Genomic DNA, 57,671 nt, shown 5'->3' on the forward strand with positions numbered 1-57,671 from the left:
TGGCGAAGTGGTTGTAGAGGGAGGGGCCGCTGACGGACAGTTCGGTGGCCAGCCGGCGGGTGGAGAGTGCCTCCAGGCCCTCCGCGTCGGCGAGCCCGAGCGCGGCGGTGACGATCCGGTCGCGGCTGAGCAGTGGCGTGCGCGGACGGGCCATCGTCGCTTCCTCCGGTCGGGTGGTCTCCGGCGCCCATTCTCGCAGGCCCCCCTTCCCAGACCGGCCCGAGCGGGTTAGAGTCCAAAAACTTGCACCGCTAGTTTAACGGATGGACACCGCGTGAACCTGGAGCTCACCGAGGAGCAGGCCGCCGTCCGCGAGCTTGCCGCCGACTTCACCGACCGCGAGATCGCCCCGTACGCCACCGCCTGGGACCGCGCCGAGTCGGTCGACCGCGCGATCGTGCGCAAGCTCGCCGGGGTCGGCTTCCTGGGCCTGACCATCCCCGAGGAGTACGGCGGCAGCGGTGGCGACCACCTCGCGTACTGCCTGGTCCTGGAGGAGCTGGGCCGGGGGGATTCGGCCGTGCGCGGCATCGTCTCGGTCACGCTGGGGCTGGTCGCCAAGTCCGTCGACGGCTACGGCACCGAGGAGCAGAAGCGGCACTGGCTGCCCCGGCTCACCTCCGGCGAGGCGCTCGGGTGCTTCGCCCTCACCGAACCCGGCACCGGGTCGGACGCCGCCAACCTGGCCACCAGCGCGGTGCGGGACGGCGACGACTGGCTGATCACCGGCTCGAAGATGTTCATCACCAACGGCACCTGGGCCGACGTCGCGCTGGTCTTCGCCCGCACCGGCGGCGAGGGCCCCGAGCACGCCGGCCACCGGGGGATCACGGCCTTCCTCGTCCCGACCGACCTGCCCGGATTCGGCCGCACCGAGATCCGCGGCAAGCTCGGCCTGCGCGGCCAGGCGACCGCGGAGCTCACCCTCGACGCCGTCCGGGTACCGGACGGCGCCCGTCTCGGCGCCGAGGGCAAGGGCTTCGGCGTGGCGATGGCCGCACTGGCCAAGGGTCGGATGTCGGTCGCGGCCGGCTGCGTCGGCATCGCCCGGGCCTGCCTGGACGCGGCCGTCCGGTACGCCGGCGAGCGCGAGCAGTTCGGCCGCCCGATCGCCTCGCACCAGCTGGTGCAGGAGCTGATCTCGGACATCGCGGTGGATCTCGACGCCGCCCGGCTGCTCACCTGGCGGGTGGCCGACCACATCGAGCGCGGACTGCCGTTCGCCACCGAGTCCTCGGTCGCCAAGCTCTTCGCGAGCGAGGCGGCGGTGCGGGCCGCCAACAACGCGCTCCAGGTCTTCGGCGGCTACGGCTACATCGACGAGTACCCGGTCGGCAAGTACCTGCGCGACGCCCGGGTGATGACCCTGTACGAGGGCACCAGTCAGATCCACAAGCTGCTGATCGGCCGCTCGCTCACCGGCGTCAACGCGTTCTGAGCGCGCCGGCCGCGGCCGCCCGCTCCTGATTTTCCCCACTGCACCGCGTTCTGACGGCCCGTCTGGCAGGCTGACGGTCGGAACGATCACGATGACCGAGGAGCCCGCCGACGTGCGTCCCGTCTACTTCGCCGCTGCCCGCCGCACCCCCATCGGGCGGTTGCGCGGCGCGTTGTCCACCGTCCGCCCCGACGACCTCTCGGCAGCCGTGCTGCGCGGACTGCTCGACGACGTCCCCGGGCTGGATCCGGCCAGGATCGACGACGTCTACTGGGGCGCCGCGAACCAGTCCGGCGAGGACAACCGCAATGCCGCCCGGATGGCCGTCCTGCTCGCCGGGCTGCCCGACAGCGTGCCCGGCGCCACCGTCAACCGGCTCTGCGCCTCCGGCCTGGAGGCCGTCACCACCGCGGCCCGGGCGATCGGCTCGGGCGAGGCGGAGATCGTGGTGGCCGGAGGCTGCGAGTCGATGAGCCGGGCGCCGTTCGTGCTGCCCCGCCCGGACGAGGCCCTGCCGCACCGGATGGAGACCCACGACACCCGGCTCGGCTGGCGGATCACCAACCCCCGGATGCACGAGCTGCACGGTGTGCTGGGTATGGGCGAGACGGCCGAGGAGGTCGCGAGCCGGTACGGCATCGGCCGGGAGCGGCAGGACGCCTTCGCGCTGCGCAGCCACCGGCTCGCCGCCGCCGCCCGCAAGGACGGCCACTTCGACGCGGAGCTGCTGCCCGTGCTGCGCCCGGACGGGGTGACGGTCGGCCAGGACGAGAGCATCCGGGAGGACACCTCGCTGGAGCGGCTCGCCAGGCTCAAGCCGGTCTTCCGGGAGGGCGGGACGGTCACCGCCGGCAACGCCTCCCCGATGAACGACGGCGCGGCGGCCCTGCTGCTGGTCGGCGAGGAGGCGCTGAAGGACCTCGGCCTGGTGCCGCTCGGGCGCTATGCCGCCGGCGCCTCCGCCGGGGTGCACCCGGACGTGATGGGCATCGGCCCGGTGCCGGCCACCCGCAAGGTCCTCGGGCGGCTCGGCTGGCGGGTCGAGGACGTCCAGGAGGCCGAGTTCAACGAGGCCTTCGCGGCGCAGGCACTGGCCTGCGTGGACCAACTGGGCTTCGACCCGGAGCTGGTCAACCCCTCCGGCGGGGCGATCGCGCTCGGCCACCCGCTGGGCGGATCGGGCGCCCGCATCCTCACCACCCTGCTGCACCGGATGCGCCGCACGGGCGCGCGGCGCGGCCTGGCGACCATGTGCGTGGGCGTCGGCCAGGGCACCGCCGTACTCGTCGAATCCGTCTGAGGGAGAGCCAGGACATGAGCAGGTTCGCAGGAAAGGTCGCCGTGGTCACCGGCGCGGCCCAGGGCATCGGGGCGGCCACCGCGGTGCGGCTGGCCGAGGAGGGCGCGGCGGTCGCCGTGATCGACCTGACCGCCGAGCGGTGCGTGGCGACCGTCGGGTCGATCACCGCCCTGGGCGGCACCGCACGGGCGTACGGCTGCGACGTGGCCGACCACGGAGCCGTGGCGGCGGTGTTCGCCCAGGTGGTGGCGGATCTGGGCGGGCTGCACATCCTGGTGAACAACGCCGGGATCACCCGCGACAACCTCTTCTTCAAGATGCCCAAGGACGACTGGGACGCCGTCCTGTCGGTCAATCTGACCAGTGCGTTCAACTGCGCGCAGGCCGCACAGTCGTACATGGTCGAACAGCTGTACGGCAAGATCGTCTCGCTCAGCTCGCGATCGGCGCTGGGCGCCCGGGGCCAGGCGAACTACGCCGCCGCGAAGGCCGGGATCCAGGGCCTGACGGCCACCCTGGCGATCGAGCTGGGCCCGTACAACATCAACGTCAACGCGGTCGCGCCGGGCTACATCGCCACCTCGATGACGGCCGCCACCGCCGAGCGGGTCGGCGCCACGCCCGAGGACCACCAGGCCGAGGTCTCGGCCCGCACGCCGCTGCGCCGGGTCGGTCGGGCCGAGGAGATCGCCTCGGTGGTGGCGTTCCTGGCCAGCGAGGAGGCCTCCTACGTCAGCGGGCAGACGCTGTACGTCAACGGCGGAGCCCGCTGACCTGGCCCTGATCATCTCGATCGGATGATCTGACCATCACTCATCCGGCTGGCCCCGGTGGTCCATTACCGAACCAGGGGCCAGCCTTTACCTTGTCCGGTGGCCTGAGACAGTCATGTCAGCAGTGCGAAATGACTATGGCGTGATCATGTGCTGATCGATGGGATGACCGGACCGACCCCAGCAGGCCGGCCCTCCGTCCCAAGGAGTTCCATGGGCACCTCCCCCGCCACCGCGGGCACCCGCCGCTCCGCCTCCGTCCGCGCCCTCGCGCTGCTCGCAGTCGGGGCCACCGCCCTGAGCACGGGCAGCCTCGGTTCGGCCGCGGTCACCGCCGCCGGGCACCGGCCACCGGTCGTCCACCTGCGCCCGGCCTCCGCCGGCCACATCAGCACCGCCTCGCGGGTCGCACCACTGCCGACCTCGCAGTGCGTCACCGAGATCGGCATCCACTGCTACTCGCCGCTCCAGTACCGCACCGCCTACAACCTCGACCCGCTCTACCGGCAGGGCATCACCGGCAAGGGCCGGACGATCGTCATCGTCGACTCCTTCGGCTCCCCGACCATCCAGCACGACCTGGAGGTCTTCGACCAGCAGTGGGGCATCCCCGACACCCAGGTCGAGGTGGTCAAGTGGGGCAATGTCCCGGTCTTCGACCCCACCAACGCCGACCACACCGGCTGGGCCGGCGAGACCACCCTCGACGTCGAGTACGCCCACGCCGTCGCGCCGGACGCGCACATCGTCCTGGTCGAGACCGGTGTCGCCGAGACCGAGGGCGTCACCGGCCTGCCCGAGATGATGGACGCCGAGCGGGCCCAGATCAGGGCGGGCCGGGCCGACGTCATCTCGCAGAGCTTCGGCGCCACCGAGAACACCTTCCCCGGGTACGACAAGGGCGACTTCCGCTCCCTCACCGACCTCCGGTACGCCTTCCAGGAGGCCGCCGCGCACAACGTCACCGTGCTGGCCGCCTCCGGCGACGCGGGCGCCACCGACTACCAGGCCGACGGCGAGAACCTGTACCCGTACAAGGTCAACTCGTGGCCCTCCTCCGACCCGCTGGTGACCTCGGTCGGCGGCACCCAGCTGACCCTGGACGACAGCGGCGGCCGTACCGCCCCCGACCAGGTCTGGCACGACGCGTACGGCGCCGGCGGCGGCGGCACCTCGGGCGTCTTCGACCGCCCGTGGTACCAGACGGGCGTGGCCAAGGTGACGGGCAACCACCGCGGCACCCCCGACATCAGCATGAGCGCGGCCGTCGACGGGGCCGCCTGGACGTACGAGTCCTACGACCCGACCCGGGTCGGCTGGCACCTCACCGGCGGCACCAGCGAGGCCACCCCGATCTTCTCCGGCGTGGTCGCCCTGGCGGCGCAGTTGGCGGGCCACCGGCTCGGCCAGCTGAACTGGCGGCTGTACGGGCTCGCACTGGCCCCCTCGCAGTTCAGCGGCATCGTCGACGTGACGGCCGGTGACAACTCCTGGGACACCGTCACCGGCTACCAGGCGGCCAAGGGCTACGACCTGGCCACCGGGCTCGGCACCATCGACGGGGCGCGCTTCGTGCACGCCGTCGCGGGGCGCTGACCGGGCACACCTGACAGGCGGCCCGGCCGGGCGGCAGCACGCCACCCGGCCGGGCCGCCCGCGCGCGCCCGGGACGGTCAGTCGGTCGGGGCCCCGGCCAGCTGGGCGAGGTACCGCTCGGCCGCGCGGAGCTTGCGGCCGTCGGGGCCCGGGAGGTAGGCGCGCAGCTCGATGATCTCCGGAGCCACCTTGAGCGCCTCCGCCCGGTCCGGGATCGCCCGCCAGCACGCCTCCGCGTTGGTCGCGGCCTGCTGGGTCTCCGGGTGCTCCGCACCCTGGGCACGCAGCAGCACCAGTGCGACCTCCCGGTAGAGGTCGGCCGCCTCACCGGGCCGCCCTGCCAGGCGTGAGACGTGTGCCCGCACCTGCCGCACCTGGAGCACCGAGGCGGCCGACGGGCCGTGCGCGGCCAGCGTCAGCTGCTCCAGTTCCAGGGCCAGCCCGGCGGCGGCCTCGTGCTCGCCCGCGTCGGCGCTGCGAACGATCCGGCCGATCGCCTCGCGGTAGTCGCCGAGCCGGGCCGGACCGGACAGCGGCTCGGACTCCCGCTGCTCGGACGGGGCGACGGGCTCGGGCTCGGGCTCGGCGACGGACTCGACGGAAGCAGCGGGCGTGGCGGGAGCGGCGGGCTCCGCAGTGAACCACGGCTCGGCGGGCGCCGGTACGTCGGCTGCCGGAACGCCGGCCGCCGATACGCCAACCGCCGGTAGGTCGGCTGCCGGTGCGTCGATCGCGGCTTCCGGCTTCGCCAGGCTGACCCCGGTGGACGGCCGATCCGCCGGGCCGGGCCGCCCGTCGACCGTCGGGGCCGACCCGGTCGGCGCGAGGGGCTCGGAGTGCTCGGCCGCGACCCCGATCCCGCTCTCCTCGGCGGCGGCCGCCTTCGAGAGCTCGACGCGCGCCGGAGCGGTCTTCGCCAGGCGCACGGGCGGCACGGACGGCACGGACGGCACGGACGGCGCGGACGGCGCGGAAGGCTCCTCGACGGAGCCGGGTTCGGCCGACGGGGTCGAGCCGGGGTCGTTGCGCAGCGACACGGTGTGGTCGGCCCCCGGCGCCGGACTCCGCGTCACCACCGCCTCCGGCGGCGCCTTGGCGAGGGTCACTCCGGTGCGCCGCGCGACCGCCGGCTCGGGGGCGGCCTTGTCCAGACTGACGAGCGGCGCGGCGGACGGCGCCTCGGCCGGGCCCGGCGCGGACTGCGGCTTCTCCAGGCGCACCGGGGTCCTGACCGCCCCGGCCCCGGACGACGGGGTGTCCTGCCGGAGCACCGGGCGCGGCCGCACCGCCACCGGTCGCGGCCCCTCGTAAGGGGCCGGCTCCCCGCCGCCGTGGTCCGTGCGGCGTGCGGTGTTGCGGAAGATCGGCTGGTCGGCGGGGTGCGAGCAGAGGATCACCACGTCCGGCCGCAGGACCGAGTAGACCTGCTGCCGCAGCTGCTCGGGCGTCAGGACCGCCTCGGCCCCGGGCCTCCCGCCGTGCAGCGCCTCGATGAGCGCGCGGGTGAAGGTGCCGATCTGGTCCGGGTCCGGGTTGACGACAGCCCAGAGCGGGATGCCGTCGGTGAGCGGGGTGATGGTGGTGCCCTGCAGCTGGGGCCAGGCGTGCTGGTCGGCGCTCACATCGGCGATCACCAGCGTCCGGGAGTCCTGCGAACGGTGCTGGAGCTCGGTGGCGACGGCCTGCCAGGGCAGCCCGTCCTGCCGGACCGTCCCGGTCTTGGAGTCACGCAGCGTCAGATAGAGCTGGCCGCCCCGCTTGTCGGCGACCAGGTGGCCGCCGATGTGGACGAGCAGCGGCCCGGAGTGCCTGGAGGCCGCCCGCAGGTGGGCCAGCACGGTCTGCGGGTCGTTGGCTCCGGGCAGGTGCACGGCGTCGACCGCGTCCGCCGCGAGCAGCATCTGCGGGGAGACGGCCGCCAGCATCGTGGAGAGCACCGGCGCCTGGTTCGCACCACCACGTCCCCAGGACCGCCGCCCCGACGTACCGTAACCGCCCTCGATCACCAGGATCCGGCCACGCGGCGCGGCGCCCAGCCCGCCCGAGGCGGCCACCATCTGCGCCGGGAGCGGCGCGGGGGTGGACGGCTGCCCGGACTGACCTGCCGGCGGCTGCCCGGGGGCGACGGCGGGCATCAGGCCCGTCCAGCCGGTCACCGGAACGGCGGGCGGCATGGACGGCGGCGTCGGCGGCGGGGCGGGCGGGGACGGTGGGGTCCGGTCCGGTGGTGTCGGCGGTGCCGGCGGCGTCATCAGCGGTGGCGTGGCGGACCCGGCCGGGGCGGCGGCCTCCGACGGGCCGTTGACCGGCCCCGGTGCCGTTGCCCCGACAGGGCCGTCGAACGGGCCCGGCCGGTCGAAGGGGCCGGGAGCGTCGAACGGGTTCGGGCCGTCGAACGGGTTCGGGCCGTCGAACGGGCCCGGCAGGTCGAACGGGTTCGGCTCGGCCGGTACGGCCGGGGCGTCGAACGGAGCCGGCGCGGCCGAGAGCTCAGGCGTCGTGTCGCCGACCACGGGCATCGGCGCCGTGCGCTCCACCAGCGGTGGCTCGTCACCGGCCGGAAGCGGTGTCCGCACGTTCGCCTCGACGGGTGACGGCCCGCCGGCCCAGGGGCCCTCGCCTCCCGGGACATCCGGCATCCCGGGGACAGCTGTTGCCTCCGCCACCTCTGGTCACCACCCCGCCCCGCCGCTCCCGCGACGTCAGCCCGTGCACCGTCGTGCCGGTTTGCCCACTGCCGATGGCGCCAGAGTACGACGAACGGCCCACGCGGAGCCAGGCCGGGTGGGCGATCGCGCAGGCAGGCGGGTCGCCGGAGCGGCTTCCCCTCGACGTCAGTCGGCGCCGCAGGCTCCGGAGCGCCCGTAGCGCAGCAGGACGACGCCGCTGCCGAAGGCCCGGGTCTCCAGCAGGCTCAGCCCGACCAACCCGTCCGCCGGTCCGAACAGCGCCCTGCCCCGGCCGAGGAGGACGGGATGGACGTAGATGCGGTACTCGTCGATCAGGTCGAGCCGCCGGAACTCGGCGGCGAGTTCGGCGCCGCCCACCGCGAGGTCCCCGCCCGGCTGTTCCTTGAGCGCGCGGATCTCCTCGGCGACCACCTCGCGCCTGATCTCGGTGTTCCAGTCGGCCCGCTCCAAGGTCCGGGAGAACACGATCTTGGGCATGTCCCGCCAGAGGGCGGCGAACTCGGCCACCGGTTCGGGCGCCGTCGGGTCGGCGTCGGCGGTCGGCCAGAACGCGGCCATGAGCTCATGGGTGACGCGCCCTTCGAGGAAGGCGCCCATCACCCCGCACTGCTCGTTGAAGTGACGGTGCAACTCGTCGTCCACCAGATGCCAGTCGATCTCCCGGTCGGGGCCCTCGAAGAACCCGTCGAGGGAGACCGACATGGACAGCACGATCTTTCGCATCGAGATCCTCGCCGAGGCCGTGAGTCCTGGCCCGGATGCACCGGAGCGCCCGAGCGCCGCAGCGCCCCGGGGCCGGGCCGCCGCCCGACCAGCCTCGCACAGGATGCCCCGCGCCGACCCGAGGCGCCCGGCGCGCCGCACCGGTCGGGCACCGGTGGCCCCGGCGGTAGCCGCACCGGTGGCCACGGCCGCTGGCCGGGGCCCCGGCGGTCGGCGGCCAGCGGCCACCCGCTTGGGGCGGGGTTCAACCAGCGAGCAGGTCGCGCAGCAGCGCCACCGTGTCGGCGTCGAGATCCCGGCCGGTCCGGCGGCTGAGCGCGTCCAGACGGTTGACCGCGCGCACCAGCTGGTCGCGGGCGCCGGCCGAGGCGTACGCGTAGAAGAGGTCCCGGTGCAGGAGTTCGACGTCCGGGGCGACGGCCAGGCCCCGGAAGACGGCGGCCTCGGCGCTGCGGTGGTCGCCGTACTGGAGGCGGCGGGCGGCGAGCTCGTGCGCCGTGTCCACGATGGCCGAGATCATGTCCTGGCGTTCCGCCTCGGCCCAGCCGAAGGCGGCCGGCGGCGCCTCGGCGAACGGTGCGCCGCGGACCAGGGCGAGGGCGTGCGCGAGGGCGGCGTCGGCGGTGGCGCTGGTGCTGCGCATGCCGCGTCGGTAGAGGCTGCGGAACTCGTCCCAGTCGCAGGTGACGGTCGGGGCGAACGCGTAGCCCTCCGCCGTGTCGGTGCGCAGGAAGGCACGGCCGTCGGCCGAACTGCCGAACCAGCCGGCCAGGTCGGCGAGTTTGGCGGACAGCGGGTTCCCCGGCCGACCGTCCGGATCGTCCTGGCCGAGCGCCGGGTGCGGTTCGAGGTGGGCCGCGCCGGGGTGCAGGTCGTGGTCCAGGGCGATCGCCTCGGCCCCCGGGCGCAGCGCGAGGTAGGCCGCGAGCTCGGTGAGGCGCAGCAGTGCGGCCGGCTCGGTGGGCCCGGTGGCGCCGATCACGTCGGCGGGCCCGAGCAGACGGATCCGGGGGGCGGTACGGCTCGCGTGCGCCTCCGGCGAACGGAGGATCGCGAGCAGGTCCTCGGCATCCGTGCGGACCGTGGTGCGCGGCGCGGGCAGTACGGGTGCACCGGCGGCGCCGGTCACCGCCGGAGACGGTACCGGCACGGGGACGCTAGCGGGCATGGGAGCCGGCACGGGGACGGGAACGGGCGCCGCCGGTGCACCCGTCGCGGAGGCGGGCCCGGCGGCCGGGGCCGGCGGCACCGGGACGACCGGCTGGGCGGGCGGGGTCTTCGGCGGCCGGGCCGCGGAGGGCGTCGCCGCACCCGGGACGACCGGTTGACCTGGCGCCGGCTGCCGCGGCACGTGCTGTCCCACTGCCTGGGCGGCCAGCGCGCCCGGACCGGGGGTCGGGGCGCTCGGGGTCACAGTGCCCGGGGTGCTCGGGGTCACGGCGCCCGGGCCGCTAGGGGTCACGGCGCCCGGGGCCGGATTCGATTCCGGGCTCGCGCCGGGCGGTGCGTCCGGGGTCGAACCCGGCTCCGCGGACACGGTGTTCGCGGCCTGTCGGCCCCGGCCGTTGAGGTCGGCCCTGCCGCCCTGGCCCGGCGGTACGGCGGCGGGCGGCTGCGGCCGGGGCGCGGACGGTGTCAGCGGTGCGGCCGGGTCGGTGCCGGCGAAGGGGCTGACGCCCGTACCGATCACCCGGGCGAGCAGCCGGGGCCCGGCCGCGTCGGCGGTGCCGGGCGCCGCTCCGGCCGGGCTGTCCGCCTCCCGCTCCGGTGCGCCGACCGCGACCAGGACCGGCATCGGGGCGGGCAGTTCGGTGGGCTCCAGGTCGGGGCCGGGGCCCTCGATCGTCCAGCCCGGCGCCGGGTGCTGGGTGGTGTCCCCGGCCGAGCGCAGCAGCTCGGAGACGTTGTCGTACTGGTGGCCGGTCAGGCGCTGCAGTTCCAGGCCGATGTGCAGACCCGGCAGGACGGCCTGGCCGGTGCTCGGCAGGGTCCAGCGGGCGACCGGGCCGGTGCCGCGCTCGGGTGCGCGGGTGATCACCGCGACGCAGGTGCGCGGGCGGGCGTCGAGCAGGCGGCCGAGTTCGGAGGGCACGTCGCCGCCCGGCTGCTGGGCGCAGAGCACGATCTCCGGGATCCAGGCCTCGTCGGCCTCGCCCCGGCTGCGGGCGTCCCGGGGGCTCGCCGCGTTGGCGGCCACCAGAGTGGCGCGTGCCTTGGCGGTACGCGGACCCAGCGCCGCCAGGGCGGCCTCCAGGCTCGGGTGGCGGTGCACGCGTTCGGCGGCCGGGCCCGCGATGGGCAGGTCCTCGGCCAGATCCACCAGGTGCAGGTGCAGCCGGTCGGCCAGCGGACTGTGGGCCAGTTCGAGGGCGAGGGTGCGCAGCACGTCGCGGGCGTCGTCGGGATGGCCCGACAGGTGGAGCAGCCGCACGGTCTCCAGATCCGCCAGCACCACCGCGCCGTCCGGTGAGGCGCCGAGGGTGACCAGCGCCGGGTAGGGCGCGGCGGTCTTGGCGGCCTGGCCCGCGGAGAGCAGGTCGGAGGCGTCCTCCGGGCACCACCAGACGTTGGGGGCGTGGGCGGCGCGGAACGGCGCGATGGGCGCGGCGGGCGCGGACAGGTGCAGCTCGACCGTCCGGCCGGGGGTCACCCGGGCGGCGACGATGGCGGGCAGGCGCTTGCCCGCGCGGGTGGTGTTGCGGGCCATCGTGCGCAGGGCGCGGTTCAGCAGGTCCAGGCCGGAGGAGTCCTGGCGGGCCTTCAGCTCCGCCTCGAAGGCCGCGGCGGTCGGGCCGGGCATGGCGATCCGGTGCCGGGGGCGGCGGGCCCGCTGCTGTCCGCCCCGGCGCCGGGCCACCGTCCCGATCATGATGGCGGCGAGCAGGACGCCGACGGTGGACGCCGCCAGGGCGACGGTGTAGTCGTCGCTGGGGTTCTCCCGGCCGTGCGCGGCGGCCGGGGCGTGCGCGGCGGCCCCGCTCGGGGTGGTGCTCGGCGTGGTCGCGGGGGCCGGGGTCGTCGCGGGGGCGGGGGCGGTCGTCGCCTGCGGGGTCGCGGTGGCCGCCGGGGCGGGCACGGACGGGGCGGGGGACGCCGGGGCGGGCACGGACGGGGCGGGGGACGCCGGGGCGGGATCGGGCCCGGGGGCCGGCGCCGGGTCGGGCGCGGGGGTCGGCGCCGGGGCCTGGGCACCCGGGATCGCCAGGACCATCCCCGGCACGACCTCGTCCGGGTCGCTCAGCCGTTCCCCGTCCGGCGCCTGGACGCCCTTGTTCGCCTCGAAGAGCTGCGGCCAGGCGTCGGCGCTGCCCAACTCCTTCTCGGCGATGCCGGAAAGCGTGTCCCCGGCCTCGACGGTGACCTGGGCGTGCTGCCCGGCCCCGGGCTGTGCGCCGGTCGTGCCCGTCTGCGGGGCGTCCGGCGCGGATCGGCCGGCGGGGGCGCTCGGCCCGGCGCCGTCCGGCGCCGCGTCGGCCGGCATCAGCAGCTGCCAACCGGGCTGGATCGGCCGGTCGGCGTCGAAGCGGATGCCGGAGTCGTCCATCACCCGGCCGTCGTTGAGCTTGGCGATCTCCACCCAGCGCGATCCGGAGCCGAGTTGGCGCTCCGCGATGGACCACAGGCTGTCGGCGGGGCGGCTGTCGCGCACGGTGTATCCGGGCTGCTGCCCGGCGGACGGCGCCGGAGCGGCCGGCGCGGCGGTCAGTGCGGCGTGCTGCGGCGCCGCGGCCACCTGGGCCGGGGCGGTCACGGCCGGGGCGCGGTCCGGCGTCGCGGCGAAGGCCGATCCGGCGACCGGCAGCAACGCGATCACCGAGCCGACCAGGCCCGCGGCGATCCGTTGGCTCCAGCCGAACGCCGGGATCCGGCGGGCGACCCGCCCGCGCAGCTGCGCCGGGATCTCCAGCAGGACGGAGAGCGCGAAGCAGAGCCAGGCGAGCCAGCCGATCGCGACCAGCGCCCAGAGGAAGAGCTGCCCGTCGTCCGGGCCGGTCAGCAGGTGCCCGACGCCGCCGGGCGCGACGTCGCCCATCGCGGCGACCGCCAGGGTGCCGTAGAACAGCACGGCCGGGAGGCCGACCAGCAGCAGGATCAGGGCGACCAGCGAGGCGAGGGCACCGGCCAGCGCGCCCGCCGTGCCGCGCCGGCGCGGTGGGCGGGGCGCCGGGCGGCGGCCGGACGGGGCCTGGTGGTCCCTACGGGCGTGGTTCTTGGCACGTGGCGCGGCCATCAGCCGTTCTCCGCTTTCTTGACTCCGTGGACGAGGATGGCGCTTCCCTCGCCCCTGATCTCCCAGCCGCCCGTCGGCACCAGGTCGAGCAGGGCGGGCCGGTAGGTGGTCCGGACCGTGACGATCACTCCGGTGCCGTCGTCGGTGAGGACGACGTCGCCGCTGAGGCCGGCGAGCCCGAGGTAGGCGTTCGCGGCCCGGGCGGCGTAGTCCTGCCGGACCTTGAACCCCTGGCCCTGCAGGACGCTCGCCTCGTCCAACTGCTGGCCGACCACCCGAGCGGCCTCCTGGGCCAGCGCGTCGGTGTTCTCCACCGCACGCAGCCGGCCGCCCGCGTCGACGACCACGCCGATGACGGCGACCAGGCCCGCCGCGACGACGGCGACGAACAGCGAGATGGTGCCGGCGTCCGCCGTACCGTCCGCCCTGCGCCCCCGCCGGCGCCCGGGGCGCCCCCTGCGGGCCGGCCCGGCCGGTTTCTCGCGTGTCTGCGCTCCACGGAGCATCGTTTCCCCTCCCCCACCCGCGCTACGCATCGTTCTATCGGCCCCGGTAGCGGTCGACCACCGAGGTGAAGCCGCCGTGCATGTTCCTGGTCCCCGGCAGCCCGGGAAGCAGGTCGCTCAGTCCGACCTCGCAGTCCACCGCGACGGTCACGGTCTCCAGCGGGCCCGCCGGGGCGTCGAGTTCGCCCCAGGTCACGTCGATGAACGTCCGCCCGCAGGAAACCCCGTCCTGCCGGAGCACCTCGCGGACGGTGTCCTCGGCCTGCCGGCCGGCGCTTTCCCGGTCGACGCGGCTGATCGACGCGGTGCGCGCCCCCGCGCGCGCCGCCGCGTCCACCGTGCCGCCGGCCGTCTGGATCCGGCCCGCCGCGACGGCCAGCAGGACGAAGGTCAGCAGCACCGGGGCGAGCAGCGCCGCCTCGATCGCCACGCTGCCCCGGTCCGGTCCGGCGCCGGACGCGGCGCCCGGGCCGTCCTGCCCCCGGCGTCCGGAGCGCCGGAGCCGCACCGGCCGGTACGTCACCGACGGGAGCGGTGGGGACCGGCGCCTCACGGAGCACCGCCCTGCTGGACGAACTGCTCGCGAGGGGCGGAGGCGTGCTGGGTGAGCTCGGGCGTCGGCACGCCGGGGATCATGAAGTGCGGCACCACCACCACGCTGACCTGGATCGTCGTGGGGGTACTGCCGTCGGTCGTCACCCCGTAGCGGTCGACCACCGAGCCCTCCCGCGCCAGGAAGCTCTCGGCCTGCTGCCGCGCCGCCGCGTCCTTCTGCCCGTCGGTGGCGGCGCCCTGGAGCCGTCCGGCGTCCACGCCCTCGCGGGCGGCGACGAGGGCGACCTCGCGGGCGTACCACCACATCGATCCCTGGACCACGAGCAGGACGAGGACCAGGACGGTGGGAAAGACGACGGCCAGACTGAGCGTCATCGATCCGGCGTCCCGGGGCCGGTGCGGACGGCGGCTCACCCCGTCGGAGCCGTCTTCGGGACCTGCGAGGTCACGTTGGTGGCCAGGCTCTTGATGGCGAACAGGACGCCACCGGCGATCACCATCAGGGCGATCACGGCCAGCGCCAGCTCGATGCTGATCGCGCCCCGGTCGCCCTCGGCGCGGGCCGCGCGCAACCGCCCGGCCCGATGGTGCAGGAGCAACGAGCCGAGCTGGAGGGGTACGAGGAGCGGGAGGAGCAGGGCGCCGGCCAGCTGTCGCAGTCGAGTGGTCATCGGGACTCCAGGTGGTCTTCGGGGGAGGTGGAGCGGGCAGGGGGAACGCTTCGGAGCGGCACCTAACGGGAGTTGAGCATCTGGTAGAGCGCCGGGAAGACGATCAGGGACGTCATGAGCAGGGTGAGCGCGGAGCCGGGGGCGACCATGCGCTCGCTGTCGGTGTTGGCGCGGGCGAGGTCCTCGGCGAGCAGCTCACCGCGCAGGCTCCGCGCGCGGGCGCGCAGGGTCTCGTACACGGCCGCGCCGTCGGTGCCGGAGATCCGCATGATGTCCGCGACGTCCTGGAGGGGGGTCAGGCCGAGCTCCTCCGAGAGCGCGTCCAGGCCGTCCCAGGGCGGGAGCCGATCGGTGGTGGCGCGCTCCAGGGCGTCGCGGATGCGCCGGAAGACCGTGCCCCGGCCGACCGCGGCGGCCCGGCGCAGTGCCTCGGCCGGGCCGCAGTCCGCGGCGCGTTCCAGCGCGACGAGTTCGAGGTAGGCGGCGATGCCGTGCAGGTACTCGGTCCTGGCCTCCTTGGCCTCGCCGTGCACGATGCCGTCGGGGACGAACCAGAACATGCCGCCCAGCAGCGGGCCGACCACGAACGGGACCGCCATCGGCAGCGCGGTGCCGGTCAGCGCGGCCATCGCGGTGAGGTACGCCGGGAGCAGCAGCCCGAGGAGGGCGAACAGCAGCTTGTGCGCCATGAACCGGGCCGGGGTGCGGCCGATCAGTGACAGCTCGCGCTGCGGGATGCGCAGCCCGGGCAGGCCGATGGCACCCTCGCCCAGCCGGTCGTACCAGCGCGGCGGCTCCTCGGCGTCCTCGGTGCGGCCGCCGACCGGTGTGCGGTGCAGGCGGTCCAGGGCCTGCCCCAGATCCGGTGGCGCCGGCCGGAGTTCGGAGACGAGCAGGGCGATGCCGCCGGCCGCGACGGCGCCGGCCAGGACGGACCAGGGCGAGATCATCGGAACTCCTTCGCCGGTACGTCGCTCTGCTCGGCCGCGTCCGGGCCGGCGTCGGCGGCGAGTCGGCCGGCCTTGCTGCGGCGGTCGGGCTCCAGCAGCCTGGGCAGCGGCGGGTGCGAGGCCAGCGCGCGCATCCAGGCGATCACGGCGACGAAGGCGGCGGCCAGCACCGCGAGCACGACCTGCCCGACGAAGGTGCTGTAGGGCGCGGTGTAGCCGCTGTTGAAGGAGCCGACCACGATCACCAGCACGATGATGCCGACCAGCCAGCGGATCGTGGTGCGGTGCTTGGCCCGGTCGGCCTCGATCGCCCGGCGCTGGCGGACCTCCTCCCGGACCGAGTCGGCGAGATCGGCCAGCGCCCGGGCCAGACCGGGGCCGCTGTCACCGGAGCGCAGCACCAGGGCGGCGAGCACCTTGTCGGAGGTGGAGTCGGCCAGGCTGTCGGCGAAGGCGCGCAACGCGTCCTCGGGCCGCCAGCGGGACTGCAGGCGGGCGGCCAGTTCGGCGATCTCGGACTCCAGGGCGGCGGGCGCGGTGCGGCGGCTGGTGACGATGGCCTGGTTGAGGCCGACCCCGAGCAGCAGGACGTCCGCGATCCGCTGGGTCCACTCCGCGAGGGCCTCCAGCCGCTCGATCCGGTGGGTGTCGGAGCGGGTCGCGTCGAAGAGCCAGGGCAGGCCGAAGACGCCGACCGGCACGAGCAGCGCGGTGAGCGGGATGCCGGTGAAGAGCCAGCCGAGCGGCGCTCCGGCCAGCGCCAGCGGCAGTTGGACGCGGCGCAGCCGCACCAGCCGGGGGGCGGCCGTGCCCGGGGCGCCGTACCAGAGGGTGTGCGCGCGGGTCGCGAGCGGGTTGTCGGCCGGCCCGTCGGCGGGGTCGGTGCCACGCAGGCCGACGGCCAGGGCGATGAGGCCGCCGGTGACCATCAGGCCGCAGAGGACGAAGAGGAGCATCATCGGGCGCCGCCGATCCGCAGCTGGAGCGGCGCGGCCCAACTGCCGTACCCGGCCTGCAGCAGGGAGGCGTCGAAGCCGGCCCGGCGCAGGTCGTCCAGGCAGTTGGGCGGGGTGTGCGGGACGGCCCGGGGCTCGCCCTGATCGATCCTCGGCCCGAAGACGGTGTTCAGTGCGGGCCGCCCGTGCTCACCGAGGCCGGCCACCTCCAGGACGTGCGAGACGAACCGGTGGCGGCGACCGCCGACGGCGGTCTCGTCGACCATGGTGACGTGCACGATGAGGTCGATGGCGTTGGCGGTGAGACGGTAGGCGAGGCTGTCGGTCATGTGGGCGCCGTACTCCAGGCAGAGTTCGGCGATCCGGTCGACCACCATGTGCGGGCCGCGCGCGTGCAGGGTGCACATCGAGCCGCCCTCGCCGTTGGTCATCACCCGCAGCATCGGGACCACCTCGCCGGAGCGGACCTCGCCGACGATGATCCGCGAGAGCGTCATCCGCAGCGCCGCCGGGATCAGCTCGCCGATCGTCAGCTCGCCGGCCAGCCGCCCGTCGACGCGCTCGCCGTTGCCCTCCCGGGCCTCCATCGGGACGACCTGGCGCAGGTGGCCGAGGGTGTGCAGCCAGAGTTCGAACTCCGACTCCAGGGTGCCGATCCGCTCGTCCGGCGGGATCTCGGCGGCCATCGCGCGCAGCAGGCTGGTCTTGCCGACGCCCTGCGTACCGGTGATCATCACGTTCTTCCGGGCCCGGATCGCGGCTGCCAGGAAGGCCGCCAGGGTGTGGTCCACCGTGCCGAGCTGGATGAGGTCCGACAGGGTCGCCGAGGCGACCCGGTGGCGGCGGATCGCGACGTACGGGCGCGGGGTGACCTCGGTCAGCGCCTGCAGCCGCATACCGCCCTCCAGCCGCAGCGCCAGGGTGGGACTGGCGGTGGAGAGGCTGCGCTCGCCACCGCCGTGCTGGCGGGCGAGATCCTGCAGCAGCTCGACCAGTTCGGCGTCGGTGTCGGCCACCGGCGGTACCTGGCGCAGCGGTTGGTGCACCCGGGAGATCCAGACGTCGTCACAGCCGTTGATCAGGATGTTCTCGATGTCCGGGTCGTCCAGGTAGGGCTGGAGCCGCCCGGCGCGGAACAGCAGGTCGAAGACTGCCTCGGCCAGCGCCCGGTCCTGCTCCCGGGTGGGCGGGATGCCGTGTGTCTGGGCGTAGGCGTCCGACCAGCGGGCCACGGCCTCCTCGATCAGGGCGCGGCCGCGCTGGCGGCGGGTGGCACGGTCCGCCTCCACCCCGGAGCCGGCCGACAGCTTGGTGAGCTGCTGGTGCAGTTCGGCGGCGACCTGGCGCTTGAGCTCGCGTGCCACCTGCGGGTCGACGGCGGGCCGGGTGCCCGCTCCGCGCTTGTCGAGCGCGGGCAGCGCGGAGGGCACGGCGGTCGGTCCCACCGCGGCGTGGTCGCCGGGAGGCCGGCCGGCGGACGCCAGGGGGCCGGCCGGGGCCGGTCCGGTCACCCGGCCGGTGACGACCGGGCCGCCGGGGCCGGGCAGCGGCGTCGACCAGGGCAGCGCGGCGGGGTCGGCGCCGGGTCGCTGGTTCAGGGGGCTACCGCGCACGGAGCACCTGCCCGTAGGTGATCTGCTGCGCCGGATCGGACTGCTCGGGGGTGGGCCGCAGCGGCGCCGGCCGGTCCTGCTCGGGGTGCCGGTCGTACGGCGCCTGCTGCGGGTACGGGGTCTGCTGCGGCTGCTGGGCCTGCTGGGCCTGCTGGTACGGGGACGGCCCGGCCGGCCGGTGGGCGGGGGCCGGCTGGCCGGGGAACGGCGCGGGTGCGGCGGGCTGCGGGGCGAGCCCGGCCAGCGGCGCCTGCCCGTACGGCGGCGGTGCGTGGTGGGCCTGGTAGGCGAGCGGGTGCGACTGGGGGCCGGGCTGCCAGGCCGCCCGCGGCACCTGGTGCTCCACCGGGGTGGGGGCGGGCATCACCTGCGGCGGCGACTGCGGCCGGGTGGCCTGCTGCGCCGCGGCGGAGGGGGCGAGCCGCCGGCGGCGGCCGCGGACCAGCAGCTGGATCTGGTCCGCGGCCGAGCGGGCGGTGCGCATCAACTCCGAACGGACGAAACGACGGTCGGCGCTGTCCCCGCCGTCGGACAGCACTCTGGCCGTACGCGGCGCGTGCGGCAGCAGGCCCAGGGTGGGCAGGCCGAACTCCCGGGAGACCTCCGAGGCCGAGTACGGGCCCTCGGCGATCAGCAACAGGCCCAGCGCGTCCGCCCCGGTGCCGGCGGTGGCGAGGTCCTCGCGCAGCGCCGCCAGTCTCGGGCGGGCGGCGCTCAGCCCGCGCAGCGTGGTGCGCAGCGTGGCGACCACCGCGTCGGCCCGCCGGGCCAGCACCGCGCTGGGCCCGGTGGCGCCGGAGCGCCCGAGGTCCAGGATGACGTCGTAGCCCTGGGGTTCGAGCGCGTGCAGGGTCTCGACGAGCGGCTCCCAGGTGTAGGCGAGGCCGGGCGCCTGGGTGGGATCGGTGAGGCCGGGCAGCAGCAGGCGCTCGCCCTCGCCGTCCGGGGAGAGGTCGATCAGCTGGTCCCAGAGGGTCTGCGCGAGCAGCCCGCGCCGGTCGGCGACGGCCAGGTTGCGCAGACCGTAGACGGCCTCCACCCGGCCCTCCAGCGCGCCCGCGAGGACGGCTCCGCCGTCCGGGTCGCACTCCACCAGGAGGATCCGGCGGCCGGGCTCCAGCGGCCAGGCGAGCAGCAGGGCGAGGGCCGAGGTGGTGGCGCCGGGCGCCCCCGGTCCGCCGACGACCGCGATCACCGCCATCAGGCGCTGCCCCCGCTCGCTGCCCCGGAGGGCGTCGCCGCCGGGGCCGAGGCGCCCGCCGAGGCACCGCCCGTGCCGGTCGCACCGGCCGTCCTCGGCGCCAGCACGACCTGGAACTTCGCGCCGGCCACCCAGCCGGCCAGCCGGGTGCCGTCGGCCACCGACACCGCGACGTCGAACACCACGCTGCCGTCCGCGTCGGTCTTCCCCACCGTCGTCACCACGGCGGCCAGGCTCTCGGGGGTCCGGGTGGTGCCCCCGCCCTGGCCCGAGCCGGCGTCCGGGGTGGAGACCACCAGTACGGACACCCCGGGCTGGAGCCTGGTGGCGGGCAGCTGGTTGCGCTTGGCGGCGATGCCGACGACCAGCTGGCCCGGCTGCACCGTGAGGGCCTGCGCCACGTCCGCCTTGAGCAGCAGGGCGCCCTCCTTGAGGTCGGTGGTGGCGCGCATGCCGACCGTCCGGGCCTGGTCGGCGGCCGAGAGCGGCTTCAGAGCCGGGTCACTGGCGATCCGGGCGACCACCAGGTCGTCCGCCTTCAGCACCTGCCCGTACGCGACGTCATGGGCCAGTGCCAGGACGGCGATCCGCTGCCCGGTGCTGTTGTAGAGCACCGCGCCGCCGAGCCCGCCCGCCGCGATCAGCGCCACCGCCATGGCCAGCACCGCGGGACGCCGCCGCCGGGCCCGCAGCGTGCGGGGCGGCGCGTGCGGGACGCCGCGCGCGGGCTCGGGGACGAGGGTGGACGTGCCGGTGCCCGGCGTCGTGACTGTTCGGTTCTCCACCGGGCTTCGGCCTTTCGTACGCGTACGGGGGGAGCTGGACGGACTGCGGACGGACGGTCAGTTCAGCACCTGGACCTCACTGACCGTCAGGGCGAAGGGCACGGTGGTGACCGTCATCGTGATCGGCCTGGTGCCGATCGCCTCGCCGGTTCCGACCACCTTCGAGGTGACCGCCCAGGTGAGCGTGACGGTGCCGGAGAAGGCGCCGGAGGCCCTCTCCACCGCCGAGCTCTCGGTGAAGGTGAAGCCGCAGTCCGGGGAGGGCTCCCGGCCGAACCGGGCCTCGTAGGGGGTGCCCGCCGTGGTGCAGTGCTTCACCTGGCCGTGGCCGAAGTTCCACTCGACGTCCTGGAGCACCGGGGTCGCGGTGACCGAGATGTAGTTGCCCCGGACCGTCCCCGGCGCGGGCGCCGCCGTGCCGGCCGCCCAGTCGAACCAGAGCCAGACCGGCAGGCCGACGACCGCGCCGGCGGCGGGGGCCACGTGCGGGGCGGGGGCGTCGAAGCGGATCCGGCCCCGGGCGTCGTTGGCGAGGGCGAACTTGTCGTCCGGCGGCGGCCCGCCGGGCGCCTGGGCGAGGAAGACCGGCTCGCCCGGTGCGATGCCGCCGGTGGTCTGGCGGCAGTTGACCTCGTAGACCCCGCCGTCCGCGGGCTGGTGTCCGGCCCAGGAGGGGTCGCCGGCCGGGGGCTGCGGATCGGAGAGGTGGTAGTAGCAGCCGTTCGAGGTGCTGAACCAGCCGAGGTCGTTGTCCCAGCAGGCCCAGTCCTGGCCGTTCCAGCTGCAGGTCGCGGTGCCGCCGCCGCTCGCGCCGCCGCCGCCGGTGGGCCCGGTGGTCGGTACCGTGCCCGGCTCGTGCACGTCCGTGCAGATGTAGGTCACCTGGCACTGGTGCACATCCCCGGTGGGGCCGTCCGCCATTGCGGCGCCGGCCGGTGCCAGCAGCAACCCGGCTGCCAGCAGCACACGAAACGTGAATCCTGCCATCGGCTTCAGCATGTTCGGTCCACCTCGCGTTTGAAGTCCACGATCAGCCAGCGTGCTCCGGACTTGCGCAGGGAAACGGTCGCGGGGTACCTCGTCAGCGCCTGTTGCGGTGCCTTTATCGCGTGCGTTGTCGCGTCGGCCTGCTGCCATGCCGTCACATCCAGGCAGTCCCCGACAACGGCGGTCTGCGGATCGGACTTCACGTCGACGCTGTTCACCACCGGGGAATTGCGTGGACTTCCGATCATCACGAGCTTCGCCTCGTGCAACTGGTGAAGGTTCGCGAGCGCCTCGCTGAGCGCCTTCCCGGTCGAGTACGCCTGCAACTGGGAACCGTCGGAGTCGGACCGGGCGAAAGCGTCCGTCTGGGCCGCCCACCAGTCCTGATACGCCCTCAACGCCGTTCGCCCGACGGCCCCTTCCGGACCGTCGGTCGGCGCGGTCCCACCGGTGCCCGAACCACCCGAAGGAGTTACCGGAGTCACTGCCGCAACACTGGGCGCAGAAGTACCGAGCCGATCGGCGGAACCGGCGCCACCACTGCCCCCGCAGGAGCTCAGCAGTATCACCATTACCACCCCACCAACCCCAACCGCCCCAGGGCGCAACACATTTCCGCGCTGCCGCATCGCCCCACCTCGTCGCGACCGACCCCGTCCGTGGTCAGTGGCCGCCAGAAGAATTCCGCCGTACCCGCCGTGCCTGCTGCCAGAGCATCGATTCTTCGCCAAACCGGCCCATCACGGCAACAGCGCGAGCACCCTGACCTTACGCGGACGGCGGATCCGTCGGGGCATTTTCTCGCCACAGAACGGCCAACAGTTCTTCGGAAAGCGACAATCCGGCCAATGCACCCCGTACGGCGGCCCGATTGCGCATCAACAACCGTCCGCCCTGGGGCGGCAGGAGCAGTCGGGCGCCGCTCGCCCCGGCGGCGAGCTCGCCCCACTCCAGCTGCGCGGAGACCGCCTCGTGCAGCTCCTGCGGGCCCACCGCCGGCGGGCCGCCGGGCACACCGTGCTCCAGTACTCTGGCCAGTGCCCAGCTGAACGAGCCCTCGCCGCCCGGCAGTACGGCGGCCCGGCCGCGTCTGCCGGCGGTGTGCCGTGAGATCCGGCCCCAGAGCGGCACCCGCGAGTACGCCAACAGCTCCCCGACGCCGTCCTCCCCGCCGCCGCGCTCCAGCACCGCCCAGGTGTCCCGGTCGGCGACGGCGTCGACCAGCAGCAGGGTCTCCTCCTGGTCGCCGTGGACCATCGCGCTGACCACCCAGTCCCAGGCCAGCCCCCGCCGGTAGGCGTTGTCGGGCGTGCTGCCGCCGGTCACCAGGGCGAGCCGGCGCCCCCTGGGGTCGGCGACCAGCTGTCCCAGCAGGCAGACCACCAGCCAGCGCGCGCGCCGCTGCGCCGCGCCGCGCAGCTCGGTGAGCATCCGGTTCGCGTCGGCGCCCGGCTCCACCAGGGTGACCCGGCACCCGGCGGTGCCCGCGTCGAAGCAGCTGCCGGGCAGCACGTCGGCCAGCAGCCGCGCGCCGTCCGCCGCCAGTGCCGAGCCGCCGAAACTGCGCTCCGGCCCGCCGTCCGCCCCGATCACGACCAGATCGACTCCGCTGACCATCCGCGCACCCCCTCCTCGGCGGCCCGCCCTACCAGGGGCCGCTGCGCCGTACCGGGTACGGATGTGCCCCGTACCGCCGCCAAGCTACCGCCGCGCGGGCCGCCGCACGGGCGGCGTCCGCGACCCGGCGCGCCCGGCCGCGCGGGCGGGGCCGGGGGCCCGGCCACCGGGTGATCCGTTCGTCCAGGTCAGGGACCATGGGCCCTACGGCAGCGGCGGCCCGGGGGGCACCATCGAACGCATGGACCGTGACGATCGGGTGGAGTGCCTGAGCGAGGACGAGTGCCTGCGCCTGCTCGCCACCGTGCCCCTCGGGCGGTTGGTGTACACCGCGCAGGCACTGCCGGCCGTGCTGCCGGTGGCCTTCGAGGTCGCCGCCGACGGCCGGCTGGTGCTCGCCGTGCGCCGGGACGCCAGGGTCTGCCGGGCGCTGGACGACACGGTGACCGCGTTCCAGGCCGACCGGCTGGACCCGGTGACCCGCGGCGGCTGGAGCGTGCTGGTGCACGGGCGGTCCCGGCTGGTGAGCGACCCGGCGACGCACGAGCGGCTGCTGCGGAGCGGGACCTGGAGCTGGGCGCCCGAGGACGAGCCGGTGTTCGTGACGATCACGCCGGAGCTGGTCGGCGGCAACCGGCTGCGGCCGGTGCGGCGGCCCGGGGCGGACGCCTGCCCGGCCGGTCCCGGGGCGGGCGACTCCTGACATGTGACCGGCGAGTAGGCATACTCTGCCAGGGCACCGGCGGCGTGCGTCCCGATCGCGGACCGTCCCGCGGGTGCCGTTGTCCACCCCGGAGCCCCACCGCCCGCAGGAGCGCACCTTGACGACCTTCGCCTCCCTCGCCGACCTGACCGCAGCCGTCGGCACCGAACTCGGTACCAGCGAGTGGCACACCGTCGGCCAGGCCCAGGTCGATCTGTTCGCCGAGGCCACCGGCGACCACCAGTGGATCCACGTCGACCCGGTGCGGGCCGGGGCGAGCCCGTTCGGCTCGACCATCGCGCACGGCTACCTCACGCTGTCGCTGATCCCGGTCCTGGCCAAGGAGTGCTACGGCGTCGAGGGCATCCGGATGGCGCTCAACTACGGCTCCGACAAGGTGCGCTTCCCCGCTCCCCTCCCGGTCGGCACGGCGGTGCGGGCCACCGCGGAGCTGGTCTCCGCCGCCGAGGTCCCGGGGGGCGTGCAGGCCGTCGTCCGGTTCACCGTGGTCAGCGCGGAGAGCGCCAAGCCGCACTGCGTCGCCGAGACGATCACCCGGTTCTACCTCTGACCGCCATCGCGTGAACAGGCGTGCGGTACGCCGAACGGCCCGCCGCACGGCTGTTCACCAGGTCACGGTGGAACCCCGGCCGGTATGGTCCGACGAGATGGTTGTCGTACGACAAGGGCCACGTATCGGGGCCGTTCGCGCGTACCGGCCGTCAGTGCGTCGGCATGCCGGTATCCGGGTCGCAACAGCTGGGCAGTAGTCGCTCGTACGCCGGCCGTACGGCGGCCCTCCCGCCGCGCGGACCGGATGCTCCCGTCCTTGGAGGCACCGTGCCCAGCTCCGTCCCCTGGTACTCCCGCGTCACCGGTCTGACCTCGCAGCTCTCCACACCCGGGCGACTGACCGGGGCGCCCCTGTCCGAGCTCTCGCGCACCGCCTGGCAGCAACTGCGGACAGAGGCCTTCGGAGCCGACCCGCGCGGCGGACGACTGGCCCGGATCCGCCGCTCGCCGCAGTTCGAGGACGGCGCGTTCCGCAATCCGGTGCCGACCCGGCGGCTGGTGTACGAGCGGACGCCGCTGGAGATCACCCGGGCCCGGTTCACCGCCGACCGGGCCCGCCGGGGGCCGACCGCCGCCGTCCCGCTGCACCGGCTTCTCCCGGTCGAGCTGGCCGTGCCGCCCGCCTCCGGCCTGCGGCTGACCTGGCTGGGCCACGCCACGGTGCTCGCCGAGCTGGACGGCCGGCGGGTGCTGTTCGACCCGGTCTGGGGCGAGCGCTGTTCGCCGTTCGGGTGGACCGGGCCCAAACGGCTGCACCCCGTGCCGATCCCGCTCGCCGAACTGGGGCCGGTCGACGTGGTGGTGGTCTCCCACGACCACTACGACCACCTGGACATGGCCACCATCCGCGCGCTGACCGGGACGGGCGCGGTGTTCGCCGTCCCGCTCGGGGTCGGCGCGCATCTGGAGCACTGGGGCGTCCCGGCCGACCGGATCGTCGAGCTGGACTGGTGGGAGTCCGCCGAGGTCGCGGGGCTGACGCTGACCGCCACCCCCGCCCGCCACTACTGCAGCCGGGGGCCCCGGACCAGCCCGTTGTTCCTCTGGGCGTCGTGGGTGGTGGCCGGGCCCGAGAACCGGGTCTTCCACAGCGGGGACACCGGGTACTTCCCCGGCTTCGAGGAGATCGGCCGCCGACTCGGGCCGTTCGACGCGACGATGATGCAGGTCGGCGCGTACAGCGACTTCTGGCCCGAGGTGCACATGACCCCCGAGGAGGGGGTGCGGGCCCACCTGGACCTGGGCGGGCGGGTGCTGCTGCCGATCCACTGGTGCACCTTCAACCTCGCACCGCACCCGTGGGAGGAGCCGCCCGAGCGGACCATCGCCGCGGCCCGGGCACTCGGTGCCACCACGGCCGTGCCCCGGCCCGGCAAGCCGTTCGAACCGGCCGAGCCCCCGGTACTGAAGCTCTGGTGGCGGGCCGTCGCCGCGATGCCGGCGGGCGCCGGGCCGCTCGTACCGGAGAGCCTCCCGGTGGCGGCGGCCGAGCCCGTCCCGGCTGCCGCGGCCGCACCGTCCGGCCCGTCCGGCGCGGAGACCAGGTCGGACGGAGCGCCGGACGGACGGACGCGGACCCGGTCGGACGGACGCCAGGACGCCCGGCCGGACGCCCGGCCCCAGGTCGCGGCGGAGGACGACGGCATCACGGTGTGAGCCCGCCCGGCCCCGCCGGGCGCGCGGACGGACGCGGACCCGGGCGGGCGGGCGGGCAGGCAGGCGGGCGGGCAGGCAGGCGGGCGGGCAGGCAGGCGGGCGGGCGGGCAGGCAGGCGGGCGGGCGGGCAGGCGGCGCTCCTGGCCCGCTCGGTCAGCTCGGCCGTCGCGCCCGGGTGAGCACACCCTCGGTGATGCCGACACGGGCCGACGGTCGTTCCTCGACTCCCCGGGCCGGCTCCGCCTCACCCAGGCACCGCACAGGCCGCGCTCAGGCCGCGTCCAGCACCTCCCGCAGCGCCCGCGCCTCCTTCACCGGCCGGCTCACCCCGCCGCGCCCGGCCAGCGCCGTGACCTCGGCGATCGCGCCCCGGGCCGCCGCGCGCCGGGCGCAGTCCGCCGCCAGCGCGAGCAGTTCGCCACTGCCCCGGGCGGGCTCCCCCGCCAGCAGGCCCGGCAGCGCGCCGGCCAGCACCGACCACACCGTGCCGTACGCGCCGGTGTCGGCCGCCGCGCGCAGCGCCGCCGTCATCCGGTTGGCCTTGACCGCGCCCGCCGCCGTCAGCTCGGCCAGCTCCCGGCCGAGCAGCGCGCCGTCCAGATCGCCGCGCGCGGCCAGCACGAGCAGCGCGTCCACCGCCGCCGCGCGGTCCTCCGGGAAGCGCGCGCCCAGCCCGTACCCGAGGGCCAGGTGCAGCGCGAGGCCGGCCCGGCCGCCCGACTCGGCGAGGTACGGGAGCAGCAGCGGGGCGCCGCGCTCCCCACGGTCGGCGGCAGCGGCGAAACCGTCGAGCAGCCGCGCCGCGACCTCCTCCCGGTGGCCGGGCAGCGCGGCCACCCAGTGCGGGGTCGGCGCCCACGCCCACCCGGCCTGCTTCCTGGCCCGGGCGACGTCCGGCACGGTCGCCGCGAGCAGGTCCAGACACTCCGACGCCAGACCCTTCGTCATCAGGGCCTCCGACGCCGGGCCCTCCGGCACCCGGGCCACGCCCGGCTGGGCGACGCCGATCCGCACCAGCTGCTCCCACCAGTGGTCCTGGTGGCGCAGGGCCGCCACCGCGCCCCGGCCCGGCGCGAACCGGACCCGCTCCGACGGCTGGGACGGCAGCCCGCCCGCGAGCAGCCAGCCCGCCGTCCGGCGCCCCGCGGGCGAGGTGAGCCGCCCCGCGGCCACCAGCACCTCGGCGTCCCGGGTGGGCGTCACCCGCAGCAGCGCGAGGGAGAGGTCGACCGCGCCGGGCGTGAGCCCCGCCGCCTCGTACACGGCCAGACGCCGTACCAGTTCGGCCGCCTCCAGCGCTCCGGTGGCCACCGAGGGCACCGCGAGCAGCAGGGGCGGCGCGGTGGCCGTGACCTGCCGGGCGGCCTCCTCCAGACGGGCGGCCGTCAGCGCGCCGTAGGGGCTCTGGGGGTGGCGGCGCAGCGGGGAGCGCGAGGTGGCGCGCAGCGAGTCCCACAGCCGCCGCGGCGGCAGGAGTCCGGCGACCGACGCGGCCACGAAGTGGACGTCGCTGGGCGTGCAGTCGCCCCAGTGCCCGCCGCCGGACCAGGGGTGGGCGCGCAACACCGGTGCGAGTGCCTCGACCAGGGCCTGCCGGTCCAGTCGGGCGTGGCGGACCAGGCCGTCCAGCGTCCGTTCGAAGACGGCCACGTCCGCGTCGCCGGCCAGCAGCGCGGAGAGCTCCTCGGCGACCTCGGCCGGGGTGGCGAGCGGCGGGCCCAGCGGGCGAGGTGACGGGACGGGCGGCAGCAGGTCCGCCGGAGCGGCGGCGGGCTCGGGGGCGGCCAGGCCCAGCAGGGCGGCGGCGCGCCCGTGCTGCGCGGGGCCGAGGCTCGCGGCGGCGGCCCGCAGCTCCGGCAGGACGGCGGGGCCGGCGGCCGGGAGGTGGCGGGCGACCACGTTCAGCGCGCGTTCCTGGAGCGCCGTGTCCTGGTGGCCGAAGGCGACGGCGGCCGCCAGCACCACCGGCCCGGAGCGGTCGGGTGCGCGCCGGGCCGCCCGGTCCAGCCAGCCCAGCTGGGCGCGGACCAGCTTCTTCTCCGTCCGGAACAGCACGATCTCGCCGGCCTCGGCGAGGAGTCCGGGCTCCAGCAGACCGGCCTCGTCGAGCCCCGCGAGCACCTGTTGGGCGTGGCCGGCCACCGGCGAGAGCCCGTCGAGCAGGGCCACCAGGGTGCGCGCGTGTCCGAGGTGCTCCTCCGGCGTCGGGCCGAGGGCCTCCAGCAGACCGAGGAAGGCCCGCTGGTCCGCGGGTTTTCCCCCGCGCAGCAGCCGGGCCAGGCAGCGGCCGATCAGCTCCGCGCGGTCCAGCGTCCCGGTACGGGCCAGTTCGGCCAGCGCCCCGGGCCAGGTGTCCCCCGCCGTGCGGCCGGGGGCCGGCGTCAGGCTGTACCCGATGTCGGAGAGTTCGAAGAGCCGGGGCAGCAGGACCGCCAGCAGGGGGTCGGCGCGCAGCAGCTCGACCAGCGGGCCCCGGCGGTCGCGGCCGTCCGCCTCCGCCGCGCGGTGCCGCGCCCAGCCCCGGACGAAGGCGTCGGAGGTCGGCACGGGGCAGCCGGTGAGCAGCACCAGCCGCTCCAGGGCCGGATAGTCGTTCCAGCCCCAGGCCTCGGCGCGGCGCCCCGCGAGCCCGGCCAGCACGGCCGCCTGCCAGTCGGCGGGCTGCTGCCCGATGATCTGCCGGAGCGCGGGGTGATCGAGCTCGACCGTTTCGGAGAACTCCCTGCCGGCGATCCAGCGGGCGGCCGCGCCCGGCGCGGTGTGGCAGCCGGCTCCGGCCAGCAGCACCGCGACCCGGCGGCGCCCGCCCTCCCTGGTCCGGTCGCCGCCGAGGGCGGTCCGCAGTTCCTTGAGCGCGGGCAGGCAGGCCCTGCGCTCGGCCGGTGTGATCCCGGCCAGCAGCTGCGGCAGCGTGCTGGCCGAGCCGAGGCGTACGGCGCCGAGGATCCGCTCCACCGGGCTCATCGCCGGGCCGCCTTCGGGGCGTCCGGGAGCGCGGCGGCGACGGTGCCGACGGGCGCGGCGCCCGGGAGCGCGGCGGCGACGGTGCCGACGGGCGCGGCGCCCGGGAGCGCGGCGGCGGCCGACTCCCTGGTCAGGCCGACGGCGAGCACGTGCTTGCAGGGCCCCCGCCCGCCCCGGTACCTGGCCCACCAGAGGCAGGTGCAGCTCGACCGCCCCGCCGGGTCGGTCCTGACCCGCTGGATGTGGTCGTCGACCGTCACGGTGGCGAGTGCCCCGCCCGGCTCCAGCCGGACCGCGCCCGCCGTGGCCAGCGCACGCGCCGCCCGCAGGCGGGGGTTGTGCAGCTCGGCCCGGCCCGCGTCGTACGGCAGCCGGCGGTGGAAGTAGGCGGCCTCGGCCGCGTCGTAGCCGACCAGGCCGGCCGTGCCGAGTCGGACCAGCGCCGCGCGCACCCGCTCGGGGCTCAGCGCGGCCTGCTCGGCGAGCTCGACCGGGTCGATCCGGGGTTCCCAGGAGAGCAGCACGGCCACCAGGTCGGCGTCCTGCTCGGTGCCGCGGGCGGCCAGCGCACCGAGCACCCCGCCCTCGCCGGAGAAACCGCGGGAGGAGTCCGGCGACAGGGTGAGGGTGAGCCGCATGCCGGGGAGCACGATCTCCCAGGCGGACGCGGTCGGCCCGGCGACCGTGGCCGGCCCGTACACCCGCAGCGCGAGGGCGTGCCTCAGCACCCGCTGCAGGGTGGCGAGCCGCTCGGGCCCGGGCAGGCACACCGCGCCGGGGACCGGCCGGGTGGTCGGGCGCAGCGTCCGGCCGGCGGGCACCACCCAGTGGACCGCCCGGCTCCCGGCGCGGCCGGTGCTCCCGGGCAGCGAGCGCAGGAAGCGGACCGCCTCGGCGGCCGGGAGTTCGGCCCGCAGGTCGAATCCGGCGGCGATGACCTGGGTCTCGGCGAAACCGCGCAGCCAGCGGTCCGGCAGCGGGACCTTCCGCTCGACCACCGGGCCGTCGAAGGTGGTGACCTCCAGGGCGTCCGGCCCGACGGCCAGGTGCAGCGGCTCGGCGGCGCCGATCCGGCCGAGCGACTCCCGCAGCGGGTCGTTCACGTCGACGTTGGTGGTGCCGTGGCCGATCTCGTCTCCGTCCAGGCCCTCGGCCAGGACGTCCAGCCGGGCGTGCACTCCGCAGCAGCCGGAGAAGGACTCGAAGCGCAGCCGGTCGCCGTCGGCGGTGACCACCGGGTCGAGCGAGGCGCGCAGCCGCGGCTGGTGGTACCGGGCGGCCGCGACGTCGGCGACGGCCAGCAGGGCGGCCGCGGCCGGGCCCGGGGCGGTGAGGAACCCGCTGAAGAAGCGCGGGTGCGCGGCGGCCCCGGCGACGGTGGCACCCCCCGAGGTCTGCAGGGCGAGGCGGCGGCCGGCGGCCTCGTCACGGACGGCGGACGGGCGGAGATAGGCGTACGTGTGTACGGCTTGCGTCATGGTCGGAACGCTAGGACCGGGCACTGACAGCCGGCCGAAGAGGAACACGTTCTACCTCTCCGAGGCCCGTCCGGGTAACCCAGGTCACACCGCCGATGACGCCGCGTCTGCCACTATGAGCAGGTGAGTGAGCCGACCGGACAGTCCGCGCGGGCGAGCCTGGGCACCGCCCCCTTCGCCGACCTGCTGCGAATCGAAGAGCTGGACAAGAACCTGTTCCGTGGCTGGTGCCACGCGGGCGCACCGATGCGCGCCTTCGGCGGCCAGGTCGCCGCCCAGGCGCTCACGGCCGCCGGGCGCACCATCGGCCCCGAGCGCACCGTGCACTCGCTGCACAGCTACTTCCTGCGCCCGGGGGATCCGACCCAGCCGATCACCTACGAGGTGGACCGGGTCCGGGAGGGCCTGACCTACGCCACCCGCCGGGTGACCGCCGTCCAGCGGGACGAGGCGATCTTCACGCTCTCCGCCTCGTTCAAGATCCCGGAGGAGGCGGAGAGCCGCCAGCGCACCATGCCGCCCGTCCCCGGGCCGGAGGGCCTGCCCGACCCGTTCCGCGCCCGGGCGCAGGCCGACCCGGAGGCGTACGCCGCGACGGCCGGGTTCCGCACCCTGGACCTGCGGTTCATCCCGGCCGACGCGCCCGGCATACCGGCCGAAACCCCGGGCGTGCCGCAGCAGTTCGTCTGGCTGAGAGCCGGCACCCCGTTGCCCCAGGACGACCAGTTGCTCCAGGTGTGCGCGCTGACCTACCTGTCCGACCTCACGCTCGCCTCCACCGCCACCCTGCATCTCCAGTTGCCGCTGTTCCAGCGCACCGAGCCGCCGGCGGTCATCATCGCCTCGTTGGACCACGCGATGTGGTTCCACCGGCCGTTCCGCGCCGACGAGTGGCTGCTGTTCGCCCAGCGCAGCCCGTCCGCCTCCGACGGCCGGGGGCTGGCGCACGGGGAGTTCTACAACCGGGAGGGGCTGCTGGTCGCGTCCGCCGTCCAGGAGGCACTGATCCGGGACCGCCGTACCCACCGGTAGCGGACCGGCGGGGAAGCCGACGGCGGACACGGCTCCGTGAAGCGCGTCACGAGCGCGCGCATGCGTCATACTCCGGCGACGTCCGGGGGCCTATCATGGTGCGGGTGACCAAGGTTGACCTGTCACCAAGGCCGGTGGAGGCGATGTCTCCACGTCAGATCGAACGCCGTGAGAACCTCATCGCGGCCGCGCTCGCCCTCGTGAACGAGATCGGCGTCGAGCGGTTGCAGATGAAGCAGGTCTGCGAGCGCTCCGGAGTCGCCCTGGGGACGGCGTACCGGTACTTCTCCTCCAAGGACCACCTGCTGGCCGCCGCCATCGCCGAGTGGCACCGGCTCCTGCTGGCCGACCTGGTGGCGGAGCTGCGCGGGCCCCGCGGCGGTCCGGCGACGACGGACCGGGTGGTGCGCTTCGTCCAGCACGGCATGCGGGCCTACCAGCGGCAGCCGCAGCTGGCCCGGCTGCGGGTCGCCGTGGTGGCCTCCACCGATCCGTTCGCCAGCGAGGCCCTGCAGGGTATGGCGCGGGCCGACAGCGCCGCGCTGCAGGCGGTGATGACCCAGGTACCCGCGGCAGCCGGCGAACTCGTCCGGCACATCGTGGGCCACGCCTGGCAGGGCGAGCTGACGGCGTGGGTGACGGGCCGCAGCACCCTCGGGGACGCCCGGCGGCGGCTGGAGGACGTGGTGCGCCTGGTGCTCACTCCGTACGACGGCCAGCCGTACGACACGCAGTGAGCACCGGCGCCGTCAGGCGGTGCGGGTCCCGCTCACCACGGTCGCGTAGCGCTCCTCGCACTCGTCCACCCGCGCGGTCAGCCCGCCCCGGGTGACGGCGGCGACCGCCGCCGGCACCTGGAGTTCACTGGTCTCGAACAGCAGGCGGCCGCCGGGGGCCAGCCAGTCGGCCGCCTGCGCCGTCACCCGGCGCAGCACGTCCAGGCCGTCCGCCCCGCCGTCGAGGGCGACCCGGGCCTCGTGCAGCCGGGCCTCCGAGGGCAGCAGCTCGACCTCCAGGGTGGGTACGTAGGGCACGTTGGCGAGCAGTACGTCGACCCGTCCCCGCAGGCCGGCCGGCAGCGGTGCGAAGAGGTCCCCCAGGTGCACCCGCCCGCCGGCCCCGGCGAGGTTGCGGCGGGCGCACGCGACGGCGGCCGGGTCGATGTCGCAGGCGTACAGCTCGACCCCGGCCAGCTCGGCGGCCAGCGCCGCGCCCAGCGCGCCCGACCCGCAGCACAGGTCGACGACCACGGCCCCGGCCGGCGCGAGGGCGAGGGCCCGCTCGACCAGGAACTCGGTACGCCGCCGGGGTACGAACACCCCGGCGTCCACCGCGATCCGCAGACCGTTGAACTCGGCCCAGCCGAGCACGTGCTCCAGGGGCAGGCCGGCGACCCGCCGGCGCACCATGGCGGTGAGGTCGTCGGGGGTGTCGGCGGCGGTACGGAGCAGTTGCGCCTCGTCCTCGGCGAAGACACAGCCGGCGGCGCGGAGCGTGGTGACGATCGCGGAGAGCGGGGGAAAAGACGGCGGAACGGACATGAGAGCCTTTCGGAACGCCTGCGGGCGCTCCAGCGGTTCAGCCGCGCCGGTGGTTCGACACGGCCGCGAGGGGGAGCACCCGACCTGACACAGCGGTAATGGGTCTCACCTCCTCGATCCGTTCACTCCGACTGTCGGAGAGCGCCACCCTACCCGATCCGGCCCACCGGCCGAGCGCGCGCGAACGACGTGCGCCGCCCACCGGCCGGCGCGGGGCGCCGCACCCCGGGGCTGCGCCGTACGGGTGAACGCGTACCGACAGACCGACGTCCGCACCCCGTCAAGACTTCACTCACGCGTAGTCATCGTTTAACACCTCGCTGGAATGCTCGTCAGCATGAACAGCCGACCTCTGCCCGCCGCCCCGGACCAGCGCTTCCCGCTCCCCCAACGGCACCGCCGCCTGCTCGCCTGCGCCGCCGTAGCCGCCTCGGTCGCACTGGGCGCCTTCGGGGTCGGCGCCACGGTGGAGACCGTCCGGCACGGAACCGTCGCCTCGGCCACCGCCGCCCGCTGAGGGCCCGGGGCCGGGGCGACCGGGGCCGGGGTGGCCGGACCCGCGCCGGTGGGCACCGCCGGAGCGGGCCGCGGGGGCCGGTCTCAGGCCGGCAGGCCGGTACGGCGCTGCGCCCACGGGTGGGCGGGCGATGGGACCGGCGCGGCGGTCGGCGCGGCGGTCGGCGCGGCGGTCGGCGCGGCGGTCGGCGGCTCGGCGGCGGCGGGCCGCTGCGGGCGCTCGTCGCACTCCGGCGCCCCGGAGCCGTTCACGTACGCCTCGGACCGGTCCACCCCCTGGTCGGACCGGTCGCGCAGGTCCGGCTCCCCGTCCGGCAGGGCGTCGTCCTCCGCGCCGTCCGCGCCGGCGCGGCGGGAGTGCCGCCCGGTGCCGGTGGCGGGCAGCGGTTCGGCCTGCGGGGCGTACCGGGCGGCCGGCGCGAGCAGCAGCCATCCCGGCGGGTAGGTACCCCGCGGCGTGGGCGCGATCAGGCCCATCCTGGCCAGCAGGTCCAGCGCGTCGCGGCGCAGCGCCGTCCGGTCGGCCAGGTAGTCACGGCGCCAGCCGGCCCGCAGCCCGTGCTCGTCGGCGATGTCGCCGAGGGCGCCGTCTATCAGCGCGTCGGGTATCGGCACGGCCGTCCCGGCCGGGTCGCCGGGCAGCGGGCGCAGCTCCTCCACCAGGCGTTCGAGCAGCAGCAGCGCCGCCCGGTCGAGCGTGCCGGTGCCGGGCAGGGCGAGGTCGGTGAGTTCGTCGGCCGGGTCGAGCAGCGCGACGCCCTCGGTGCGCAGTTCCGCCTCCAGGCCGAGGAACTCGGCGAAGGACTCGGCCTCGGCCCGCCGGTGCTCCCGCAGCCAGGCGCCCTGCTCCTCGGTCAGGTCGTCGAACAGCACCGCCGGGGTCTCGGCGAGCAGGCGGCGTACCACTGTGGCGGGGGCGGCCTCGGCGGCCCCCCGGACCAGCGCGGCCGGGTCGGCGGCGAGCGCGGGCGGCCCGGCCGGCAGGGCCCGGGCCAGCTCGCGGTCGACGGTGAGCACGGCGGTCGGATCCAGGGTGTCCAGGCCGCTGCCGGTCGCGCTGAGCACCTGCCAGTCGGTCAGCACGCCCAGGGCGGCGGCGAGATCGGCCTCCGGTCCGGCTCCCCGGGCACCGGCGGCCGGGGCGAGCGCCCGGACGGCCGTGACCAGCCGCCCGAGCGGGAGTTGCTCGGGCGCGCCGACCAGCACCGACAGCGCGAGGGCGAGCTGGGCGTACTCGCCGGGGGTGAACGGCTCGCCGGTGCCCGGGCGCTCCAGCCGGCGGCCGCCGCCCGGTCCGAGGCCGCCCTTGCCGAGCCGGGCGTGCCAGGGGCCGACCACCAGCCGGTAGCCGAGCAGGGTGTCGAACCGCTCGGTCAGCCAGTCGCGGTGGCGGCGGATCAGCGGGAAGCCCTCGCCGTGCGGGCCGGCCGCGGTGACCAGCGGGTGGGCGAGCAGCAGCCGGGCCGCGACCCGGCGCTCGGCGGTCGCCGAGCGGTCCTGCGGGCGGGCCGGCAGCCGCGCGGGCTCGGGTTTGCGGTGCCTGCCGCGCCGCGGACCGGCGGCCGGGGCGAGGGGCTGGGCGCCACTCGGATCGTGGGCGCCGGCCGTCGGATCCGGGGACCGGCGGGACCGGCGCGGGCCCGGCACCGGGCGGGGTTCGTGGACCACCGTCGCGGCGGGGGCGGGCGCGCTCGGCCCGTGCCACCAGCTGACGCCGTCCGGGCCGTCGGCTTCCGGGGCGGCGGCGGGGGCGTCGCCGCCGTGCCGGGCACCGAAGTGCCGGGCACCGTAGAGGCCGAACGCGGCGGTGAACAGATCGTGGGCGGCCTCGTCCCCGGCGGTGACGAACCAGCCGGCCAGTCGCAGCAGCCCGGGATCGGCGGGGTACGGCGCACCGGCCCGCGCCGCGCCGTCGACGGCGGCGTACGGCACGCCGTCAGCAGGTCCGGCGCCAGCGCCGCCGCGGGGGCCCCGGGCCGGGCCGCCGTCGTCGGGGAGTGCGCCGCGCACGGCTGCGCAGGCGCCGGTGGTGGCCCGCCCCGCCCCGCCCGCGCGCCCGTCCGACGTGCCGCCGGCCACCCGTAGGGTGCCGGCCGCGTACTCCTGCTGATCCATGTCGTGGACCAGATTAGTCGGTGGGCACGGCCGCCGGTGGCAGCAACCGGCCTACCCGGCGATTTGTCCGGCGCCCGGCCGGCCGAGCGGTCCGGCGGCCCGAAATCTACGCGTCGGTAACAACCCCTTCCGCAGGCCGCCCACCGTCGCCTATCGTGCCGGACATGCCGAACCTGCCCGATGTCGTGCTCTGGTCGATACCCGCCTTCGTGCTGCTCACCGTCCTGGAGATCGCCTCGTTCCGGTTCCATCCGGACGAGGAGGAACAGGGCTACAGCCGCCGTGACACCACGACCAGCCTCACCATGGGTCTCGGCAGCCTGCTCTTCGACGCCCTGTGGAAGATCCCGGTGGTGGCGCTCTACGCGGCCCTGTACGAGCTGACGCCGCTTCGGGTGCCCGTGCTGTGGTGGACGGTGCCGCTGATGCTGCTGGCGCAGGACTTCTTCTACTACTGGTCGCACCGCGGCCACCACGTGATCCGCATTCTCTGGGCCTGCCACGTGGTCCACCACTCCAGCAGGCACTACAACCTCTCCACCGCGCTGCGCCAGCCCTGGACCAGCGCCACCAGCTGGGTGTTCTACGTCCCGATGATCCTGGCCGGCGTGCACCCCGCCGCCCTGGCGTTCTGCTCCTCGGCCAACCTGGTCTACCAGTTCTGGATCCACACCGAGCGGATCGACCGGCTCCCCCGCCCGGTCGAGTACCTGTTCAACACGCCGTCCCACCACCGGGTCCACCACGCCTCGCAGGGCGGCTACCTGGACCGCAACTTCGGCGGCATCCTGATCCTCTGGGACCGGCTCTTCGGCTCCTTCACCGCCGAGACGACCAGGCCGGTCTACGGCCTGACGAAGAATCTGGACACCTTCAACCCGCTGCGGGTCGCCACCCACGAGTACCGGGCCATCGCCCGCGACCTGGCCGCCGCCGACAACTGGCGCGACCGGCTGCGCCACCTCACCAAGGGCCCCGGCTGGCAGCCGGCCCGCCCCGACCGCCCGGAGGGCAACCCCGCATGAGTCTCAGCAGCACCACTCGCGTCGTCGGCGGCCGGCTGCGCGCCGCCCGGGGCCTGCTCGCCGGATTCGCCGCCACCTCGGCCGCGCACCTGGGCGCGATCCTCACCGACAGCCCCGCGCTCCAGCACGCCACCAAGCCGGCGCTGATGCCGCTGCTGGCCGCGCACACCCTGACCGCCACCGAGCGCGCCCCGAAGCTGCTCGCACCCGCGCTGCTGCTGAGCGCCGGCGGCGACGTCCTGCTCCAGGTCGGCGGCGACACCGCCTTCCTGGCGGGCATGGGCTCCTTCGCGGCCGCGCACGTCTGCTACGTGACGATGTTCGTGCGACGCGGCGCGCTGGACGACCGGCGCCGCACCGCGCTGGTGGCGGCGGGCTACGCGGCGGCCTGGGCGGCGCTCGTCTCGCAGCTGTGGCCCGGCCTCGGCGAGCTGAAGATCCCGGTGGCGCTCTACAGCCTGCTGCTCACCTCGACCGCCGTGACCTCGGCCCGGCTCGGCCTGCGCACCGGCCTGGGCGGTGCGCTGTTCCTGCTGTCGGACACACTGATCGCCACCGACATCGCGCACTGGCGCCAGTTGCCCGGCCACGAGTTCTGGGTCATGGCGACCTATGTGGTCGCGCAGTACCTGCTGGCTAGCGGAATCCTGAAGGCCCACCAGGACGACCCGACCGAACCGACCGACCTGACCGACCCGACCGGGCAAAACGACCGGGGCACCCGGAGCGGCCGGACGTACGACGGCGCGCCGGCCGCCTCCTGACACACGCCGGCGCCCCGGGGCCGGGTGGGCCCGGGGCGCCGGCGCACGGGCGCCGGACCGCCTCTCAGGCGCCCCGGGAGCCGGGCCGGGCGTCGGCCGTGGTCCGGCGGCGCAGCAGCAGGAAGCCGCCCACCCCGCCGGCCACCAGGACCGCGCCGCCCGCCAGCTCCGCCGGGCTCTCACCCACCGAGCCGCCGAGACCGGTCTTCACCGCGCCGTGCGGCTCCTCGACCAGCCCGGCGGCCGGCCCGGCGAGCGAGGAGTCCCAGTCACCGGCCGCCGGGGCGGTGGCGCCGTGGCCGGGCGCGGAGGCGACCACCGTGGTGACCGTCACGCTGGTCGAGAAGGTGCCGCCGTCGGGGCACTTCCCGTCGATCTTGGCGTCGCCGCCGGGCTTGTCCGCGACCTTCGCCGAACCGGTGTGCCGGCCGTCCGCCCCGAGCGTGAGGGTGGCCGGGCCGCCCTCGAACGCGGCGGACTCGGCGGTGATCGTCTTGGTGGTGCTCTTCTCGCAGGACACGGTGACCGTGACGGTCTGACCCGGCGCGGCCTGGGACGGACTGACGGTCGCCTTGCCGCCGTCCTTGGCCATCGCCGCCGGGGCCGAGAAGGCGATCAGCAGGGTGGCACCTGTCAGAGCTGCGGCGGCCGTACGCGTGGGGCGCATACCGGAACCTCCAGGATTCTCGGGCGCAGTCGGGGACTCCTGTGTCCACGTGGTCGGACAACTACACCCAGTCACCCCACACGCTAGGCAGCACCCCGCCCCGCGGCCACCGCACGGGACCGTTCGGGGACGCTCGTCGCTCTGCGCGACCGGCGCCCCACCGACCGGCGCGGCTCAGAGGTCGAGGTCCACCACCACCGGCGCGTGGTCGGAGGTGCCCTTGCCCTTCCGGGCCTCGCGGTCGACATAGCTGTCCGTCACGGCCTCGGCGAACGCCTTGTTGCCGTACGTCAGGTCGATCCGCATGCCCCGGTTCTTCGGGAAGGCCAGCTGGCGGTAGTCCCAGTAGGTGTAGGGCCGGTCGTACTTCAGCGGGCGGGGCACCACGTCCCGCAGGCCGGCCTCGCGCAGGTTGCCGAGGGCGGCGCGCTCGGCCGGGGTGACGTGCGTCAGCCCGGCGAAGGCGGCGACATCGAACACGTCCTCGTCGGTGGGGGCGATGTTGAAGTCGCCGAGGACGGCGAACGGCCGCTCCCCCGCCGCGTCCTCGATGACGGCCCGGCGCAGGGTCTCCAGCCAGTCCAGCTTGTAGCGGTAGTGCGCGTGGTCGACCTCCCGGCCGTTCGGCACGTAGACCGACCAGACCCGGACGGGCCCGCAGGTCGCCGCGACGGCGCGGGGCTCGACGTCCGCCAGCAGGGCGTCGTCGGCGAGGTAGCCGGGCTGCTCGGGCAGGCCCCGGTGGACGTCCTCCAGACCGATCCGGGAGACGATCGCCACGCCGTTCCACCGGCCGTTGCCGTGCGCGGCCGTCTCGTAGCCGAGCTCCCGGACGGCCTCGTACGGGAAGGCCTCCGCCGAGCACTTGAGCTCCTGGAGGCAGAGCACGTCGGGCTCGGCGCTCTCCAGCCACTCCAGGAGTTTGGGCAACCGGGCGGTGACGGAGTTGATGTTCCAGGTGGCGATGCGGACGGTCACGGCAGGCGGCCTTCCCGGTGGTACGGACGAGGAGCCGGCGGGCAGCCGGCCGGGGTGGGCGCCCCTGCGGACGCCCACCCCGAATCTACCGCCCGGCACCGACAGGCGGTCGGATCACCGGGACGGCCGTACCACCGCCGCGGCTCCCCCGCCCCGGCGCACGGGTTCGGCGGCGGCCAGCCAGCGGCCGTCCGGCAGCCGCTCCACGCCGGTCGCCGCGCCGATCTCGGGGGTGACGGCGAAGGACTGTCCGAGCGCCTCCAGCGCGGCCCGCTCGGGCAGGGCGAGGAAGGCGGGTTCGGCCTGGGTGGTGGCGGTGTTGCGCTGGCTGGCGCGGGGCGCGGCGATCGCCTGCTCCAGCGTCAGGCCGCGGTCCAGGCGGCCCAGCAGCACCTGGAGCACGGTGGTGATGATCGTCGCGCCACCGGGCGAACCCACCGCGAGCAGCGGCTCGCCGTCGCGCAGCACCACGGTCGGCGAGATCGAGGAGCGCGGCCGCTTGCCGGGCCCGGGCAGGTTCGGATCCGGTACGCCGGGGGTGTTGGGGGTGAAGGAGAAGTCCGTCAGCTCGTTGTTCAGCAGGAAGCCCCGCCCGGGTACGGCGATGCCGCTTCCGCCGGTCTGTTCGATCGTCAGCGTGTAGGAGACCACGTCGCCCCAGCGGTCGGCGACGCTCAGGTGGGTGGTGCTCGGCCCCTCGTAGGTCTCGGTGACGGCGGGCCCCGCGCTCGCGCAGTCGGCCGGACGGCGCGGGTCCCCGGGGGCGAGCGGGCTGGTCAGCGTCCGGTCGGGGCTGATCAGGCAGGCCCTGGCGGCCGCGAACCGGGGCGAGAGCAGCTCTCTGGTCGGGACGTCCGAGAAGCGCGGGTCGCCCACCCACCGGTTGCGGTCGGCGAAGGCGATCCGACCGGCCTCCAGGTAGTGGTGGTAGTACTGCACCGGGTCGGCCGCCGCGAGGTCGGTGTCCTCCAGGATGCCGAGCGCCTCGCCGACGGTGGTGCCGCCGGAGCTGGACGGAGCGATGCCGTAGACGTCGTAGTCCCGGTACGCGACGTGGGTGGGCTGCTGAGCGATCGGCCGGTAGGCCGCGAGGTCGGCCGCGTCCACCGCGCCCGGCCGCACCACCCGCCCGGACGCGGGGTCGACCGGCGGCTGCTGGAGGGCCCGCACGACGTCGGCGCCGATCGGCCCCCGGTAGAACGCGCCGGCGCCGTCCCGCCCGAGCTCCCGGTAGGTGGCGGCGAGATCCGGGTTGCGCAGCGTGGACCCGACCGCCGGGGGCGCGCCGCCGGGCAGGAAGAGCCGGCTGGTGGCCGGGAAGTCCTTGAAGCGGTCCTGGTTCGCGGCCGTCTGGTCCCGGAAGGTGGGATCGACGGTGAAGCCGTGGTCGGCGATCCGCTCGGCCGGCTCCAGCACCGTGGCGAGCGGGCGGCTGCCCCAGAGCTGGAGCGCCTTCTCCCAGGTGGCGGCGGTGCCGGGGACGCCGACCGACAGGCCGCTGGTGACGGCGTCGGCGAAGGCGAGCGGCTTGCCGTCCTCCAGGAAGAGCGAGTCGTCGGCGCTCCGTGAGGCCGTCTCGCGGCCGTCCAGGGTGGAGACCCGGCCGGTGGCGGCGTCGTAGTGGACGAAGTAGCCGCCACCGCCGATGCCCGCCGAGTAGGGCTCGGTGACGCCGAGGGCGGCGGCCGTGGCGACCGCCGCGTCCACCGCGTTGCCGCCGGCGCGCAGCACCTCGATCCCGGCCGCCGTGGCGTCGGCGTCCACACTGGCCACCGCCCCGCCGTAACCGACGGCCTCGGGCACCTTGGGCGGTGGGCCGGCGGCCTGCGCCGGGGCCGCGGTGGCACAGACGAGCGCGGTGGCGAGCAGGAGTTGCGGGGCGATGGTGGCCAGGGCTCTCATGCGGGACCTCCTGAGACGGCGTCAGGATCCGTTCTTTCACAGCCGAGGTGTACAGGACAACAGGGCGTCGGACACCGGGCCGCCAGTTACCCACGCCACACTCACTACGCATTGCATGTGCGGCAGTACTCCTGGTAGTCATTGTCATGGCGCGCACACGACAGAAGGGAGGCGCCATGAGAAGAAGAAAGCGCAAGAGAAGAAGACCCGACGTACCACCGCAGGGATCCGCCCGCCGTTCGGCCGGCAGCTAGCCCGTACCCCGGCCTGGCGGCCGCCCGGGCTGCCAGGCCGTACCGTCACGACGGTTCACGAACCGGCCCGCCCCCGGCGCCGACCGCTCCCCGCGGTCTCAGGACGTGGCCCCGCGCTCCACCCGGCGCCGCTTGATGGTGCGGAACCGGCGCGCGACCTGGCGCGCGAGGTCGGCGGCGCCGACCAGTCCCGCCTCGTTGCCGAGGGCGGCGTGCACGATCACGGCCTCGGGCCGGAAACCCCGGCCGGTCAGGGTCCGCCTGAACGCCTCCCGGGCCGGCCCCAGCAGCAGGCCGCCCGCCTCCGAGACGCCGCCGCCGATGACGAACCGTCCGGGATCCAGTGCGGCCGCCAGGTTGGCGATACCCACGCCGAGCCAGGTGCCGACCTCGTACAGCAGCTCGACGGCGACCGGGTCACCCTCCCGGGCCGCCTCGGTGACCAGCGGACCGGTGATCCCCTCCGCTGTACCGCCGGCCCGGGCGAGCAGCGGCTCGACCACCGGTGACTCCTCGGCGACCAGCTCGCGGGCGTCCCGGACCAACGCGTTCCCGGAGGAGTACTGCTCCCAGCAACCTCGGTTGCCGCACGGGCAGCGGTGCCCTCCGGGGACGACCTGCATGTGTCCGAACTCGCCCGCCAGCCCGTACTTGCCGCGGTCCACGTAGCCGTCGCGCACCACGGCGCCGCCGATGCCGGTGCCCAGCGTCAGCATCACCATGTGGTCCTCGCCGCGGCCGGCGCCGAAGCGCCACTCGGCCCAGGCGGCGGCGTTGGCGTCGTTCTCCACCACCACCGGGAACCGCAGCCGCTCGCTGAGCGCCTGCTGGAGCGGCTCGTTGCGCCAGTTCAGGTGCGGGGCGAAGAGGATCTTCGAGCGCTCGGCGTCGACCCAGCCGGCCGCGCCGACGCCGACCGCGTGCACGTCGTGCCGGTCGGCGAGCCGGAGCACCAGGTCGACGATGACGTCCTCGACCACCCGGGCGCTCTTGCTCTTGTCCGGGGTGTCGGTGCGCAGCTTCTCCAGCACCTTGCCCTCGCCGTCCACCACGCCCGCGACCACCTTGGTGCCGCCGATGTCGATACCGATGGTGGGCAGCCGCAGGATGCTCGCGGGCAGGGCCCGGCGGCGGCGCTCGGCGCGCGGGCCGAGGCCCAGCAGGGTGGGCAGGACGGCCGGCTTGGCGGCGCCGTGGGGACCGGTCACTGCGGCGGACCCTCCTTCGGGTCGGTGCCGGGAGCGGTGCCGGCATCGGGGCGGGGGCCGGCGCCTGGCGCCGGCCGGGTGTCGGAACGGGTGTCGGAACGGATGTGGGGCCGGGTGTCGGAACGGGTGTCGGGCCGGGCCAGCTCGTGGCTGAGCTCGGCGAGGTCGGAACCGCCCGCCATCTCGGTGGTCAGCTGTTCGAGGGTGATCTCGGCGCGCGGGTGGCTCCCTGCCATCCTGCCCCGCTTCAACAGGGTGAAGTGGTCGCCGACCAGGTGGGCGTGGTGCGGGTTGTGCGTGATCAGCACCACGCCCAGCCCGGCGTCGCGGGCCGCCGTGACGTACCTGAGCACCACCCCGGACTGCTTGACGCCCAGCGCGGCCGTCGGTTCGTCCAGGATCAGCACCCGGGCGCCGAAGTGGACGGCCCTGGCGATCGCGACACACTGCCGCTGGCCACCGGAGAGGGTGCCGATCGGCTGGTCCACGTCGTGCAGGTCGATGCCCATCCGCAGCAGCGCCGCCCGGGTGGTGGACCGCATCCCGGCGGTGTCCAGTCGCAGCGCGCCGCGCTCCGAGCCGAGGAAGAAGTTGCGCCAGACCGGCATCAGCGGGACGACGGCGAGATCCTGGTAGACGGTCGCGATGCCCCGGTCCAGGGCCTGCCGGGGGGAGTCGAGGCGGACCTCCTCGCCGGCGATGGTGTAGCTGCCCTCGTCGTGCCGGTGCAGTCCGGCGATGATCTTGATGAGGGTGGACTTGCCGGCTCCGTTGTCACCGAGCACACAGCTGATCTCGCCCGCGTGCAGGGCCAGGGAGACGTCCCGCAGCGCGCGGACGGAGCCGTACGTCTTGCCGACACCGGTCAGCGCGAGCAGTTCGTCGCCGCTCATCACCGCACCCCCCGCTCGACCCGGCGGCGGACCCAGGCGTTCAGCAGCGCGGCGAGCAACAGCATCGCACCGAGGAAGAACTTGAACCAGTCCGGGTTCCACTGCGCGTAGACGATGCCCTTGCTGGTCATGCCGAAGATCAGCGCGCCGAGCGCGGAGCCGGCCACCGAGCCGTAGCCCCCGGTGATCAGGCAGCCGCCGATGACGGCCGCCACGATGTAGATCAGCTCGTTGCCGACCCCCTCGCCGGACTGCACCGTGTCGAAGGAGTACAGCAGGTGCTGGCCCAGCACCCAGGCGCAGAAGCCGACGCCCAGGTAGAGCAGGGTCCTGGTCCGCCCGACCGGCACGCCGACCGCGCGGGCGGCGGCCGCGTCACCGCCCACCGCGAAGATCCAGTTGCCGAAGCCGGTGCGCAGCAACACCCAGCTGCCGGTCAGCAGCAGGGCCAGCCACCACCAGACGGTGGCCTTGACCGTCAGCCCGCCGACGGTGACCTCGGAGGCGAACAGCCAGCGGCAGGAGGCGAAGCCCTGCATGTCGGAGATCGGCCTGGTGGTGACCGTCCCGGTGACCAGTTTGGTCACGCCGAGGTTGGCGCCGGTGAGCATCAGGAAGGTACCGAGCGTGACGATGAAGCTGGGCAGCCCGGTCCGGCCGAGCACCCAGCCGTTGAAACCGCTGACGGCCAGCACGACGACCAGGGAGACCGCCGTGCCCACCCAGGTCACGGCGGTGAACTGGTAGGAGACCATCGAGGAGGTCAGCGCGGCGGTGGTGACCAGGACGCCGGCCGAGAGGTCGAACTCACCGCCGATCATGAGCAGCGAGACCGGCACCGCCATGATCCCGATGGTGGACGCGGCGTAGAGCACCGTCCCGACGGAGGCGACCCGGAGGAAGCTGTCGGCGGCCACCGCGAAGAACAGGAAGACCGCGACGGCCGCGAACAGCGCGCCGATCTCGGGGCGGGCCAGCAGCCGACGGGCGACCGGGGGCCGTTCCGTCGCCAGGACGTCGGCGGGCGGCGGCGCGGGAGTGTTCATCGGGTGCCCCTGGCGACGTCCTGGGCGAGCGCGGCGGCGTCGTTCTCGGTGAGTACCTGGGGGCCGGTCAGCACGGGCCCGCCACCGCCGAGCACGTCCAGGTTGTAGCGGTACAACCAGAGCAGGTCGACGCCCTCGTAGCCCTGCAGGTAGGGCTGCTGGTCGACGGCGAAGCCGACGGTGCCCGCCTGAAGGCCGGTCACCACCTGCGGGCCCAGGTCGAAGGTGTCGAGCTCGACCGGGCGCCGGACGTCCTGGACGGCCTGCAGTGCGGTGGCGGCGATCGGGGCGCTCAGCGTCAGCAGGGTGTCCAGGGCGGGGTCGGCCTGGAGCTCGGCGGAGACGGCGGCCCTGGCGTCGGGCATGTTGACGCCGTCGACGTAGAGGGTCTGGAACTGCCCGCCGAACATCGACCGGGCGCCCGAGCAGCGCTGCTCCTGGCCCACGTTGCCCTGCTCGTGGATCACGCAGAGCACGTTCTTGCGGCCCCGGGCGTCCAGTGCGGCGCCGGCCGCCCGACCCGCCGTGGTCTCGTCCTGCCCGATGTGGGTGAGGGCCCCGAACCGCGCCGAGAACTCCTGGCCGGAGTTGATGCTGATCACCGGGATACCGGCCGCCTTGGCCTTGGCCAGCACCGGGCCGAGCGCGTCGCCCTTGGCGAGGGAGACCAGCAGACCGTCGACCCGCTGGTCGATCGCGGCCTGGACGAGCTGGACCTGGTTCTGGGTCTGCGCGTCGTTGGAGTAGAGGAAGGTGATGTTGTCCTTCGCCGCGGCCTGCTCGGCGCCCTTGCGGACGGTGTCCCAGAAGGCGTCGCCCGCACCGGCGTGGGTGACCATGGCGATCTTCCAGCGAGGGGTGTCCACCGCCCCGCCGGCCGTCGCGGCGTGCTCGCGGGCCTGCTCGGCCCGTCTTCCGCCGGTGCTGCTGCAGCCCGCGAGGGCCGCCGCGAGCACGAGCGCCGCACAGAGCGGGCGGAGTCGGGTTCGCCTCATGTGTACGTCTCTCCTGCTTCGCCGGCCGGCCGCGCACCGCCGGTCCCTGGTGCACCAGTCTGGGACGCCGGGTGTCCGGATGCCGGGACCGCCTCGCCCGTCCTCGCCCGGCCGCGGCGGTATCGTGCCTGTTCGGAGGCTTTCCTTGGAGTTGGCTGGGCGAATTCTGCGACGACACCCACGCGGGTGGCAGACTGTCCGGGGATCCGAAGCAGATCATCAGGAAAATGTGATGTTCCTCTCAGCTTCCCCACAGCTTCGCCGGCAACCGATCTTCCGTTCCATGCCGTCCCATCCCATTGGAGAGCGCACCGGGCACGCGGGTCCCGGGCGGCTTGCAACCCGGATACGAGACTTTGATGCAACTGACAGGTACACCGTTCTTCATCTGCACGATCGTCCTCGTGCCGATCTCCATCGCGGTGGCGATGCTGTTCTGGGGCAAGGTCCGCGGACCGCAGCCCCTACGGGTCCTGTCCAGACTGGCCATGCTGCTCCTCTGCCAGCTCACGGCCGTGCTGATGGTCTTCGTCATGGTCAACAACGCCAACCTGATCTACGGCACCTGGGACGACCTGCTCGGGACCGGCAACCACGTCCGGGCCGTACCGGCGGTGCCGCCCGCCGACGGCCCCGGCGCCCCGGGCCAGGACAGCAAGTCCCCCGCGAAGGTCATCCAGTCCTTCAAGAACGTGGACGACCCCAAGGTGCCCGGTGACGTGAGGCGCACCGACCTCAAGGGCCGGCTCTCCGGGATCGACGGCGAGGTGCTGGTCTGGCTGCCGCCGCAGTACGACGAGCCCGCCTACAAGGACAAGAAGTTCCCGGTCGTCGAGCTGATCCCCGGCTGGCCCGGCTCCTCCAGCACCTGGTACGGCACGCTCAAGGTGTCCGAGCAGCTCAAGCCGCTGATGCAGCAGGGCAAGGTGGCTCCCTTCATCCTGGTCTCGCCGCGCACCCTGCTGCTGGGCAACAAGGTCGACGCCGGCTGCACCGACGTCCCCGGCAAGGCCAACGCCGAGACCTGGCTGGCCCGCGACGTGCCGCAGATGGTGCTGGACAACTTCCGGGTCGACCCGTCCGCCGACCGCTGGGCGGTCGCCGGGTACTCGGCCGGCGCGCACTGCGCCACCAAGCTGGCCATCGCCCACCCCAACCGCTACCGCGCCGGAGTCAGCCTCTCCGGCTACAACGACCCCGCCATCGAGGCGGAGTCGCTGGTCGGCCAGGACCCGAAACTGCGCGAGGCCAACAACCCGGTCACCATGCTGAGGACCGCGGCGCAGCCGCCGAAGGTCGCGCTCTACCTCAGCGGCAACAAGGGCGACGGGTTCGAGGACGCGCTGGCGCTCAAGGCGGTGGCCAAGGCCCCGACCACCGTCCAGCCCGTGGAGACCACCGGGCCGCACGCCAGCGACGTCTGGCGGCCGATGGTGCCGGGCGTCTTCGAGTGGCTGACCGGCGTCATCCCCGTCCAGCCCTGACCGGGACGGCCGGAGCCGAGCCGCGAACATGCCGAAGGGCCCCCGCGAGCGGGGGCCCTTCGGCATGACGGGGCCTCATGACGGGGCCTCATGACGGGGCCTCACGACGGGGCCTCACGACGGGGCCGCGGCCCGAGCGGCACGCGGCCCCGGGGCTCAGGCCAGTTCCAGCGCCAGGTAGAAGTCCACCCGGTCCTCCAGGCGGGAGAGGTCACGGCCGGTCAACTCCTCGATCCGGCCGATCCGGTAGCGCAGGGTGTTCACGTGCACGTGCAGCTGGGCGGCGCAGCGCGTCCAGGAGCCGTCCGAGCGCAGGAAGGCCTCCAGCGTGCGGACCAGGTCGGCCTGGTGCTCGATGTCGTACGCGATGACCTTGTCGAGCAGGCGGCTGCGGAAGGCCCGGCGGACCTCGTCGGGGACGGCGGCCAGCAGCAGGACGTGCGAGGCCAGCTCCTCGGGGCCGGCCACGCAGACCCGGCCGACCCGGGCGGCGGCGATCCGGCGGGCGTGCCGGGCCTCCTCCAGCGCGCCGCGCAGGCCGCCCGCCTCCTGGGCCGGGGCGGAGACGCCGAGGGTGATCCGGCCCTCGGAGCCGAGGCCGGCCTCCAGCGGCGCGAGCAGCTCGCGCAGCGTGTCGGCGGGGACGGCGGTGTCCGGGGCGGGCAGCACGACGACCGCGCCGCTGCCGCCGCCGGCGACCAGCGCCCGGTCGGAGGTCTCGGTGAGAGCTTCCTCCAGGATCGAGCGGACCGCTCCCTCGGGCAGTCCCGTGCCCTCGGCGCTGACCACCAGCCAGGACCCCTCCGTCGCCTGCGGCTTGGGCTCGCGCCCCTCGTAGCGGGCGGCCATCGCCGCCGACGCGTACAGGGTGCGGCTGATCTCGGCCGGGTCGGCGTCGCGCTGGAGCAGGGTCAGCACCTCGTCGGCCAGCCGGCGGCGCAGCCGGCGGCCCTCGTCGCGGCGGGTGCGCTCGGCGGCCACCAGGCGGGCCAGGTTCTCGGCGAGCTGCTGGCGCTTGGCGGTCCACTCGGTGACGTCGCCGGCGACCGCGAGCAGCCAGTCGGCGAGCGGCGCCTCGGCGTCGGGCGTCGCCGAGGCGGGCAGCAGCGAGTAGGAGCCGGAGGCGAGCCTGGCCCGGTGCGGCGGGCGCCGGCGCTGGCGCTGGGCCCCGAGGTGGGCGCGGACCAGCTGGTCGCGGTCCTCGGCGCCGAGCCGGTCGGCGGGGCCGGCGATCACCGCGCCGGTGGGGGTGAGCACCCAGCAGTCGAGGTCCAGGTCGCCGCCGAGCAGGTCCAGGACGGCGTCCAGGCCACCGCCGCCGGCCGCGGAGACCAGCATCCGGTGGCGGTCGACGAGGGCGGAGAGGTCGGCGGCCCGGTCCGCGGACACCTGTCGGCCGATGAACTCGGTGACGGTGCCGAAGGCGATGTCGTCGGGCACCGCGAGCAGCGGCATCCGGTGGCGGCGACAGGCCTCGACCAGGTCCTCGGGGACGGGCCCGACCTCGGCCTCGCCGGCCGCCAGGGCGACGGCGCCGCCGGTCGCGAGCGTGCGCACGAAGCGCTCGGAGTCGGCCGGGGCGGTGCGCCAGAGCATGCCGGTGAGCACCAGCTCGCCGCCGTGCAGGTAGCGCCCGGGGTCGTGCAGGTCCGTGGTCATGACGCCGCTGACCTGGCGGTCGAGCTCGTCCTCGCCGGCGAGCAGCCGCAGTCTGGGGGCTCCGGGGGCGAGCAGGTCACGGACACGCATCCGCAGACTCCTTCGGCTGGGGTGACGGTCTTGAACAGGGCGGGGGCGCAGCCGTCGGGCTCGCCTGCGGGGCTCACAGTGTGCCCGAACATCGGCGCCCGGCGTGACGCGTCGGGCTCCTGCCGGGTCACGGGCCCGTAGCTCCGCCGTCACGGCCGGATTACGGTCGTAGGTGGCGGCCCCGCGGCCGCTGGACAGGGCGATTGTCCGCCTTAGAGGAACGTACAGGATGCCGGGCGGCCGTACGGCACGGGCTTCATGCCATCGGTGACTGCCTCCGGGTGGGCCGTCGGCGGTTCACTGGCCACACGCCGCCGGACACGCCCCGGTGACCTGGACTCAACGCTTCGGCAACGAGACGGTAGCAAGGTCCAGGACACCTGGGTTTCGAGACCCGGACGGACGCGCCCAACCGGGCGGGACCGTTCGGATCCCGGGCACAGTGCCCAGCTGTCCGAGCAGGCAACGACTTGAGGAGACACCCGCATGGAGTTCCTTCGGCCCGCTACCTGGGACGAGGCACTCGCGGCGAAGGCTGAGTACCCGACCGCGCTGCCCATCTCGGGCGGTACGGACGTCATGGTCGAGATGAACTTCGACGTGCACCGGCCATCCGCGATTCTCGACCTCAACCGCATCACCGAGCTCGCCGAGTGGGAGACCACGGACGGGGTGGTCGCGCTCGGCGCCTCGGTTCCGTACACCCGGATCATCAACGAGCTCTCCGGCCCGCTGCCCGGTCTCGCACTGGCGGCCCACACCGTCGGATCCCCCCAGATCCGCAACCGGGGCGGCGTCGGCGGCAACCTCGGCGGGGCCTCCCCCGCCGGTGACGCCCACCCCGCGCTGCTGGCCGCCGGCCGGGACGTCTTCGTCGAGGTCGCCTCGCAGGCCCGGGGCACCCGGAGAATCGCGATCGACGACTTCTACGTCGGGGTGAAGCGCAACTCGATGGAGCAGGACGAGCTGATCCGCCGGGTGCACATCCCGGTCGCGGACGGCCCGCAGCAGTTCTCGAAGATCGGCACCCGCAACGCGATGGTCATCGCGGTCTGCGCGTTCGGCTTCGCCCTGCACCCCAAGAACGGCACCGTCGGCACCGGGATCGGCTCGGCCGCCCCCACGCCGCGCCGGGCCGTCGAGGCCGAGGAGTACCTGCGGGGCGTGCTCGCCGAGCGCGGCCTGTGGGAGTCCGGCGACCTGCTGGGCACCGAGGTGATCCAGACCTTCGGTGAGCTGGTGAAGGCCGCCGCCTCGCCGATCGACGACGTCCGCGGCACCGCCGACTACCGCCGGCACTCGCTGGCCGTGATGGCCCGGCGCACCCTCACCTGGACGTGGAACGACTACAGCAAGCAGATCAGGAGCGCGGCATGAGGGTGACTTTCACCGCCAACGGCAAGCCCGTGGAGGCGGACGACGTCTGGGAGGGCGAGAGCCTTCTGTACGTGCTGCGCGAGCGGGTCGGCCTGCCGGGTTCCAAGAACGCCTGCGAGCAGGGCGAGTGCGGCTCCTGCACGGTCTATCTGGACGGCACCCCGGTCTGTTCGTGCCTGGTCGCGGCCGGCCAGGTGCAGGGCCGCGAGGTCCGCACCGTCGAGGGCCTGTCGGACGAGAACGGCGAGCTCGGCCTCGTCCAGCAGGCGTTCATCGACGCCGGCGCCGTGCAGTGCGGTTTCTGCACCCCCGGCCTGCTGGTGCAGACCGACGCGCTGCTGGACGCCGACGCCCAGCCCAGCGACACGGACATCCGCGAGGCCCTCTCGGGGAACCTGTGCCGCTGCACCGGCTACGAGAAGATCATGGACGCGGTGCGGCTCGCTTCCGCCCGCAAGTGCGCGAAGGCGGCCTCCGAATGAGTACTCGTACCATCCAGGGTGAGAAGAACCTTCAGGACATCCGGCAGGCCAGCAAGGACGGCATCGGCGGCTCCCCGCTGCGCCCGGACGGCACCCTCAAGGTCAGGGGCGAGTTCGCGTACTCGTCGGACATGTGGCACGAGGACATGCTCTGGGGCATGGCGCTGCGCTCGCCGCACCCCCGGGCCGACATCCTCTCGGTGGACATCTCCGAGGCGCTCAAGCTGCCCGGCGTCTACGCGGTGCTGACCCACGAGGACATCCCGGGCAGCAAGTTCTACGGCCTGGAGATCCAGGACCAGCCGGCCCTGGCGATCGACAAGGTCCGCTACCACGGTGAGGCGATCGCGATCGTCGCGGCCGACCACCCGGAGACGGCCCGCCGCGCGGTGAAGAAGATCAAGGTCGAGTACGAGGTGCTCAACCCGATCGTCACCGAGGAGCAGTGCCTCGCCCCCGAGATCCACGGCTACGTCCACGAGCCGCACGAGTACAAGTCGCACGGCTCCGGCAACATCTGCCACAGCCAGAAGCTGGTGCACGGCGGCGGCGTCACGGACGAGATCCGCGCGCTGGCCGACGTGATCATCAAGTCCGACTACGAGGTCGGCATGCAGGACCAGGCCTTCCTCGGCCCGGAGTCCGGCCTGGCCGTACCCGCCGAGGACGGCGGCATCGACCTCTACGTGGCCACCCAGTGGCTGCACGTGGACCGCCAGCAGATGGCGCCGGTGCTCGGTCTGCCGGAGGACAAGGTCCGGCTCACGCTGGCCGGTGTGGGCGGCGCCTTCGGCGGCCGCGAGGACCTCTCGATGCAGATCCACGCGAGCCTGCTGGCGCAGCGCACCGGCAAACCCGTCAAGATCGTCTATGCCCGGGACGAGTCCTTCTTCGGCCACGTGCACCGCCACCCGGCGAAGATGACCTACGAGCACGGCGTCACCCGCGACGGCCGGCTGGTCTTCGCCGACGCCCGGATCGTGCTGGACGGCGGCGCGTACGCCTCCGCCTCCCCCGCCGTGGTCGGCAACGCCGCCTCGCTGGGCCACGGCCCGTACAACATCCCGAACGTGCGGATGGAGGCGATCGCCCTCTACAGCAACAACCCGTCCTGCGGCGCGATGCGCGGCTTCGGCGCCGTCCAGGCCGCCTTCGCGTACGAGTCGCAGATGGACAAGCTGGCCGAGGCGATCGGTATGGACCCGGTCGAGCTGCGCCAGCTGAACGCGATGTCGGAGGGCGACTCGATGCCCACCGGCCAGGTCATCGACTCCCCCGCCCCGGTCGCCGAGCTGCTTCAGCGGGTGAAGGACATGCCGCTGCCGCCGCCGCTGGACCTGGAGAACCTGGACGTCCGCACGCTGCCCGGCGCGCTGTCCAACACCTCGCACGGCGAGGGCATCGTCCGCGGCATCGGCTACTCGGTCGGCATCAAGAACGTCGGCTTCTCCGAGGGCTTCGACGACTACTCCACCGCCCGGGTCCGCCTGGAGGTCATCGGCGGCGAACCGGTCGCCATGGTGCACACCGCGATGGCCGAGGTCGGCCAGGGCGGCGTCACCGTGCACGCCCAGATCGCCCGGACCGAGCTGGGCGTCGAGCAGGTCACCATCCACCCGGCCAACACCGAGGTCGGCTCGGCGGGCTCCACCTCCGCCTCCCGTCAGACGTACATGACGGGCGGCGCGGTGAAGTACGCGGCCGAGGCCGTGAAGGCCGCGCTGATCGAGAAGGGCCGCCGGCGCTACGGCTGGACCCAGAGCGACATCACGCTGAGCGGCGGCAAGGTGGTCTCCGAGTCCGCCGGCCCGCTGGTCCCGATGGTCGACCTGCTCGGCGACGAGGCGATCGACCTCACCCGCGAGCACCACCACCGCCCGACCGTCCCGTTCGACAAGGAGACCGGGCAGGGCTTCGGCCACGTCCAGTACACCTTCTGCGCCAACCGCGCGGTGGTCGACGTGGACGTCGAACTCGGCCTGGTCAAGGTGGTCGAGCTGACCGCCGCCCAGGACGTCGGCAAGGCGCTCAACCCGCTCTCCGTGATCGGGCAGATCCAGGGCGGCTGCACCCAGGCGCTGGGTCTGGCCGTGATGGAGGAGATCATCGTCAAGGACGGGAAGGTGCGCAACGCGTCCTTCACCGACTACCTGATCCCCACCATCCTGGACACCCCGCCGATCCCGGTCGACATGCTGGAACTCCCCGACCCCAACGCCCCGTACGGGCTGCGCGGTGTCGGCGAGGCCCCGACCGTCTCGGCCACGCCGTGCATCGTCGCGGCCATCCGCCAGGCGACCGGCAAGGCGCTCCACCGGATCCCGGTCCGGCCCGAGCACATCACCGGGACCCTGTAGCCCCGGTCCACGACCTCCCCGGGGCGGCGATCGTCTTCCCCGCCGCCCCGGGGCAGCAGCACCCGGCGCCCCACAGCGCCGGCCCGCACCGAAGAGCACCGCCATGCACCACCCGAAGCACAGCGAACGCCTTCTCCCGCTGCCTCTCCCACGCCGGGGTTCTGCAGCGGTGCGCACCACCCCTCCCCCGGCCCCGGCCGGGGGTGCCAACGCACCGCAGGCACTGCCACAGAGTGCGCCCAGTGAGTCGAACAGTCCCCCTGCACCAGCTCAGCCTGGTCCACAGGTCGGCTCGCCCACCCCAACCCCCTATGAACCTTGGGAGTGGACATGACCCGGATCCCGACGGAGCCAGGTACCACTGAAGACAGACCCGCCGAGGCGGACGCCCCCACGTCACCCCCGGCAACGCGCCCGAAGAGCTTTCTGGACACCTACTTCCGGATCTCGGCCCGGGGCTCCAGCCTCGGCACCGAACTCCGCGGCGGTGTCACGACCTTCATGGCGATGGCCTACATCCTGCTGCTCAACCCGATCCTGCTGGGCGGCGCCGACAAGAACGGCGTCCACCTGGATCACGCACAGCTGACCACGGCGACCGCGCTCGCCGCGGCCGTCACCACGATCCTGATGGGCGTGGTCGGCAACGTCCCGCTGGCGCTGGCCGCCGGCCTCTCGGTCTCCGGCGCGCTGTCCACGATCGTCGCGCCGCACACCACCTGGCCACAGGCCTTCGGTCTCTGTGTGATCTACGGTCTGCTGATCGTGCTGCTGGTCGTCTCCGGCCTGCGCGAGAAGATCATGAACGGCATACCCCTGCCGATCAAGCACGCGATCACCATCGGCATCGGCCTCTTCGTCGCGCTCATCGGCCTGGTCAAGTCCGGCTTCATCCACCACGGCCCGGACCCGTTCGGCCCGCCGGTGTCGCTCGGCCCCAACAGCGAACTGGTCGGCTGGCCCGTCCTGATCTTCTCGGTCACGCTGCTGGCGATCTTCATCCTGCTGGCCCGCAACACCCGGGGCGCGATCCTCATCGGCATCGCCGGCGGCACCGTACTGGCCTTCATCGTCAACGCGACCGTCCACCTGCCGGAGCACACCTGGAGCAGCTCCGTCCCGCAGTGGCCCGGCAGCCCGGTCGCCGCGCCCGACTTCGGGCTCTTCGGCGACGTGGATCTGTTCGGCGCCTTCACCGCCAAGGGCATGGGCGCGATCAGCGCCTCGGTCGCGGTCTTCACCCTGGTGCTGGCCGGCTTCTTCGACGCGATGGCCACCATCATCGGCGTCGGCACCGAGGCCGGGCTCGCCGACAAGCAGGGCCGGATGCCGGGTCTGTCCAAGGCCCTGTTCATCGACGGCGCCGGCGGTGCGATCGGCGGCGTCGCCGGTGGCGGCGGCCAGACCGTCTTCGTCGAGTCGGCCACCGGAGTCGGCGACGGCGCCCGGACCGGCCTCGCCTCGCTGGTCACCGGCGGCTTCTTCGCCCTGATGCTCTTCTTCTCCCCGATCGCCGGCATCGTCCCGGTCGAGGTCGCCTCCGCCGCCCTGGTCGTCATCGGCTCGATGATGATGAGCCAGGCCCGGCACATCGACTGGTCGGACCGCGAGGTCGCCATCCCGGCGTTCCTCACCTGCGTCCTGATGCCGTTCACCTACAACATCACCGCGGGTGTCGCGGCCGGCGTCATCTCGTACGTCGCGATCAAGGCCGGCACCGGCAAGTGGCGCGAGCCCGGTCCGCTGATGTGGGTCCTGACCGCGGTCTTCCTGGTCTACTTCGCGCTCAGCCCGGTGAAGGACCTGCTCGGCGTCCACTAGCCCCGCCGCCGTCGGGCGGGAACCCCGGTTCCCGCCCGACGGCACCACCCCTCAGCCCCTGCCACGCGTAAGGAGCCCCCCGACATGCACGACATCGCCGAACAGCTGCAGGCCTGGCACGCGTCCGGCCGCTCCTTCGCCGTGGCCACCGTGGTCGGCGTCTCCGGCAGCGCGCCCCGCGACCCCGGCGCCGCACTGGCCGTGGACGCGGCCGGCGAGGCGATCGGCAGCGTGTCCGGCGGGTGCGTCGAGGGGGCCGTGTACGAGCTCTGCCGGGAGGCCATCGCCGACGGGCAGCCCGTCCTGGAGCGCTTCGGATACAGCGACGAGGACGCCTTCGCGGTCGGCCTGACCTGCGGCGGGGTGCTCGACGTGTTCGTCCAGCCGATCACCCCGGGGGCCGACCCCGCCCTCGACGCCGGGATCACCTACATCGCCTCCGGAACGCCGGTGGCCCTCGCCCGGGTGATCGAAGGCCCGGCCGGACTGCTCGGCGCCACCGTCGCCGTGACCGCCGACAGCCACCACGGCTCGCTCTCACCCTCCCCCGCGGCCGCCGCCCACCCGTCGCCCGCCACCGCGCCTCCCACGACGCGCTTCGCACGGCCCCTCCCCTCGCTCGAACGCGCCGCCGTCGCCGAGGCCCGGGCCATGCTGGACGCCGGCCGCACCGGCCGGCTCGTGCTCGGCGCGGACGGGCGCCCCTGCGACGAAGGGCAGCAGGGCACCGTCACCTTCTTCGTCGAGTCCTACGTCCCCGCGCCCCGGATGCTGGTCTTCGGCGCCATCGACTTCGCCGCAGCCGTGGTGCGGATCGGCAAATTCCTCGGCTACCACGTGACCGTCTGCGACGCCCGCCCGGTCTTCGCCACCGCCCGGCGCTTCCCCGACGCCGACCAGGTCGTCGTCGACTGGCCGCACCGCTACCTGGACTCCCAGCTCGACCGGATCGACGGCCGCACGGTGCTCTGCGTCCTCACCCACGACGCCAAGTTCGACATCCCGCTGCTGGAGCGCGCCCTGCGGCTGCCGGTCGGCTTCGTCGGCGCGATGGGATCGCGCCGCACCCACCGCGACCGCAACACCCGGCTGCGCGAGGTCGGCCTGACCGAGGCGGAGATCGGCCGGCTGCGCTCCCCCATCGGCCTCGACCTCGGTGCCCGCACCCCCGAGGAGACCGCCGTCTCGGTGGCCGCCGAGATCGTCGCGTACCGCCGGGGCGGCAGCTGCCTCCCCCTCTCGGCCGGCGAGGGCCCGATCCACCACGACCTGGCCCGGCCGGCGGAGCAACCGTCCCGGTCGCACGCGGCCTGAGCCACCGTCCTGTCCCGGGCCGGCCCGGTGCGGCGGGCGCGCCGGCCGGGTGACGGCGGCAATCGGGCCGTTCCCGGCCCGATTGCGGGCCGCCCCGGGCCGGGGGAGGCTGGATTGAAGGACTGCCCGACGGCAGCGCCCGGCGCCGAAGCCGGGCCCCTGTGGACCGCCGGAGGTCACCACCCGCGCGACGCCCCTGCGGACGGCGCTCCTCGGGAAGGACTCAAGCCCATGCGAACGCTGCTGGAAGTCGACCTCGACACCGAGACCGCCAACAGGCTGATCACCGACGGGACGCTCCCCCAGGTGGTGGAGGGGATCCTGGCCGCGCTCGAACCCGAGGCCGCGTACTTCCACGCCCGGGACGGCCGCCGCGCCATGACGATGGTGGTGGACCTGGCAGACGAGGCGTCCATCCCCGCGGTCTGCGAACCGTTCTGGCACCAGCTCAACGCCCGTGTCACGGCTCACCCGTGCATGAACGCCGACGAACTGCGCACCGGACTCGGCCGGCTCGGCTGACCCGCGCGGGTGTCCCTCGTCCGCGCCCCGGTGGCCCGGGCGCTGGACGGTCGATGTCAAGGCCGCTGGACGCCCGGGGTGGCCTCGCGTCAGGCGATCCCGCTTCGATCGGCCCGGGCCGGCGGTCCGGGACGGCGCCCACGCCCCGGCTCCGTACGTCCCGCACTCCGAAGAGCCCGTCGGCTCGCGGACGACGCCCGGGTACCGCGCCGGCGCGCCTGGCTCCCCGGGGTCGGCCGTCTAGAGCAGCCGGACCTGCTCCGCCACGGTGCGGCCCTCCTCCTGGGCGGGCTGGTAGCTGACCTTCTGCCCGACCGGCAGCACGTGGCGCCCCGGCGCGGCGGTCGGTACCCGGCCGCCCTCGCCGATGACCGAGTCGTAGTAGACGATCACCTCGGGCCCGCCGTCGTCGGGCGTGATCGCGCCGTAGCCGAGTTCGTCGTGGTACGTGGTCACGATGCCGGTGGCCATGCGGTACTCCTTCGAGCGTGCGGACGGTGCCCATCAGGAGTAACAGACGACCGGCCGGGGCGCGGCGCCTGACACGCAGCGGGCGGCCCGATGTCAGTCGGCTGCACCCGCCGGCGGCGGCTGGGCCGTGGTCGCCGCCGTGGTCGCCGTCGGGGCCGCCGCCGGGGCCGCCGTCGCGCCTCCGGGCGGCGCCGGCCGTCAGCCCACGTTCAGCCGGGCCGCGAGGCGCAGCAGCCCCGGGGAGAGGCGGCCCAGCAGGCGGGCCGCCTTCGCCTCGAAGGTGACCGGGACGACCGGCTTGCCGGTGCGGACGGCGCGGACGATCTCGGCGGCGACCTTCTCGGGCGGGAAGCCGCGGCGGGCGTACAGCTTGGAGGCGCGCTGCTGCTTGGCGGCCTGCTGCTCGCCACTGACGCCGGAGAAGGTCGTGGTGCGGGTGATGTTGGTGTTGACGATGCCGGGGCAGATCGCGCTGACGCCGATCCGGGCCGGGGCGAGTTCGGCGCGCAGGCAGTCCGAGAGCATCAGGACGGCGGCCTTGCTGGTGGCGTAGGCGGCCAGCAGCTTGGACGGCAGGTAGGCGGCGGCCGAGGCGAGGTTGACGATGTGGCCGCCCTCCCCGCGCTCGGCCATCAGGGTGCCGAAGGCGCGGCAGCCGTGGATGACGCCCCACAGGTTGACGTCCAGGACGCGCTGCCACTCCTTCTCGGTGGTCTGCAGGAACGTCCCGGAGTGGCCGATGCCGGCGTTGTTGACCAGGACGTCCGGCACGCCGTGGGTGGCGGCGACCTGCTGGGCGAAGGCGTCGACGGCGGCGCCGTCGCTGACGTCCACCCGGTAGGCGTGGGCGGGCGGGCCGATCAGCGAGGCGAGTTCGGCGGTGCGGGTCGCGGCATCGAGGTCCAGGTCGCAGACCACCACCCGGGAGCCCTGCTCGGCGAAGGCCAGCGCGGTGGCGCGGCCGATGCCGCTGCCGGCGCCGGTGACGACCACCAGCGGACCGTCCTGCGGCGGACCGGCTTTCTCTCCGGCCTCGGTACGGGCGGCGAACTCTCGGACCAGACCTGCCACGGCGGGCCCCTTCTCCAGCAGCGCGGACCAGTGGGTGGCGTCGAGCGAGCGCCGGGTGAGGTGCGGCACCCACCGCTCCAGGCCCTCCGAGAGCGCGACCCCGACGTAGCGGTCCCGGGTG

Annotated in this window: 49 protein-coding genes (2 of these 49 only partly in view); 19 read left to right on the forward strand and 30 right to left on the reverse strand. The window is 74.8% G+C overall.

Annotated elements, in window-relative coordinates; translation table 11 throughout:
- Positions 1-154, reverse strand: the 5' portion of a protein-coding gene (locus OG823_RS06445) for a TetR/AcrR family transcriptional regulator (RefSeq protein ID WP_371478243.1). Its footprint begins 551 nt before the window's first position; 154 of the gene's 705 nt are visible here — the first part of the coding sequence; its start codon is at positions 152-154; the stop codon falls past the left edge of the window.
- 120 nt (positions 155-274) lie between these two features.
- On the opposite strand from OG823_RS06445, the gene OG823_RS06450 reads away from it, so the two are divergent.
- The 4 genes from OG823_RS06450 to OG823_RS06465 all read left to right on the forward strand — a co-directional run bounded on the left by OG823_RS06450 (position 275) and on the right by OG823_RS06465 (position 5,107).
- Entirely contained in the window at positions 275-1,438 is a 1,164-nt protein-coding gene (locus tag OG823_RS06450) for an acyl-CoA dehydrogenase family protein (RefSeq protein ID WP_371478244.1), read from the forward strand.
- A gap of 112 nt (positions 1,439-1,550) precedes the next feature.
- Positions 1,551-2,738: an acetyl-CoA C-acyltransferase gene (locus OG823_RS06455; protein WP_371484331.1), complete on the forward strand. Its 1,188-nt coding sequence runs from the start codon at positions 1,551-1,553 to the stop codon at positions 2,736-2,738.
- 14 nt (positions 2,739-2,752) lie between these two features.
- Positions 2,753-3,511, forward strand: a complete 759-nt coding sequence (gene fabG / locus OG823_RS06460; protein WP_371478246.1) for a 3-oxoacyl-ACP reductase FabG — start codon at positions 2,753-2,755, stop codon at positions 3,509-3,511.
- Positions 3,512-3,724: 213 nt separating this feature from the next.
- Positions 3,725-5,107: a S8 family serine peptidase gene (locus tag OG823_RS06465; protein WP_371478248.1), complete on the forward strand. Its 1,383-nt coding sequence runs from the start codon at positions 3,725-3,727 to the stop codon at positions 5,105-5,107.
- 77 nt (positions 5,108-5,184) lie between these two features.
- Here the strand turns inward: OG823_RS06465 and OG823_RS06470 are convergent, their stop codons facing one another.
- The 15 genes from OG823_RS06470 to OG823_RS06540 form a co-directional block, all read right to left on the reverse strand.
- Positions 5,185-7,683, reverse strand: a complete 2,499-nt coding sequence (locus OG823_RS06470) for a hypothetical protein (protein WP_371478249.1) — start codon at positions 7,681-7,683, stop codon at positions 5,185-5,187.
- Positions 7,684-7,941: 258 nt separating this feature from the next.
- On the reverse strand, positions 7,942-8,520 hold the full coding sequence (locus tag OG823_RS06475; RefSeq protein ID WP_371478251.1) for a dihydrofolate reductase family protein: 579 nt from the start codon (positions 8,518-8,520) through the stop codon (positions 7,942-7,944).
- Between the two features lie 244 nt (positions 8,521-8,764).
- A complete protein-coding gene (locus OG823_RS06480; protein ID WP_371478253.1) occupies positions 8,765-12,751 on the reverse strand; it encodes a LysM peptidoglycan-binding domain-containing protein in 3,987 nt (1,328 codons plus the stop codon).
- The gene (locus OG823_RS06485; RefSeq protein ID WP_371478255.1) at positions 12,751-13,257 is read right to left on the reverse strand and encodes a hypothetical protein; all 507 of its coding nucleotides are present in this window, start codon (positions 13,255-13,257) and stop codon (positions 12,751-12,753) included. The genes OG823_RS06480 and OG823_RS06485 overlap by 1 nt, the downstream gene beginning before the upstream one ends.
- Before the next feature lie 34 nt (positions 13,258-13,291).
- A complete protein-coding gene (locus OG823_RS06490; RefSeq protein WP_371478257.1) occupies positions 13,292-13,780 on the reverse strand; it encodes a TadE family protein in 489 nt (162 codons plus the stop codon).
- Between the two features lie 26 nt (positions 13,781-13,806).
- On the reverse strand, positions 13,807-14,187 hold the full coding sequence (locus tag OG823_RS06495) for a TadE/TadG family type IV pilus assembly protein (RefSeq protein ID WP_371478259.1): 381 nt from the start codon (positions 14,185-14,187) through the stop codon (positions 13,807-13,809).
- A 35-nt stretch (positions 14,188-14,222) separates the two neighbouring features.
- Positions 14,223-14,483: a hypothetical protein gene (locus tag OG823_RS06500; RefSeq protein ID WP_371478261.1), complete on the reverse strand. Its 261-nt coding sequence runs from the start codon at positions 14,481-14,483 to the stop codon at positions 14,223-14,225.
- 62 nt (positions 14,484-14,545) lie between these two features.
- Positions 14,546-15,433, reverse strand: a complete 888-nt coding sequence (locus tag OG823_RS06505; RefSeq protein ID WP_371478263.1) for a hypothetical protein — start codon at positions 15,431-15,433, stop codon at positions 14,546-14,548.
- Complete coding sequence (locus tag OG823_RS06510; RefSeq protein WP_371478265.1) at positions 15,430-16,392, reverse strand: type II secretion system F family protein; 963 nt, start codon at positions 16,390-16,392, stop codon at positions 15,430-15,432. The genes OG823_RS06505 and OG823_RS06510 overlap by 4 nt, the downstream gene beginning before the upstream one ends.
- A complete protein-coding gene (locus OG823_RS06515; RefSeq protein WP_371478266.1) occupies positions 16,389-18,002 on the reverse strand; it encodes an ATPase, T2SS/T4P/T4SS family in 1,614 nt (537 codons plus the stop codon). The genes OG823_RS06510 and OG823_RS06515 overlap by 4 nt, the downstream gene beginning before the upstream one ends.
- Positions 17,992-19,203 (reverse strand): hypothetical protein, encoded by a 1,212-nt coding sequence (locus OG823_RS06520; protein ID WP_371478268.1) that lies wholly within the window; start codon positions 19,201-19,203, stop codon positions 17,992-17,994. Before OG823_RS06520 ends, OG823_RS06515 begins: the two co-directional genes overlap by 11 nt.
- Positions 19,203-19,988, reverse strand: a complete 786-nt coding sequence (locus OG823_RS06525; protein WP_371478270.1) for an SAF domain-containing protein — start codon at positions 19,986-19,988, stop codon at positions 19,203-19,205. The genes OG823_RS06520 and OG823_RS06525 overlap by 1 nt, the downstream gene beginning before the upstream one ends.
- Before the next feature lie 57 nt (positions 19,989-20,045).
- The gene (locus OG823_RS06530; protein WP_371478272.1) at positions 20,046-20,975 is read right to left on the reverse strand and encodes a hypothetical protein; all 930 of its coding nucleotides are present in this window, start codon (positions 20,973-20,975) and stop codon (positions 20,046-20,048) included.
- A gap of 5 nt (positions 20,976-20,980) precedes the next feature.
- Positions 20,981-21,301: a hypothetical protein gene (locus OG823_RS06535; RefSeq protein ID WP_371478274.1), complete on the reverse strand. Its 321-nt coding sequence runs from the start codon at positions 21,299-21,301 to the stop codon at positions 20,981-20,983.
- A gap of 442 nt (positions 21,302-21,743) precedes the next feature.
- Entirely contained in the window at positions 21,744-22,592 is an 849-nt protein-coding gene (locus OG823_RS06540; protein WP_371478276.1) for a hypothetical protein, read from the reverse strand.
- 241 nt (positions 22,593-22,833) lie between these two features.
- On the opposite strand from OG823_RS06540, the gene OG823_RS06545 reads away from it, so the two are divergent.
- The 3 genes from OG823_RS06545 (at position 22,834) to OG823_RS06555 (ending at position 25,524) form a co-directional block, all read left to right on the forward strand.
- On the forward strand, positions 22,834-23,295 hold the full coding sequence (locus OG823_RS06545) for a pyridoxamine 5'-phosphate oxidase family protein (protein WP_371478277.1): 462 nt from the start codon (positions 22,834-22,836) through the stop codon (positions 23,293-23,295).
- A 118-nt stretch (positions 23,296-23,413) separates the two neighbouring features.
- Positions 23,414-23,866 carry a MaoC family dehydratase gene (locus OG823_RS06550; protein WP_371478278.1) on the forward strand — a complete coding sequence of 151 codons (453 nt, stop codon included), beginning with the start codon at positions 23,414-23,416 and terminating at the stop codon, positions 23,864-23,866.
- Between the two features lie 338 nt (positions 23,867-24,204).
- Positions 24,205-25,524, forward strand: a complete 1,320-nt coding sequence (locus OG823_RS06555) for an MBL fold metallo-hydrolase (protein WP_371484333.1) — start codon at positions 24,205-24,207, stop codon at positions 25,522-25,524.
- Between the two features lie 270 nt (positions 25,525-25,794).
- Here OG823_RS06555 and OG823_RS06560 read toward each other — a convergent pair whose 3' ends face one another.
- Positions 25,795-28,488, reverse strand: coding sequence for a DUF6493 family protein (locus OG823_RS06560; RefSeq protein ID WP_371478280.1), 2,694 nt, complete (start codon positions 28,486-28,488; stop codon positions 25,795-25,797).
- A complete protein-coding gene (locus tag OG823_RS06565; RefSeq protein WP_371478282.1) occupies positions 28,485-29,966 on the reverse strand; it encodes an SWIM zinc finger family protein in 1,482 nt (493 codons plus the stop codon). The genes OG823_RS06560 and OG823_RS06565 overlap by 4 nt, the downstream gene beginning before the upstream one ends.
- 123 nt (positions 29,967-30,089) lie before the next feature.
- Here OG823_RS06565 and OG823_RS06570 point away from each other — a divergent pair, with 123 nt between their 5' ends.
- Entirely contained in the window at positions 30,090-30,998 is a 909-nt protein-coding gene (locus OG823_RS06570; protein ID WP_371478284.1) for an acyl-CoA thioesterase, read from the forward strand.
- Between the two features lie 104 nt (positions 30,999-31,102).
- On the forward strand, positions 31,103-31,735 hold the full coding sequence (locus tag OG823_RS06575; protein ID WP_371478286.1) for a TetR/AcrR family transcriptional regulator: 633 nt from the start codon (positions 31,103-31,105) through the stop codon (positions 31,733-31,735).
- A 12-nt stretch (positions 31,736-31,747) separates the two neighbouring features.
- Here OG823_RS06575 and OG823_RS06580 read toward each other — a convergent pair whose 3' ends face one another.
- Positions 31,748-32,539, reverse strand: coding sequence for a putative protein N(5)-glutamine methyltransferase (locus tag OG823_RS06580; protein ID WP_371478287.1), 792 nt, complete (start codon positions 32,537-32,539; stop codon positions 31,748-31,750).
- Between the two features lie 337 nt (positions 32,540-32,876).
- Between OG823_RS06580 and OG823_RS06585 the strand changes: the two genes are divergently transcribed.
- Positions 32,877-33,056 (forward strand): hypothetical protein, encoded by a 180-nt coding sequence (locus tag OG823_RS06585; RefSeq protein WP_371478289.1) that lies wholly within the window; start codon positions 32,877-32,879, stop codon positions 33,054-33,056.
- 83 nt (positions 33,057-33,139) lie between these two features.
- Here OG823_RS06585 and OG823_RS06590 read toward each other — a convergent pair whose 3' ends face one another.
- Complete coding sequence (locus tag OG823_RS06590) at positions 33,140-35,170, reverse strand: DUF2398 family protein (protein ID WP_371478291.1); 2,031 nt, start codon at positions 35,168-35,170, stop codon at positions 33,140-33,142.
- A gap of 164 nt (positions 35,171-35,334) precedes the next feature.
- On the opposite strand from OG823_RS06590, the gene OG823_RS06595 reads away from it, so the two are divergent.
- On the forward strand, positions 35,335-36,195 hold the full coding sequence (locus OG823_RS06595; protein ID WP_371478293.1) for a sterol desaturase family protein: 861 nt from the start codon (positions 35,335-35,337) through the stop codon (positions 36,193-36,195).
- Entirely contained in the window at positions 36,192-36,959 is a 768-nt protein-coding gene (locus OG823_RS06600; protein ID WP_371478295.1) for a lysoplasmalogenase, read from the forward strand. Before OG823_RS06595 ends, OG823_RS06600 begins: the two co-directional genes overlap by 4 nt.
- Positions 36,960-37,023: 64 nt before the next feature.
- Here the strand turns inward: OG823_RS06600 and OG823_RS06605 are convergent, their stop codons facing one another.
- From OG823_RS06605 to OG823_RS06635, 7 genes are all read right to left on the reverse strand, one after another.
- The gene (locus tag OG823_RS06605; RefSeq protein WP_371478297.1) at positions 37,024-37,626 is read right to left on the reverse strand and encodes a hypothetical protein; all 603 of its coding nucleotides are present in this window, start codon (positions 37,624-37,626) and stop codon (positions 37,024-37,026) included.
- 174 nt (positions 37,627-37,800) lie between these two features.
- A complete protein-coding gene (locus tag OG823_RS06610; protein WP_371478299.1) occupies positions 37,801-38,604 on the reverse strand; it encodes an exodeoxyribonuclease III in 804 nt (267 codons plus the stop codon).
- Between the two features lie 114 nt (positions 38,605-38,718).
- Positions 38,719-40,506: a gamma-glutamyltransferase gene (gene ggt / locus OG823_RS06615; protein ID WP_371478301.1), complete on the reverse strand. Its 1,788-nt coding sequence runs from the start codon at positions 40,504-40,506 to the stop codon at positions 38,719-38,721.
- Between the two features lie 352 nt (positions 40,507-40,858).
- Positions 40,859-41,968 (reverse strand): ROK family glucokinase, encoded by a 1,110-nt coding sequence (locus OG823_RS06620; RefSeq protein WP_371478303.1) that lies wholly within the window; start codon positions 41,966-41,968, stop codon positions 40,859-40,861.
- The gene (locus tag OG823_RS06625; RefSeq protein ID WP_371478305.1) at positions 41,965-42,861 is read right to left on the reverse strand and encodes an ATP-binding cassette domain-containing protein; all 897 of its coding nucleotides are present in this window, start codon (positions 42,859-42,861) and stop codon (positions 41,965-41,967) included. Before OG823_RS06625 ends, OG823_RS06620 begins: the two co-directional genes overlap by 4 nt.
- The gene (locus OG823_RS06630; RefSeq protein WP_371478307.1) at positions 42,861-43,907 is read right to left on the reverse strand and encodes an ABC transporter permease; all 1,047 of its coding nucleotides are present in this window, start codon (positions 43,905-43,907) and stop codon (positions 42,861-42,863) included. The genes OG823_RS06625 and OG823_RS06630 overlap by 1 nt, the downstream gene beginning before the upstream one ends.
- Complete coding sequence (locus OG823_RS06635) at positions 43,904-44,902, reverse strand: substrate-binding domain-containing protein (RefSeq protein WP_371478309.1); 999 nt, start codon at positions 44,900-44,902, stop codon at positions 43,904-43,906. Before OG823_RS06635 ends, OG823_RS06630 begins: the two co-directional genes overlap by 4 nt.
- 359 nt (positions 44,903-45,261) lie before the next feature.
- On the opposite strand from OG823_RS06635, the gene OG823_RS06640 reads away from it, so the two are divergent.
- Entirely contained in the window at positions 45,262-46,386 is a 1,125-nt protein-coding gene (locus OG823_RS06640; protein ID WP_371478311.1) for an alpha/beta hydrolase, read from the forward strand.
- A gap of 156 nt (positions 46,387-46,542) precedes the next feature.
- On the opposite strand, the gene OG823_RS06645 is transcribed toward OG823_RS06640, so the two are convergent.
- Complete coding sequence (locus tag OG823_RS06645; RefSeq protein WP_371478313.1) at positions 46,543-48,135, reverse strand: PucR family transcriptional regulator; 1,593 nt, start codon at positions 48,133-48,135, stop codon at positions 46,543-46,545.
- Between the two features lie 486 nt (positions 48,136-48,621).
- Here OG823_RS06645 and OG823_RS06650 point away from each other — a divergent pair, with 486 nt between their 5' ends.
- The 6 genes from OG823_RS06650 (at position 48,622) to OG823_RS06675 (ending at position 56,008) form a co-directional block, all read left to right on the forward strand.
- Positions 48,622-49,512, forward strand: coding sequence for a xanthine dehydrogenase family protein subunit M (locus OG823_RS06650; RefSeq protein WP_371478314.1), 891 nt, complete (start codon positions 48,622-48,624; stop codon positions 49,510-49,512).
- Positions 49,509-49,994, forward strand: coding sequence for a (2Fe-2S)-binding protein (locus OG823_RS06655; protein ID WP_371478315.1), 486 nt, complete (start codon positions 49,509-49,511; stop codon positions 49,992-49,994). The genes OG823_RS06650 and OG823_RS06655 overlap by 4 nt, the downstream gene beginning before the upstream one ends.
- The gene (gene pucD / locus OG823_RS06660) at positions 49,991-52,351 is read left to right on the forward strand and encodes a xanthine dehydrogenase subunit D (protein ID WP_371478316.1); all 2,361 of its coding nucleotides are present in this window, start codon (positions 49,991-49,993) and stop codon (positions 52,349-52,351) included. Before OG823_RS06655 ends, pucD begins: the two co-directional genes overlap by 4 nt.
- 330 nt (positions 52,352-52,681) lie before the next feature.
- Complete coding sequence (locus tag OG823_RS06665) at positions 52,682-54,172, forward strand: NCS2 family permease (RefSeq protein ID WP_371478318.1); 1,491 nt, start codon at positions 52,682-52,684, stop codon at positions 54,170-54,172.
- An 84-nt stretch (positions 54,173-54,256) separates the two neighbouring features.
- A complete protein-coding gene (locus OG823_RS06670; RefSeq protein WP_371478320.1) occupies positions 54,257-55,486 on the forward strand; it encodes an XdhC family protein in 1,230 nt (409 codons plus the stop codon).
- A gap of 231 nt (positions 55,487-55,717) precedes the next feature.
- Entirely contained in the window at positions 55,718-56,008 is a 291-nt protein-coding gene (locus OG823_RS06675) for a hypothetical protein (RefSeq protein WP_371478322.1), read from the forward strand.
- Positions 56,009-56,248: 240 nt separating this feature from the next.
- Here the strand turns inward: OG823_RS06675 and OG823_RS06680 are convergent, their stop codons facing one another.
- Together OG823_RS06680 and OG823_RS06685 are read right to left on the reverse strand one after the other, a co-directional pair.
- The gene (locus OG823_RS06680; RefSeq protein WP_371478323.1) at positions 56,249-56,479 is read right to left on the reverse strand and encodes a cold-shock protein; all 231 of its coding nucleotides are present in this window, start codon (positions 56,477-56,479) and stop codon (positions 56,249-56,251) included.
- A gap of 198 nt (positions 56,480-56,677) precedes the next feature.
- Positions 56,678-57,671, reverse strand: the 3' portion of a protein-coding gene (locus OG823_RS06685) for an SDR family oxidoreductase (RefSeq protein WP_371478324.1). It continues 728 nt past the right edge of the window; only the last 994 of its 1,722 coding nucleotides appear in the window; its start codon lies beyond the right edge, outside the window; it ends in the stop codon at positions 56,678-56,680.

The organism is Kitasatospora sp. NBC_00315 (genome assembly GCF_041435095.1).
GTDB lineage: Bacteria > Actinomycetota > Actinomycetes > Streptomycetales > Streptomycetaceae > Kitasatospora.

Bases quoted from the DNA above. Each gene is read 5' to 3' on its own strand.
- fabG (WP_371478246.1), top strand. From the start codon at position 2,753: ATGAGCAGGTTCGCAGGAAAGGTCGCCGTGGTCACCGGCGCGGCCCAG.
- OG823_RS06465 (WP_371478248.1), top strand. From the start codon at position 3,725: ATGGGCACCTCCCCCGCCACCGCGGGCACCCGCCGCTCCGCCTCCGTC.
- OG823_RS06475 (WP_371478251.1), bottom strand. From the start codon at position 8,520: ATGCGAAAGATCGTGCTGTCCATGTCGGTCTCCCTCGACGGGTTCTTC.
- OG823_RS06480 (WP_371478253.1), bottom strand. From the start codon at position 12,751: ATGGCCGCGCCACGTGCCAAGAACCACGCCCGTAGGGACCACCAGGCC.
- OG823_RS06485 (WP_371478255.1), bottom strand. From the start codon at position 13,257: ATGCTCCGTGGAGCGCAGACACGCGAGAAACCGGCCGGGCCGGCCCGC.
- OG823_RS06495 (WP_371478259.1), bottom strand. From the start codon at position 14,187: ATGACGCTCAGTCTGGCCGTCGTCTTTCCCACCGTCCTGGTCCTCGTC.
- OG823_RS06500 (WP_371478261.1), bottom strand. From the start codon at position 14,483: ATGACCACTCGACTGCGACAGCTGGCCGGCGCCCTGCTCCTCCCGCTC.
- OG823_RS06505 (WP_371478263.1), bottom strand. From the start codon at position 15,433: ATGATCTCGCCCTGGTCCGTCCTGGCCGGCGCCGTCGCGGCCGGCGGC.
- OG823_RS06510 (WP_371478265.1), bottom strand. From the start codon at position 16,392: ATGATGCTCCTCTTCGTCCTCTGCGGCCTGATGGTCACCGGCGGCCTC.
- OG823_RS06520 (WP_371478268.1), bottom strand. From the start codon at position 19,203: ATGGCGGTGATCGCGGTCGTCGGCGGACCGGGGGCGCCCGGCGCCACC.
- OG823_RS06530 (WP_371478272.1), bottom strand. From the start codon at position 20,975: ATGGCAGGATTCACGTTTCGTGTGCTGCTGGCAGCCGGGTTGCTGCTG.
- OG823_RS06540 (WP_371478276.1), bottom strand. From the start codon at position 22,592: ATGGTCAGCGGAGTCGATCTGGTCGTGATCGGGGCGGACGGCGGGCCG.
- OG823_RS06545 (WP_371478277.1), top strand. From the start codon at position 22,834: ATGGACCGTGACGATCGGGTGGAGTGCCTGAGCGAGGACGAGTGCCTG.
- OG823_RS06560 (WP_371478280.1), bottom strand. From the start codon at position 28,488: ATGAGCCCGGTGGAGCGGATCCTCGGCGCCGTACGCCTCGGCTCGGCC.
- OG823_RS06565 (WP_371478282.1), bottom strand. From the start codon at position 29,966: ATGACGCAAGCCGTACACACGTACGCCTATCTCCGCCCGTCCGCCGTC.
- OG823_RS06580 (WP_371478287.1), bottom strand. From the start codon at position 32,539: ATGTCCGTTCCGCCGTCTTTTCCCCCGCTCTCCGCGATCGTCACCACG.
- OG823_RS06585 (WP_371478289.1), top strand. From the start codon at position 32,877: ATGAACAGCCGACCTCTGCCCGCCGCCCCGGACCAGCGCTTCCCGCTC.
- OG823_RS06590 (WP_371478291.1), bottom strand. From the start codon at position 35,170: ATGGATCAGCAGGAGTACGCGGCCGGCACCCTACGGGTGGCCGGCGGC.
- OG823_RS06595 (WP_371478293.1), top strand. From the start codon at position 35,335: ATGCCGAACCTGCCCGATGTCGTGCTCTGGTCGATACCCGCCTTCGTG.
- OG823_RS06600 (WP_371478295.1), top strand. From the start codon at position 36,192: ATGAGTCTCAGCAGCACCACTCGCGTCGTCGGCGGCCGGCTGCGCGCC.
- OG823_RS06605 (WP_371478297.1), bottom strand. From the start codon at position 37,626: ATGCGCCCCACGCGTACGGCCGCCGCAGCTCTGACAGGTGCCACCCTG.
- ggt (WP_371478301.1), bottom strand. From the start codon at position 40,506: ATGAGAGCCCTGGCCACCATCGCCCCGCAACTCCTGCTCGCCACCGCG.
- OG823_RS06625 (WP_371478305.1), bottom strand. From the start codon at position 42,861: ATGAGCGGCGACGAACTGCTCGCGCTGACCGGTGTCGGCAAGACGTAC.
- OG823_RS06630 (WP_371478307.1), bottom strand. From the start codon at position 43,907: ATGAACACTCCCGCGCCGCCGCCCGCCGACGTCCTGGCGACGGAACGG.
- OG823_RS06635 (WP_371478309.1), bottom strand. From the start codon at position 44,902: ATGAGGCGAACCCGACTCCGCCCGCTCTGTGCGGCGCTCGTGCTCGCG.
- OG823_RS06640 (WP_371478311.1), top strand. From the start codon at position 45,262: ATGCAACTGACAGGTACACCGTTCTTCATCTGCACGATCGTCCTCGTG.
- OG823_RS06645 (WP_371478313.1), bottom strand. From the start codon at position 48,135: ATGCGTGTCCGTGACCTGCTCGCCCCCGGAGCCCCCAGACTGCGGCTG.
- OG823_RS06650 (WP_371478314.1), top strand. From the start codon at position 48,622: ATGGAGTTCCTTCGGCCCGCTACCTGGGACGAGGCACTCGCGGCGAAG.
- OG823_RS06655 (WP_371478315.1), top strand. From the start codon at position 49,509: ATGAGGGTGACTTTCACCGCCAACGGCAAGCCCGTGGAGGCGGACGAC.
- pucD (WP_371478316.1), top strand. From the start codon at position 49,991: ATGAGTACTCGTACCATCCAGGGTGAGAAGAACCTTCAGGACATCCGG.
- OG823_RS06665 (WP_371478318.1), top strand. From the start codon at position 52,682: ATGACCCGGATCCCGACGGAGCCAGGTACCACTGAAGACAGACCCGCC.
- OG823_RS06670 (WP_371478320.1), top strand. From the start codon at position 54,257: ATGCACGACATCGCCGAACAGCTGCAGGCCTGGCACGCGTCCGGCCGC.
- OG823_RS06675 (WP_371478322.1), top strand. From the start codon at position 55,718: ATGCGAACGCTGCTGGAAGTCGACCTCGACACCGAGACCGCCAACAGG.
- OG823_RS06680 (WP_371478323.1), bottom strand. From the start codon at position 56,479: ATGGCCACCGGCATCGTGACCACGTACCACGACGAACTCGGCTACGGC.